Below are 56,080 nucleotides of genomic sequence, written 5' to 3' on the forward strand. Positions count from 1 at the left end.
GCTGCCATGACCAAAATGATCGACCGCCTGACCGCCCTCCACCGCGCAATCGACTCCGCCGTGGCGCGCGAGCGCGCGCGTTTGGCCCCCGATCCTGTGCACATCGCCGCGCTGAAGAAGCGCCGCCTCGCGATCAAGGACCATCTTCACCGCGCGCTGACCCGGCGCGTCACCGCTACCGCATAAAGGACCCACACCCGTGCAACCCAATGTCTATCGCACCATCCCCAATACCGTCGCCGCGCGCGACGAGGGGCTTCGCAGCTACATGCTCGGCATTTATCGCAACATGGGGATCGGCCTGGCGCTGACCGGGCTGGTCGCGCTGGGCGTTGCCTCGACGCCCGCGCTGGTGGCGCTGATCTTCGGCACCCCGCTCAAATGGGTGGCGATGTTCGCGCCGCTCGCCTTCGTGATGTTCTTCTCGTTCCGCATCGACCGGATGACGACGTCGGGTGCCCGCACCGCCTTCTTCGCCTTCGCAGCGGTAATGGGCGTGTCGATGGCGAGCATCTTCCTGGTGTTCACCGGCACCAGCATCGCGCAGGCGTTCTTCACCGCCGCCGCGCTGTTCGCTGGCATGAGCCTGTGGGGCTACACCACCGGGCGCGACTTGACCAAGATGTCGACCTTCCTGATGGTCGGCCTGATCGGCGTGATCGGCGCCAGCCTGGTCAATCTGTTCATCGGCTCGTCGGTGCTGCAGACGGTCGTCTCGGTCGCCGGTGTCGTCGTGTTCACCGGACTCACCGCCTGGGACACGCAGCGCCTGAAGAGCGAATATTTCGCGTACGCCGGCACCCAAGCTGCCGAAAAACTCGCGATCATGGGCGCGCTGTCGCTGTACCTGAACGTCATCAACCTGTTTCAGCTGCTGCTGGGCCTGATGGGCCAGCGCGAGGAATAAGGCCTTACCCCCTCCCGCTACCGCGGGAGGGGCTCGTTCAGGCGAAGGCCGATTTCGGGATATGCGTGATGCGACAGGCGAGATCGGCCTCGCCGCTGGCCACCACATAGTGGTCGCCGGCGTCGACAATGCCCGTCGTGAACACAACATTGTCGATGTACATCAGCTCCTTGATAGGATCGGTCAGCGCCGGATTGGCCTCGATCAGCGGATTATGGCTGGTCCGCAGGACGATGCTGGGATCGTCACGATCAAGGATCGACCAATAGGTCCGGTAAATCCCGACCACGCCCGACGGCTCCACGCCGTGCCACAAGGTCAGCCAGCCTTCGGGCGTCGCGATCGGCGGGGCACCGCCACCCATCCGCGCCGTCGCCATCGTCGCTGCGTGGGGGCGGATGCCCGGCTTGTCATACGGCTTCCAGTGCAGCGCATCGGGCGAACTGGCGAGGTTGATCGACGGCCCCGCGCGCCATTCGCTGCCCGGTGGATAAGCGAAATACAAATCGCCGAGCGGCCGGGTCTGCGCCCAGTATTTCTCGCCGATCTGCCCCTCAAAGATCAGCATGTCCTTGTTCTGGTGATCCAGCACGATACCCTCCAGTCTCCAGTCGAGCGCGTTGTCGGAGGTGTAGAGCGTGGTCGAATGCCGCTCCGGGCTGACCGAGCACGTCGTCATCAGATAACGATCGCCGACCTTGCTGATCCGCGCATCCTCGACGCCGTAGCATTGGTATGAGGCGCGCGGGGTGACGGCCTTGTCGTAATGCACCGCCTCAACGCGGGTGCCGTCGGCGGTAAGTTCGACCGGCAGCAACCACGACAGCGAGGTCAGCGCCATCACCTTCCATCCGCCGCCCCGCATCATGAACTTGCGCGGATCGGAGGTATCGACAAAATCGAGCGGCCAGGCATCGAGACAATACCCCCCGTCGAACCAACGCAGGGCGTTGATATGCTGATCCGTCATCGGTGCCCGCAACGCCTCCGCCACGCGCACCATCAGCAGCAGATTGCCATTCGCCAGCCGCGTCATGCCGGGGTTGAACGCGCCCAGCACATAGGTTTCGGCATCCACCTTGCCTGCAAGCGGCGACCGCGCCAGGTCGACATCGGCGGGACCGAAGATCAGCGCATCATGGGAAAAGCTCATTCCGAATTCTCGTTTCGAGGCGTGATGGTCAATTGTTGCACGACCGCGCGACGCGGTTGCGTCAGGATATACTGGACGCCGACCGCAATGTCCTCGGCGCGCAGTGCGGTTTCGTCGCGGATCTTCTCGCGTTGTTTTTCCGGCGGCATCTCTGGCTCCTGCATGGTCGATCCGGTCAGGCCCGGCTCGACCAAAGCGACGCGAATGCCCTTGGGTCCCATTTCCCTACGGAACGCCTCGGCAAAACCCTGAATGCCGTATTTGATTCCGGCATACACGGTCGAATTGGGGCCCAGCACATGCGCGCTCATCGAGCCGATCAACACGATATCGCCCGCGTCGCCAAGCGCCGCGATCGAGGCGTGGGCAGTCATCAGATAACCGGTAAAATCGGTCGCGATGGCATAGCGCACGTCCTCCTCGGACATTTCGCTCAGCCCCTCGGCAGCGACAGCGGCGTTGATGACCGACACGTCGACGCCGCCGAGATACGCCCGGCCGGCCTCGACGAACGCTTTCGGGCTCGCAGGCTCGGCAAGGTCGAGCGTGATGCCGTCGCCCTCGCCAACCTCGCGAATGCGCGTAAGCGCGTCGGCCAGGTGCGCCGCGCTGCGGCCGCAGATAAACACGCGCGCGCCCTCACTCGCCAGCAGCACGGCGATAGCACGACCGATCCCGGTCGTGCCGCCGGTGATGATCACGCGCTTGCCCTTCAAACTGGGCATTGCGGTATACGCATCGGAAAGGTCAGTCATGCAAAGCTCCCGGTTATACTGCCGGGAGACGCGTCAGCCCGGTGCCGGTTCCGCCGCAATCCGCGCGAGCAGGCGATCGATCCCGGCGAGCGCCTCCGGTTCGCCAAGCGTCGGGGCATGACCGATCCCGGGGACCGTAACCAATTCGCCAACGGTGAGCCCGGCGACCATCCGCTCGGCGACACTCGCGGCAAGGATATCGGACTTGCCCCCGCGCACGATCAGCGTGGGGACGTCCTTCAAGCGGTCGAGCGCGCGCCACATATCGGGTCCGGCCTCATTGCCCGGCACGCGGAACGGCTCCGCGATCTTCATATCGTAGTCGAGCACGATCCGCCCCGCACTGTTGAGCCGATACAAGCGCTTGGCCATCGCCAGCCAGTCTTCGAGGCCATAGGTGGGATAGACGTCGCCATTCGCCTCCGCCACCGCGCGCGCGGCATGGATCCAGGTGGGCCAGCTACTGGATTTGCCGACATAACTGCGGATACGCGAAAGCCCTTCGGGCCGGATCTCCGGGCCGACGTCGTTGAGCACGGCCCCCACCAGCGTTTCGCGCGCCGTCCCCGCCAGCAACATCGTCACGATTCCGCCAAGCGAGGTGCCGATCGCGACGTAGCGCGCCACGCCCAGTTCGCCGAGCAGCCCCTCAATATCCTGCACATAGGTAAGCGGGACATAGGTCATCGGGTCCTTGGCGTAGCCGCTCTCGCCGCGCCCGCGCAGATCGACTGCGATCACGCGCCACTGTGGCGACAGCCGCCGCGCGAGGTCGTCATAATCGCGCGCGTTACGCGTCAGGCCGGGCAGGCACAGGATCGGCGGGCGATCGTCGGGGCCCGGATACTCGCGATAGTGCAGCCGCACCCCGTCATTCGACCACCAATATCGATTTTCATAAGGCGACATGGTCAGATCCTGGGGTTGCGTCCTGCGGTCGGCACCCTCCATATCCACGCATGAGCATCACCCCGCAAGCATATGCGCCGCACAGCGCGATCCTCGAACTGGGGGATGCCTTTTACGATCCCGTCGCCGCCGCCGACTTTCCCGAAACCCGCTTGCGCTTTCGTAACGATCGCGCGGCGCGGGAGGTCGGACTTGATACGATGGGCGACGACGAATGGCTGCGGCATTTCGGGCGGTTCGAGAGCCTGCCGGGCAGTCTCGCGGAGCCGCTGGCACTGCGCTACCATGGCCACCAGTTCCGCGTGTACAATCCCGAGATTGGCGACGGGCGCGGCTTTCTGTTCGCGCAATTGCGCGACACGCGCGGGCGGCTGATGGACCTTGCCACCAAGGGGTCCGGCACGACACCCTGGAGCCGCTTTGGCGACGGGCGACTGACGCTGAAAGGTGGCATGCGCGAAGTGCTCGCCACCGAAATGCTGGAAGCGCTGGGCGTCGAAACCTCGCGCAGCTTCTCGCTGATCGAAACCGGCGAGGCGCTGGAGCGCGGCGACGAGCCCTCCCCCACCCGTTCGGCGGTGCTGGTGCGGCTCAGCCACGGCCACATCCGCATCGGCACCTTCCAGCGCATCGCCTATCTGCGCGATGCCGAGAACATGACGCGGCTCGTCGAATATGTCCTGCGCAACCTGTATGACGAGGTGCCCGGCGAGAATGCCGCCGAGCGTCTGCTCGATCTTGTGGTCGGTCGCGCCGCGACGCTCGCCGCCAGCTATATGGCAGCGGGGTTCGTCCACGGCGTACTCAATTCGGACAATATCAACGTGACGGGCGAGAGTTTCGATTACGGCCCGTGGCGATTCGCGCCGACCTGGGACCCAGGTTTCACCGCCGCCTATTTCGATCATGCCGGACTCTATGCCTTCGGCCGCCAGCCCGAGGCGATTCACTGGGACGTGATGCAGCTCGCGGTCAGCCTGCGCACGATCAGCGCGGCCGAACCGCTGATCGCAGTGCTGGAAAGCTTCGCAGAGCGCTACCAGCTTGCGGTGTCCCACGCGATCTTGTGGCGACTGGGCGTCACGCCACGCGATCCGCAGCAGGACCGTGGCTTGGTGCAGACGGTCGAACGCGCGCTGCGGACGAGCGAAAGCGGCCTTGATGGTTTTTTCTTCGACACGTTCGGCGGCGTCGCGCCCGAAGGCGAGGCCTTCGCCGAGGTGCGCGCTGCGCTTACGCCTTACGTCGCCCGCAAGCCCCGCGACCATCATTATTGGCAGGGCACGCCCTGTTCGATGTTGATCGACGAAGTCGAGACGATCTGGGCGGCGATCGACCAGAAGGACGATTGGCAGCCCTTTCATGCCAAAATCGCGCGCATCCGCGAGATGGGTGAGGCGATGACGTAACCCATAGTGAGCGAACCGCCGCGAGCAGAGTGGATTTGCGCACGATTCTGAGGCAGAGACCGTTGTAAATGTCTTCCGAACTTCTTTCCTTCGAACCCGCGACCGGTGCCACCTTGTGGCGTGGCTCGATTGGCGATGTCGACGCCGAGGTGGCCACTGCCCGGGCAAGCTGGGCGAGCTGGGCGGCACAGCCCCTCGCCTATCGCATCGAGGCCCTGCGCCGCTTCGCCAATGTCGTGCGTGCGCGTGCCGATGCCTTTGCCGATCTGATCGCGCGCGAAACCGGAAAACCGCTGTGGGAAGCCCGCACCGAAGTCGAAACCGTGATCGCCAAGGTCGACATTTCCGTGACGGCCTATGCCGAACGCACACCGCAGCGACGGCTCGATTCGCAAATGGGCGGACGGATGGCCTTGCGGCACAAGCCGCACGGCGTGCTCGCGGTGCTGGGCCCCTATAATTTCCCGGCGCATTTGCCCAACGGCCATATCGTGCCCGCCTTGCTCGCAGGCAACGCAGTGGTGTTCAAGCCGTCGGAAAAGACCCCGGCCTCGGGCGCTTTTCTGGTCGAATGTTTCCATGCCGGCGGCGTGCCCGAGGGGTGCGTCCGCCTGTTGATCGGGGGTGCCGCCGAGGGCAAGGCGCTCGCCGCGCATGACGGCATTGATGGTCTGCTGTTCACCGGATCGGCGCACACCGGCATCGCGCTCAACCGCGCGTTCGCGAGCCGACCAGAGAAAATTCTTGCCCTCGAAATGGGCGGCAATAACCCGATCGTGGTGTGGGATTCGCCCGATTTGCATTCCGCCGCGATCGTCATCGTGCAATCGGCCTTCACCAGTGCCGGTCAGCGCTGCACCGCCGCGCGCCGCCTGATCGTCGACGAAAAGCTGTTCGAGCCGCTGCTTGGGGAAGTGACCAAGCTGGTCAACCGCATCATCGTCGACGAACCTCATGCCACCCCGTCGCCGTTCATGGGGCCGGTGATCGACAATGAGAGCGCCGATTTGCTCAGCGAGAGCTTCCTCGAACTGATGATGCGTGGCGGGCGGCCGATCCGCCATCTCGAACGCCCGATTGCGGACCGCCCGTTCCTGCGCCCCGCCTTGATCGACACCACCGAAATGAACGACCGGCCCGACATCGAGCTGTTCGGCCCGATCCTGCAGGTCATCCGCAAATCCAGCTTCGAAGATGCCATTACCGAAGCGAACAACACGCGCTACGGCCTGTCGGCATCGTTGCTCAGCCAGAACCCGGCTTTGTACGACCAGTTCTGGGCCAATGCGCGCGCCGGAATCGTCAATTGGAACAAGCCGACCAACGGTGCCTCCTCCGGAGCCCCGTTCGGCGGCATCGGCTGGTCGGGCAATCATCGGCCAAGCGCCTATTACGCGGCGGACTATTGCGCCTATCCCGTCGTTTCAAGCGAGGCCGACCAGGCGCGCGCTTCGATCGGTGTCGGTTTGCGCGACGCGTAACGCGGTTGGCGGTCGACTTATTGGGTTTCGGCCAACCGCTGGCCGCGAATTCAGGAACTTACGCGCATTCCAGGCTTTTGCGTGTTCGTGAAAAACGCTGACACCGCCGATTGCGAACCGCCCCGCGCCCGCAAGCTGAAAACCGAATCGGACAATTGCCTCGCCATTGCGATCCGCGAACGCGACAGCGAGGTCGCTGCCTTGCTGATCGACGAAGCCGCCAAATTGGCGCGGCGATCGAGGGAATTGGCGAACAAGGACTGATCCCCTATCAAGTAAGTGGGAAAAAGCTGGTCTACCCAGCCCCCAAGCAACCGTGAATTGCCCCGGGCGCAGGTCCAGCCCATCGCATAACGATGGCAACGCTTCTCGATCCCACCGCGCGCGGGCGCGTCATTCTCGTCGGTGCGGGCCCGGGCGACCCCGGCTTGCTGACGGTGCGCGCGGTCGCGGCGCTCGAAAGCGCTGATGTCGTGGTACATGACGGTTTGATTGATCCGCGCGTGCTCGACCTCGCCCCCGCGACCGCACAGCGAATCTCCGTGGCAAAGCAGCGAGCCCGGCACACCTTGCCGCAGGAGGCGATCAACACCCTCATCATCGCGCATGTGAAGACCGGCGCGATCGTGGTGCGGCTGAAGGGCGGCGATCCGTTCATCTTCGGGCGTGGCGGCGAAGAGGTTGAAGCGGTGCGCGCCGCCGGTCTGCCGGTCGAGGTAATCCCCGGCGTGTCGGCAGCGTTGGGCTGCGCGGCGGAGGCGATGCTGCCGCTGACCCACCGCGACCATAGCAGCGCGGTCAGCTTCGTTGCCGGGCAATGCAAGGGACTGACCGATCAGGACTGGTCGGGGCTGGCCGGCAAGGGCCGCACGCTCGTCATTTATATGGGCGTCGCCACCGCCAGCGACATTGCCGACAAATTGATGCGCGACGGCGTCGCCCCCGAAATGCCGGTCGCGGTGCTCGAGCGCGGCACGCTCGACGGGCACCGCGCGATCCGCACTCTGCTCGCCGATCTCGGGTCGATGGTCGAGCGCGAAAAGGTCGCGTCCCCGGCGATCATCGTCGTCGGCGAAGTTGTCGATCTGTCCGACGCCGAGGATAAGCTCGGTCGCTGGGCCAGAATTGCGGAGTCTGTTGCTTGAAACTGCTGACCGGAAACGATTTGCCGACGGGTGATGTGCTGTGGTGGACGGGCTCAAGCTGGTCCCGCCATGTCGAGGACGCCGCCGATGTCGGCGACCAGGGCGAAAGCATCGCCCGCGCCGAGGAAGGCGCGCGCCGGGTCAACGGTGCCTATGTGATCGACGCCACCGCCACGCCGGAAGGCCCGCGCCCAGCACACATAAAGGACCGCGTCCGCGCGCTCGGTCCGACGGTGCGGCCCGATCTGACCTTGAAGCCTGCGGATCCTGCGGCCGGAAGCTGGGTAATCTGACATGTATAAATACGACCAATATGACCAGCAGATCGTCGATGCCCGCGTCGAGGAGTTTCGCGATCAGGTAAGGCGCCGTCTGGCGGGACAGATCACCGAGGACCAGTTCAAGCCGCTGCGGCTGATGAACGGCCTGTATCTGCAGCTCCACGCCTATATGCTGCGCGTCGCCATCCCCTATGGCACGCTCGACAGCCGCCAGATGCGGATGCTGGCGACGATCGCGCGCAAGTACGATCGCGGCTACGGCCATTTCACCACGCGTCAGAACATCCAGTATAACTGGATCAAGCTGTCCGACGCGCCCGACATCCTTGCCGATCTGGCGACGGTCGAGATGCACGCGATCCAGACCAGCGGCAATTGCATCCGAAATATCTCGTCCGACCAATATGCCGGGGCTGCCGCCGACGAGGTCGCCGATCCGCGCATCTGGGCGGAATTGCTGCGCCAGTGGAGCACCTTCCACCCGGAATTCAGCTACCTTCCGCGCAAGTTCAAGATCGCGGTGATCGGGGCCGAGGAAGATCGCGCGGCGATGCGGCTGCACGACATCGGCATTCAATTGCTGGAACGGGATGGCGTGCTCGGCGGGCGCATTTATGTCGGCGGCGGCATGGGCCGCACCCCGATGATCGCGCCCGAGATCAAGGATTTCGTGACCGCCGACGATTTGCTGAGCTATGTCGAGGCGTGCCTGCGCGTCTACAATCGCTATGGCCGACGCGACAATATCTACAAGGCGCGGATCAAGATCCTGATCCATGAGCTGGGTGCCGACGAATATCGCCGCCAGGTCGAGGAAGAGTTCGCGCACGTCAAATCGCTCGGGCTCGATCCACCCAAGGCCGAATTCGACCGCATCACCGCCTTCTTTGCGCCCCCGGCATTTTCTACCGATGCGCCGGAAACGATCGACCGCAGAGATCCCGATTTCGCGGTGTGGGTCGATCAGAACACCGCCGCGCACAAGCAACCGGGCTATGCGATCGTCACGATCAGTCTCAAGCCGACCGGCGGCATCCCCGGCGACGCCACCGCCGAGCAGATCGACCTGATGGCCGATCTCGCCGAGCGCTACAGCTTCGACGAACTGCGCGTGACCCACGCGCAGAACATCGTGCTGCCGCACGTCCGCAAGGCCGATCTTTACGCCATTTGGCAGGCGCTCGACGGTGCCGGGCTCGCCCCTGCCAATCTCGACCTGATCAGCGACATCATCGCCTGCCCCGGTCTCGATTATTGCAGCCTTGCCAATGCACGCTCGATCCCGGTCGCGCAGAAGATCGCCACGCGCTTCGCCGACCAGAACCGCCAGCGCGATCTGGGCGAACTGAAACTCAAGATCAGCGGCTGCATCAATGCCTGCGGGCATCACCATGCCGGGCACATCGGCATCCTCGGCGTCGACAAGAAGGGCACCGAAAATTACCAGTTGCTGCTCGGCGGATCGGGCGCGGAGGATACCAGCCTCGCCAAAATCACCGGCCCCGGCTTTGACGAGGACGGCATCGTCGACGCGGTCGAAACCGTGACCAACGTCTATCTCGCCAAACGCGCGGAGGGCGAGCGCTTCCTCGACACCTATCGTCGCGTCGGCATGGAACCCTTCAAGGAGGCGTTGTATGGATAAAGCCCAAACCGTCGCCCCGGCGCAGGCCGGGGCCGCCCCGTTGGACACACCCCAGCACCCCCAGGCCGACCCCGGCCTGCGCCGGGGTGACGCGATTTCAGACGAGCCCGCCGTCACGCTCGACGCGTTCCTCGACTCGCAGACCAACGCCACCGCCGTCCGGCTCGAAGCGGGCGACGATGCGCGCGCGCTGCTGCCCTATCTCGACCGGATCGCGCTGGTCGAAGTCAGCTTCCCCAGCTTCCGCGATGGCCGGGGTTATTCCGCCGCGCGCGTGCTGCGCGAGGCGGGCTATACCGGCGAATTGCGCGCGCAGGGCGATGTGCTGGTCGACCAGATGCCGCTGATGAAGCGCTGCGGCTTTGACAGCTTCGCGCCGCAAGCCGAGATCGATCCCGCAACCCTCGAAGCCGCGCTTACGCGCTACGAAAACGTTTATCAAAAGGCCGCTGACGGGCGCGTGCCGGTCTGGGCGCTGCGGCATGGCTAGCACCGCGCGCAAGCTCGACCTGATCGACGTCACGCCCTTCTCCGCCGCCGACGCAGCGGCAATGGAGGCGCGTTTTGCCGGGGTCGGCACCAGCGAGATGCTGGGCGAACTGTTGACCGGTGAACTCAAAGGGCGCGTCGCGGCGGTATCGTCGTTCGGTGCCGAAAGCGCGGTGCTGCTCCACCTGATCGCGCAAATCGACCGCGATATTCCGGTGATCTTCCTCAACACGCAGAAGATCTTCGGGGAAACGCTGGCCTATCGCGACCAACTGTCGGAGCAGCTCGGCTTCACCGACCTGCGCGTGTTCCGGCCGGATCCCCGCCTGCTCGCGGCCAAGGACGGCACGGGCTTGCGCTGGAATTACGATCCGGACGGCTGCTGCGACCTGCGCAAGGTCGAGCCGCTGCGCCGCGCGCTCAGCCCGTTCGACGGGTGGATTTCGGGCCGCAAGGGCTTCCAGGCGGGCACGCGCCAGGCGATGCCGCGCTTTGAGGAGGATGAGGGCCGCTTGAAGTTCAATCCGCTCGCGGATTGGGACAAAGCGCGGCTCGACGCCTATTTCGCCGAACACAAATTGCCGCGCCACCCGCTCGAGGCCGAGGGCTATCCCTCGATCGGCTGCGCGCCGTGCACGAGCAAGGTGCTTCCCGGCGAAGACCCGCGCGCCGGGCGTTGGCGCGGCTGGGAAAAGGTCGAATGCGGCATTCACGTGCCCGAAAAACCGGGCGAGGAGCCGGTGTTTTAGGGCTGGACTGTTTTAGCGATCAGTCGACAAGCGCCAATTGCGGACGTTCAACCGGCCGATTATACTTCCCGACTGCGGACGTTCGCGCTTTCGCCATCACGTGGGGCGCTGATGTAATCGCCCGAGCGTTCTGAAGGTGCCGGAAGCGCATCGACATTGCGCATGCGACGGGTCCAACTGCTATAGCCGAGCAACGGGCAATTGAATAACGAGCATTCACATCCAGCGCCGGGGGCACCATGAGCCGACAAACGTTCATCGCAGTAATGACATCGGCGATCCTATTCTGGGCTTCTCCAGCTGTCGCCGAGCCCTGCGAAATGCACGTATGGCCGACAAACCGTTTAGACGGTGCCACAATGGCGAGTTGGGCAGGCGGCGTTATTCCGGCTTTAATGGCCGGTAAAACGGACAAGCAGATAGCGGTGTTAACCGCACTTCTGAATCCAACCCAGCAGGTCGAGCGGTTCAAAAAGCTCGATCTTCGCGCGGCCTTCGGTCTCGCTGCCGATACCGAGATTGTATATCATGATCCGATCGATGCTCGTTGGAAGTCGAGCACGCGTAATACGGAATCCCGGGCGGCCTGCTATTACGAGTTTCGCGTCGATCAGATCATGTTCAATCGGCACCCCCTCTATGGCAAGGACATATTAGCTTTCTTTACGTTCCGAGATTTCGCGGCAGGAGAGTCAATCACTTTAAAGTCGAGCGACCGCATCCGCACTAAAATGCCTGCTTTTCCCCAGAAGATCGAGAGCGATCCTGTGAGCGTGGCTGCCGCCGCCGGACTGATCAACGAAGCATTTGCGACCGACATCACCATTTTTGCGAACCGCATCAAGCCCCGGCTTCGCAAAGCTACCTAAGAAAATGGTCGTTACCAGCCGGTGTAGAGTGAACGGGCTTCAGGTGGGAAAGCTGAAAGTCGGCGATCGGCATTTTTGATCCGGAAGCAGTCCGACGGCTTCCCACCAGATCATGCCGTTCAGCGCTTTCGTTCGAGCCCTCTTCCCGAACCGTTCCTAACCCTCACCCGCTCCCTCAAGCCGCAACAACCGCCCTCGGCAACACCGCCGCCGCATAATCACTTTCTGCCAGTGCGATCAACGCGCGGTCGTCATGCTTCCACGGGTGGAAGCCGGGCAGGAAGAAAGCGAGCCACGCCCCCAGGATTTTCCGCGCCATCCCCGGCTGCCCGAGCGCATACCACAGAATCCCGAAATGCGCCCGGGCACCGGTAATCCCGTCTTGCCGCAGCAGTTCGAGCATACCCTTGTACCGCCCGACAAAGAACTTGTGCGTCGTGCCCAGCATCACGAAGGCCTTGATCTTCCAGCGCTGCCAACGCGACCAGTCGCGCGTCGCGTGGAGCCAGGTGTCATAGGCGACGCCCTTATGCTCAATCTCCTCGGCCGCATGCCAGCGCCACAAGGCCGCCGCCTGTTCGTCCCCGCCCTTCAGGTGACGCGGATCGGCGATCAATTGATGCGCAAGCATTGCGGTGAAATGCTCGAGCGCCATCGTCGCGGCCAGGCTCGCGATCGGCGGACGTCCCTTGGTCAGCGCCAGCGCCTCGTCGATATGGCCCTCCAACAGCGTCACGTCATAGCCCTGATCGGTGACATGACGGTTGAACGCCACATGTTCGCGCGTGTGGATCACCTCCTGCTTGATAAACGCCTGAATCTCCGCGTGCAGGCGCGGCGGCGTGCCCTCGCGGAAATTGCGCACGCTTTCGATGAAAAAGCCCTCGCCCTTGGGGAAGGTCACCGACAGCGCGTTGTAGAAGGCGGTCGCAAACGGATCATTGTTGAGCCACCACCGCCGCATCGCCGTGCCGCGCCCAAAGCGCAAATCACGCGGTGTAATCGACAGATCTGCAGGACTTGTTGCTTTCGCCACGGGAAACTCCGTACAGCAGGGAAGAACAGGTCTGAAACTATGAGCTACTTACACTCGTGTCAATAGTGCGCAAACGGCTTACCCCGGAAGAGTCACGGGACGCCGCGATCGAGGCGGCACGTGCGCTGCTGGTCGAACAGGGTCCGCAAGCGGTTACGCTAAAGGCAGTGGCGGCGCGGATTGGGCGGACGCACGCCAATCTGCTGCATCATTTCGGCTCGGCAGCGGACCTGCAAAAGGCGCTGATCACGCATCTGGCGGATTCGATCACCGCACAAATCGGCGCGGCGGCGAAGCGCGCCCGTGTGGGCGAGGCCGATCCGCGCGAAGTGGTCGATCTCACCTTCGACGCCTTTGCCCACGGCGCGGGGGCGATGGCGACCTGGATGATCCTGTCCGGCAATCACGATGCGCTCGACCCCGTGCTCAACGCGATCCACCGCCTGGTCGACGAACTGGCCGAGGATGAGGATTCGGGAAAGCTGATCTACGAGGACACGCTCCAGCTCGTGCTGATGGCGATGGGCGATGCACTGCTCGGCAAGGCGATGGCGAGCGCTTTGGGCTTGCCGCCGGAGGCCGCGCGGACCATCGCGACGCGCGCTTTGATCGCCTCGCGCAGCGTGCTGCCAGCCTGACTGGCTAAAATCGCAATTTCCGCTAAAGAGCGGTCATGCATTTTCTTGACCAAGCAAAGATCTTCGTCCGGTCGGGCGCGGGCGGCCCCGGTGCCGTCAGCTTCCGGCGGGAGAAGTACATCGAATATGGCGGCCCCGACGGCGGCAATGGCGGCAAGGGCGGCGACATCGTGTTCGAGGCCGTCGCCGGTCTCAACACGCTGATCGACTTCCGCTACACGCAGCATTTCCGCGCGCCGCGCGGGCATGGCGGATCGGGCTCGAACCGCACCGGTGCCGGTGGCGACGACCTCATCATCCGTGTCCCGGTCGGCACGCAGGTGCTGAGCGAGGACAAGGAAGAGGTGCTGGCGGATTTCACCGTTCCCGGCGAGCGCGTCGTGTTCCTGCGCGGTGGCGATGGCGGCCGCGGCAATGCCACCTACAAGACCTCGACCAACCGCGCGCCGCGCCAGCACGGCACGGGCTGGCCCTATCAGGAAATGTGGGTGTGGCTGCGGCTGAAGCTGCTCGCCGATGCGGGGCTGGTGGGGTTGCCCAATGCCGGCAAATCGACCTTCATCAACGCCGTGACCAATGCGCAGGCCAAGGTCGGTGCCTACCCCTTCACCACGGTGCGCCCGCAATTGGGCGTGGTCAGCCGCCACAATCGCGAATTCGTCGTCGCCGATATTCCCGGTTTGATCGAGGGCGCAGCGGACGGGGCCGGGATCGGCGACCGCTTCCTGGGGCACATCGAACGCTGCAAGGTGTTGCTCCATTTGGTCGATGCGACCGAGGATAACCCTGTGGAAAACTACCGGATCGTCCGTGCAGAACTCGACGCGTACGGCGCGGGGCTTGTGGACAAGCCGCAAGTGATCGGCCTCAACAAGATCGACGCGCTCGATCCCGCCGACGTGAAGAAGCTCGTCACCAAGCTGAAGCGCGCGAGCAAGGCCGACGTGCTGCCGATGTCGGGCGCGGGCGGCGCTGGCATTGAGGCAGTTGTCGACCGGCTGATTGAGGTGATCGGCCCGGCCGAAGGTGCCCCCGCGCGCGACGACGACACGCCACCTGGCGAATGGTCGCCTGTTTGAGATAGCGGCATGTTCTCCCCCGCCTCCGCGCCACGCCTGATCGTCAAGGTCGGTTCGTCGCTGCTCGTCGCGCCCGATGGGACGGTGCGGCGGGCATGGCTGGCGAGCCTGGTGGCCGACATCGCCGCACGCGCTCGCCTGGGCCAGGAAATTGCGGTGGTGTCGTCGGGCGCGATTGCGCTGGGGGCGCGGCGGTTGAAGCTGCCCAAGGGCGGCCGCGCCAGCCTGGAAGATGCACAAGCCGCCGCTGCTACCGGGCAGATCGCACTGTCGGGCGTCTGGGCCGAATTGCTAGCAGCAGAGGGGCTGACCGCAGCGCAGATGCTGGTGACGCTCGATGACCTTGAGGACCGCCGTCGCTATCTCAACGCTGCCGCCACGCTCGGGCGACTGCTGTCGCTGGGTGTGGTGCCGGTGATCAACGAAAATGACAGCGTCGCCACCGAGGAAATCCGCTTCGGCGACAATGACCGGCTCGCCGCGCGGGTGGCGCAGGCGGCGGGCGCGCAGGGCGTGATCCTGTTGTCCGACGTCGCCGGACTGTACGACGCCAACCCCAACACCAACCCCGACGCCACGCTGATCCCGCGCGTCGAGCGAATCGATGCGCGGATCGAGGCGATGGCCGATGGCGGATCGGGATCGGGCATGGGGTCTGGCGGGATGGTCTCAAAGATCGCCGCCGCGCGCATTGCCACCGCTGCCGGCGCACAGCTCGCGATCGTTTCCGGCCATGCCGAGCATCCGCTCGCCACGTTCGACGCAACCGCGCGTGGTACGGTGTTCGCCGCCGAACGTGCCGCACCCGCACGCAAGGCCTGGCTGGCGGGCGGACTCACTGCCAAAGGCGAGATCATGATCGACGCAGGCGCGGCGCGCGCGCTGGCCGACGGCAAGAGCTTGCTCGCCGCCGGGGCAACGCAGGTTTCGGGCAGCTTTGCGCGCGGGGACTTGCTGTCGGTCGTCGGGCCGGACGGGCGGACGCTGGCCCGCGGCCTCAGCGAATATGATGCCGCCGACGCCGCCGCGATCACCGGCAAGCGTAGCGACGAACATGCCGCGATCCTCGGCTATGCCCCGCGCGCGGCACTCATCCACCGCAACCATATGGCGCTGGTGTGAAAGTGAGCCTGGCCGTAACCCCTTCCTTGGCGGAGGCCGGGGAAGGACCTGGGGGACAAAAGCTGTGACCATCCTCGCCATCACCGGCGGCACCGGCTTTGTCGGATCGCGGCTGATCGATCTCGCGCTCGCCGCCGGGCATGAGGTGCGGGCGCTCACCCGTCGCCCGCAACCCGCACGGGCTGGCGTGATGTGGATCGAGGGCGCACTCGACACGCCCGCAGCGCTTGATCGGCTGGTAACCGAGGCAGACACGGTGATTCACGTCGCCGGTGTCGTCAACGCACCCGATCGAGCCGGATTTGCCGCAGGAAATATCGCGGGAACGCAAGCGGTCGTCGATGCCGCCGAGCGCGCCGATGCCCGCCGCTTCGTCCACGTCTCCTCACTGGCGGCGCGCGAACCGGGCCTGTCCATCTATGGCTGGTCCAAAGATGAAGCCGAGCGCGTCGTCGCCAAGTCCAGCCTCGATTGGGCGATGGTGCGGCCGCCCGCCATTTATGGCCCCGGCGACATGGAAATGCGCGACCTGTTCCGCATGGCCAGGATGGGGATCGCGCTGCTTCCTCCGGCGGGCCGCGTATCGGTGATCGAGGTCGGCGATGTCGCTGCCTTGCTGCTCGCGCTTGCCGAGGCAGGCCCCTCCCACGAAATCTACGAACCCGACGATGGCCAACCGGGCGGCTGGAGTTACGCCGAATTGGCCCGCGCGGTTGGTGTCGCGGTCGGCCACAAGGTGCTGCCGGTGGCGCTGCCCAAGGCGATCCTGTCGCTTGCCGCCCATGTCGACCAGATATTCCGCGGCAAGGCCGCAAAGCTGACCGCCGACCGCGTCGGCTATCTCTGCCATCCGGACTGGACTGCCTCCCCCTCCAAGCGCCCCGACCCGGCGCTTTGGGTGCCGCAGGTGCCGACGCCACAAGGGCTTGCCGCAACGGCGGCATGGTATCGCGCGAACGGCTTGTTATAGGCGTGCTATAAAGCCGCCGCATTTTGGCGGCACAGCGATACAACACTTCAAGGACTGACCATGAGCGACCGCCAGGCCATTTACGATACCGTCACCGCGCAGATCGAACCCTTCAACAAAAAGGGCGTAACGCTGAGCGACGCGACGACCTTTCAGGGCGACCTCGAATGGGACAGCCTGACCGTGATGGATTTCGTCGCGGCGATCGAGGATGAATTCGACATCATCATCACCATGAACATGCAGGCGGAAATCGAAACCGTCGGCCAATTGGTCGATGCCGTCGCGAAGCTGAAGGGCTGATCCGATGAGCGATGCCGGCCTTGTGACCGAAAACCTCCCCGCCGATCCCGCGACGATCGCGCCCGAGCGCGACCTGATGTCGAAGTTCGACGCGTTGATCGCCGAACGCCAGGCGCTGATCGACACCGGTGTGACCGATCCGTTCGCGATCGTGATGGAGCAGGTGAAATCCCCGACCGAGGCCGTCATCGCAGGGCGCGACACCATCCTGCTCGGCACCTATAATTATATGGGGATGACCTTCGACCCCGACGTGATCGCCGCTGGCCACGCCGCGCTCGACCAGTTCGGGTCGGGCACCAATGGCAGCCGTATGCTCAACGGCACCTTCCGCGACCATATCGAGGTCGAGGATGCGCTGCGCGATTTCTACGGCGTGTCGGGCGCGATCGTCTTTTCGACCGGATACATGGCCAATCTCGGCATGATCTCGACGCTCGCGGGCAAGGGCGAATATGTCATCCTCGATGCCGACAGCCATGCCTCGATCTATGACGGCTGCCAGCAGGGCAATGCCGAGATCGTCCGCTTCCGCCACAACAGCGTCGAGGATCTCGACAAGCGGCTCGGTCGCCTGCCCAAGGAGCCGGGCAAGTTGGTCGTGCTGGAGGGCGTCTATTCGATGCTCGGCGACATTGCGCCGCTGAAGGAAATGGTCGCCGTCGCCAAGAAGCATGGTGCGATGGTGCTCAGCGACGAAGCGCATTCGATGGGCTTTTACGGCCCCAATGGCCGCGGCGTGTATGAGGAACAAGGCTGCGAAGCCGATGTCGATTTCGTCGTCGGCACCTTCTCCAAATCGGTCGGCACCGTCGGTGGTTTCTGCATTTCCAACCATCCGAAGTTCGAGGCGATTCGCCTCGCCTGCCGTCCCTATATCTTCACCGCCTCGCTGCCGCCGTCGGTCGTCGCCACCGCTGCCGCCTCGATCCGCAAGCTCAAGCATGCGCACAAGAAACGGCAGCAATTGTGGGAGAATGCCCGGTCGCTGCATGGCGGCCTGAAGGCGCTTGGCTTCAAGCTCGGCACGGAAAACCCCGACAGCGCGATCATCGCGATCATCCTGAACGACCAGGAACAGGCCGTGGCAATGTGGCAGGCGCTGCTCGAAGGCGGGCTTTACGTCAACATGGCGCGCCCCCCGGCGACCCCGGCTGGCACTTATCTGCTGCGCTGCTCGCTCTGCGCGGAGCATACGCCCGAGCAAATCGCCACGGTGCTGACGATGTTCGCCGCTGCAGGGCGCGCCACCGGTGCAATCGGCTGACCGCCTGTCCGCCGCCTGTTCAAAAATGCTCGCTTGGGCTAAAAAGCTGACATGAGCGGGACAGTGGCCGAGGCAACAGAAGCGGACCCGCCTGGCGCGGCTTGGCGCACCGTCACGTTGGTCGTGGTGGCGGTGCTGGGTGCGCTGGTGCTGGTCGCGCTCAACCTGACGCTTGCCGAGGCGAACCGTCAGCGCGACCGCGCGCTGAAATTGCAGACGCACAGTTACGAGGTGATGATCCTCTCGGCCAATCTGGCCGGGACGATGGCCCATGCCGAGGCGGCACTCGGCCGCTATGTCATCAGCGCCGATACCACGCTTGGCCAGGCCTATTCGGCCGACTGGCAATTGGCCGGGCAACAATTGGCGCGCCTCGACCAGATCACGCACGACAATCGCGAACAGCAAGTGCTGCTCAAGCAATTGCGCCAAGCCTTCGAAGCGCGCCGCGAGGAATTGTCGCTGACCGCGCGCAGCACCCTGTATGGCAAGAACGCCCAGGCGCTCGCCCTGTTCTACAAGACCCGCGAATCGCCGTCGCTGACCAGGATCGACACGTTGCTCGACCGGATCGGGACACAGGAACGCACGCTGCTCTCCCGTCGCACCGGTGACGCGATGAGTTCGGTCGCGCGATCGAGCGGCATTGCCAGCGCCTTGTCGGTGTTCGGCGTGCTGCTCGTGCTGGGGGCGATTGCGCTCGGCTGGCTGACGGTGACCGCGCTTGGTCAACGCGCAACCGCCCGCGCCGAGGCCGAGGCCGAGCGTGACCGCGCCGTCGAGTTGGAAGCGGCGGTCGCCCGCGCCTCCGCCGTGCTGCTGGCGCAGGAAAGCAAGTTGCGCCAGGTCCAGAAAATGGAAGCTGTGGGTCAATTGACCGGCGGCATCGCGCACGACTTCAACAATATGCTGGCGGTCGTTCTGGGCGGTCTCGAACTCGCCAAGCGGCAGATCGATAGCGATCCCGCCGCCGCGCGCCGCCATATCGACAATGCCGCCGACGGTGCCAATCGCGCCGCCGCACTGACCCGGCAGTTGCTCGCTTTCTCGCGCGAAGAGGCGTTGCGATCGGAGCCGATCGAACCGGTGGCGCTGGTCAAGGGCATGTCCGACTTGCTCGACCGCACGCTGGGCGACGGCATCAAGGTTACGGTCAACGCCGCCAATGACGCGGCATGGCTGGTGCGGTCGGATCGGCACCAGCTTGAAAACGCCGTCCTCAACCTTGCCGTTAATGCCCGCGACGCGATGAACGGGCGTGGCCAGTTGACCATTACCGCTGCCGCCGAGACGCTTGCCGAGGGCGCGGTCGGCACTTGCCGCGCGGGGGAATATGTCGCGCTGAGTGTTACCGACACCGGCTGCGGGATGACGCCGGAGCTGCTCGAACGTGTGTTCGAACCCTTCTTCACGACCAAGCCTGCGGGCAAAGGCACGGGCCTTGGCCTCAGCCAGGTCTTCGCCTTCGTGCGGCAGGCCGAGGGCGAGGTTGGACTTCGCTCCGAAGTCGGACGGGGCACCACGGTTACGATCTATCTCCCGCGCTATGCGGACGGCACCGTCGCTGAGCCGCATTCCGAAAACGCGGCGATCGATTTGCCCAATACCCCGACGCTGGACATCCTTGTCGTGGAGGATGATCCGCGCGTTCTGACCGCGACGATCGGTGCCCTGCGCGAACTCGGCCATCGCCCCGTTGCCTGCAGCGACCCGCTCGCGGCACCGGCGGCGCTCGATCAGCTCGCGCACGTCGACTTGCTGATGTCCGACGTTCTGATGCCGGGGCAGACCGGCCCCGAAATGGTCGCGGCGCTCCAGCATCGCCACACCGATATGGCGGTGCTGTTTGTCACCGGTTATGCGGGCGAAGCCGGTGGTGAGGTCGAATTTGGCGGCCATCACGTGCTGCGCAAGCCCTTTACCCTGGCCGGGCTCGAACGGGCGATTGCCGCAGCGCTGGACGCGCGATCGGCACGCGCCGCGCCCACCGCCGTCGCCGCCGAATGATTTCGTAGCTGACGGACGGCGCGCGCACCGATATAGCCGCATAATGCGGGTTCCCCCTCCCCTCCGGCCAGAGGCCAGCTTCCTCCCATCATGAAGTCCATCGACCGCTACATGGCCCGACTGATCGCGGTGCCGCTGTTCTCCACACTGGTCATCTTTGCGATGTTGCTGGTGCTCGACCGCATGTTGCGCCTGTTCGATTTCGTGGCGACCGAGGGCGGGCCGGTCAGCGTGGTGTGGCGGATGCTCGCCAATTTGCTGCCGGAATATGTCGGGCTGGGTATTCCGGTCGGGCTGTTGCTCGGCACGCTGCTCGCTTTCCGCAAGCTGGCGACCTCATCCGAACTCGACGTGATGCGCGCGGTCGGCATGAGCTATCCGCGGATGCTGCGCGTCCCCTATATGTACGCGATTACGCTCGGCCTGCTCAATTTCGCCATCGTCGGCTTTGTTCAGCCCGATGCTCGTTACAATTACGAGAAGTTGCGCTTCGAATTGCGCACCGGCGCGCTGGGCGCGTCGATCAAGGTTGGCGAATTCACCCATTTCGGCAACAACATGACGCTCAGGATCGAGCAGAGCCATGACAATGGGCGCAAGCTCTCGGGCATCTTCCTGCGCCGCGATGACGGCAAGGGTGGCTCGATCGCCGTCACCGCCGCCAGCGGGCAGTTCTTTGCGATCGACAATCCCGACGAGATCATCTTCCGCCTCACGGATGGCACGCTGATCCGAACCGAGGCGCGCGTCGCGTCGCCACGGGTCCTGCGGTTCACGGCGTTCAGCTTGCCGATTTCCTTGCCCAAAACCGAGAGTTTCCGGATTCGCGGCGGCGAAAATCTCGAGCGGACCCTGCCGGAACTGGTCAAGGTCGGCACCGACCACGATTCCACCAAGGAGGAACGCGACACCAGCCGTGCGGCGTTCAATTTCCGCACTGCCGAAGTGCTCTCGATCCTGGTGCTGCCGCTGCTTGCCCTTGCGCTCGGCATCCCACCCAAACGCTCGACTTCGGCGCTCGGCGTGTTCCTCGCGATTATCATGATCGTCGCCTATCACAAGGTGAACGAATATGCGCAGGCAGTGGGGGGCCTGGGCAAGATCGATCCGGTGCTGGCGATCTGGATCCCGTTCACGGTGTTTACCGGGCTGACGCTCTGGATGTTCTATACCATCGCCTTCGTACCCGGCGGGCAGCCGATCGGCGCGCTCGAACGGGTCTTCTCCAAGCTTGGCAAGGCGATTGGCAGATTGATGCCCGGCAGGCGCGACGCAAACCGATCGAAGGAAGCGGCGGCATGACCGCACTCGACCTTTTCCCCTCGCGCACCGTTGCGCTCTATATGGGCAAGATGTTCCTCACGCGCACGTTCGCTGTGCTGATGATGCTGGTGCTGGTGCTGCAGGCGCTCGACCTGCTGACCGAATCGGGCCACATTCTGGCCCATGCCGGCAATGGCCAGCCGGAGATCCTGCGCTATCTATCGCTGCGGATCCCTGAGATCATCGCGCAATTCCTGCCCTTCTCGGTGTTGCTGGGCACGATCATCACGCTGTCCACGCTCAACCAGAATAGCGAAGTGATCGCGCTGAAAGCATCGGGCATGTCGGCGCATCAGGTTCTGGCACCGCTGTTGATCGCCAGCCTCGGCGTTGCCTTCATCTCCTTCACCTTCAACGACCGTATCGTCAGCCGCGCAACCGCCACGCTCGATCAATGGCAGAAGGTCGAATACGGCCCGGTGCCGGTAGACCGGGGCGACCGCACCAACGTGTGGGTGCGCGATGGCGACGACCTGCTGCAAGTCGACCAGGTCCGGGGACGCGGCGATGCGACCCGGCTGTCGGGTATCACGCTGTTTGATCGCACCGGTGGCAATATGGTTGGCATCATCACCGCCAAGGAAGGCGTGCGGGTCGCGGACGGCTGGAAAGTCGGTCCCGCAAAACGTTTTGACGTTGCGAGCGGAAAGGTGGCGAATGTCGGAACCGTGATCATCGCCCGCGATGTCCGGCCCGATCAGTTCGCGCTGTCGAGCATCGATGCGAACGGACTGTCGTTCGGCGCGCTGCGCGATGCGATTGCCGATCTGAAAGCGGGCGGTCGCCCGACCAAGGCGCTGGAGGGGGCCATGTGGCACAAACTGGCGGGGCCCTTGTCGTCGGTGTTGATGCCCTTGCTGGGCGCGGTCGCGGCGTTCGGTCTGGCGCGATCGGGCAAGCTGTTCATTCGCGCAGTGATCGGGATGATGCTCGGCTTTCTCTATTTCGTCGCCGACAATTTCGCGCTGGCGATGGGCAATCTCGGTGCCTATCCCCCCTTTCTCGCGGCCTGGGCCCCGTTCCTGCTGTTCTTCATGATCGGCGAAGCGGTGCTGATCCGCACCGAGGAATAGCGGCGATGGCATTGGGGTGGAGCATCGCGCTCCTTGCCGTCGCTGCTTATTGTGTCGTTCAAGTTATTCGCGATGCCCGTGATCGCGCGTGGGTGATGGTCGTGATCGGCATCTTGTCCGTGGCGGTGCTCCTCTCCGTCCCGCTTGAGCCCGTATCGGTCACGCTACCGATCCGCCAGACAGCCCCTAACGGACGATAAGGCGAGCGCAGCGGCATTTAATTCACGCACGCCGAAACCTGTTGTGCTTTCAGGCCGTTAGATCCCCGCACAAGGCGAGGATGATCATGACCAAGGACACTGCCCTGAACGCCAGCAATGGCGGCGAAACACATCAGGTGGCGGATGACGAGCATCCGGTACTGACCACCAACCACGGCATCCCGATCAGCGACAATCAGAATCAGTTAAAGGCGGGCGCACGCGGCCCGGTGCTGTTGGAAGACGAAATCTTCCGCGAGAAAATCAACCATTTCGACCATGAGCGCATCCCCGAACGCATCGTTCATGCGCGCGGCAGCGCAGCGCACGGCTATTTCGAATGCACCGACAGCCTGGCCGACATCACCTGCGCCGACCTGTTCCAGAAGAAGGGCCAGCGCACCGAAGTGTTCGCGCGCTTTTCCACGGTCGCCGGGGGTGCGGGATCGGTCGACACCCCGCGCGACGTTCGGGGCTTTGCGGTCAAATTCTATACCCGCGAGGGCAATTGGGATCTGGTCGGCAACAACATCCCCGTCTTCTTCATCCAGGATGCGATCAAATTTCCCGACCTGGTCCATTCGGTGAAGATGGAGGCCGATCGCGGCTTCCCGCAGGCGGCCTCCGCGCACGATACCTTCTGGGATTTCATCTCGCTGATGCCCGAGGCGACGCACATGGCGCTATGGGCGATGTCGGATCGGACATTGCCGCGCACGCTGGCCAATATGGAAGGCTTTGGCGTGCACACCTTCCGCTTCATCTCGGCCGAGGGGAAGAGCACCTTCGTCAAATTCCACTGGAAGCCCAAAGCCGGGCTCGCCTCGACGATCTGGGACGAGACGGTCAAGATCGCCGGTGCCGACCCCGATTTCCACCGCCGGGACCTGTTCGAGCGGATCGGCCGGGGCGATTATCCCGAATGGGAATTGGGCGTGCAATTGTTCGACGAGGATTTCGCCAACAGCCAGCCGTATGACGTGCTCGACGCGACCAAGATCATCCCCGAAGAAGTGCTGCCGGTGCGCATCGTCGGCAAGATGGTGCTAGACCGATATCCCGACAATTTCTTTGCCGAGACCGAACAAGCGGCCTTCGTGCCGAGCCATGTGGTCCCCGGCATCGGTTTCTCCAATGACCCGCTGCTGCAGGGCCGCCTGTTCAGCTATACCGACACGCAATTGTCGCGGCTCGGCTCGGTCAATTTCCACCAATTGCCGATCAATGCGGCCAAGGGGCGCGAGGGTTGCCCGTTCCTGAACCAGCAGCGCGATGGCCATATGCAAATGCAGGTGCCTAAGGGCCGCGCCAATTATGAGCCCAACAGCTTGGCCCAGGCGGGCGAACCCGGTGGTGCCCGCGAGGACCCGGCAAATGGCTACAAGACCTTTGCCTCGGACGAGGAAGGGCAGAAGCTGCGTATCCGTCCGGAAAGTTTCGCCGACCATTATAGCCAGGCGCGGCTGTTCTTCCGGTCGATGGACCCGGCCGAGCAAGCGCATATCGCCTCGGCCTTCGTGTTCGAACTGTCGAAGGTATCGATCGAGCATATCCGCATCGCGATGATGGCGAATCTGCGCAACGTCGACGAGGATCTGGCGCAGCGAGTCGCGGACGGTCTGGGGATGAAACTGCCCAAGGCTTCCGCCACTGCCGCACCGGTGCTCGACATGGAGCCCTCGCCTGCCCTCCGCATCATTCGCGGGCCGCTTGAGAAAGCGACGCTCGAAGGGCGGACGGTCGGCATTTTGTTCGCCGATGGCAGCGATGCGGGCGAGCTCGACCAAGTGACCAAGGCAGCAAAGGCCGCCGGCGGTCACCCGCTGACCATCGCGCCCAAGGTCGGCGCGGTAAAACTGTCGGACGGCAGCACGGTGAAGGCCGATGCGCAATTGGCCGGCCAGCCCTCGGTGACGGTCGACGCCTGCGCGGTGGTGCTATCCAAGGAGGGCTGCGCGATGCTGCTGAAGGAAGCGGCGGCGGTGCAATGGGTGATGGATGCCTTTGGCCATCTCAAGGCGATCGGCGCGAGTGCTGCGGCACAACCGCTGCTCGACAAGGCCGGGGTCGAGGCGGACGAAGGCATCACCGATCTCGGCGGCTTCGTCGAAGCCGCCAAACGCCGCTATTGGGACCGCGAGCCGAAGGTGCGCACCCTCGCTTAAACGTTGCCTGAAATGCAAAACGGCTGCTGCAAGGGATCTTGCAGCAGCCGTTTTCGCATGTGGCAGGGATCAGGGCACCGGGCCTAGGCCCGGCGCGCCATCGTGCTGCGCACCAGCCGTGCAACCAGGCCCGGCAAGCCAGCATAGTTCGCTTTGTGATACGGCGATTCGACACCCAGAGCGGCGCTCAGGCGGCGATGCGCCTCAAGCAGGTGATGATAGGGCACGCCCGGCAGCAAATGGTGCAGCGCGTGAAAGCGCAAGCCGACCGGTGCCCAGAGCAGCGGCAAGGTGGCGGGCGGCGGCACATTGACCGAATCGAGATATTGCGCGGTGACGGTCATCACCTCGCCGTCATTGTCCCACAGATGCGCGACCAGCGTGCGCACCTGGTTGAGCACATAGACGCCCGAGGTGATCGCCAGCAGAATCGCGAACTTGCCGAGCGGAAACACCCCGGTCGCGACAAGTACAACCAAGGTGATCGCCCAGGCGCTGCACGCGGCCTCCAGCCAGCGCCACTGCGCGGCCGCCGCGCCCTCTGGCATGCGACGCCGGAAGGACGGGTTGATCGACAGCGACGAATAGCGCTCGATCAGAATGCGGCGCATGCCGGGGATAACCAGCGACAGCGGCGTCAGCACGGCATAGCGCACCAGCAACGCGACCGGCGCGAGCATCGAGGTCAGGATGAACACCGGCAACGTCCACGGCTTCATCGATGCCAGCGGGAGATATTCCGGGTCCTCGCTCGTGCCATAGCGCGTGCGTGCGTGATGCAGATTGTGGACGCCTTCATACATGAAGGACGGCACCAGCAACGGAACCCCGGCAATGATGTTCCAGCCCAGGCGGAAGCCCGGCAGCGCGGTGTGTCGGATGTGCGTCACTTCGTGGATGAAGCTGCCCGCGCGATACAGCGCCAGCACCGCGACCACGCCCGCCACGATCACCCATCCGGCCGCATCGACGCTCAGCGCGATCGCCAGCGCACCGTAGCCGATCGCCGCCGAGACCAGCAGATCGGTCCAATAGATCGCCGGGTTGGGCGCGTTCAAATCTCGGGTAAGTTCCGCAGCGGTACGCAGCATCGCCTTGTCATCGGCGATCGTCGACAATCGCACGCGCGGCGCGATGCCAGCGGGCACACCAGCGCTGCGGTGCAGGGAAAGCGAAGTGTTCATGGAGTGCGCCATTGCAGGAAGATAGTGGCTAGATGGTGGCAGCAACAGGGGGTTAGTGGCACGCTTGACACCAGCCGCTGCACGCGAGACTGCTCGCTCGCTTTCCTTGAGGTGACCTGCCCGTGGCCAACGCTCCGCTTTCCATTCGCCCGATCGACAGCAAAGCCGATCGCAAGCGCTTCGTCGACCTGCCCTTCCGCTTATACGCCAACGATCCCAACTGGGTGCCGCCCCTGAAAGGCGAAGCGCTCGGGCTGATCACCCCCGCCAAGAACGGCTGGTTCAGCCATGCCAAGGCACAACTGTTCCTGGCCGAGCGCGACGGCAAGGTGGTCGGTCGCATTTCCGCGCATATCGACACCCTGGCGCTGGAGATGGATCCGGGCAAGGGCTTCGGCCCCGGCTGCGGCCAGTTCGGCCTGCTCGACGCCGAGGATGGCGATATCGCAAAGGCGCTGATCGCCACTGCCGAAGGATGGCTGCGCGACCAGGGGATGACGCGCGTGCTGGGCCCGATCAGCATGTCGATCTGGGAAGAGCCCGGCCTGCTGGTCGAGGGGTTCGATCACCCGCCGACGATCATGATGGGCCATGCCAAGCCCGAATATCGCGGCTGGATCGAGGCGGCAGGCTATACCCAGGTCAAGGAATTGCTGACTTACGAGCTTGATATCACCAAGCCGTTTTCGCCGCTGCTGCAGCGAATCATCGCCTCGGGCGAGAAAAACCCGCGCATCCGTATCCGCAACGTCGACAAGACCAAGTTCGACGAAGAAGCCGCCATCATCCTGACGATCCTAAACGATGCCTGGTCGGACAATTGGGGCTTCGTGCCGTTGACGCCGCCCGAGATCAAGGATGTCGGCGTCAAGCTGAAGCCGATCGTGTTCAACGACTTGATCCGCATTGCGGAAGTCGACGGCAAGCCGGTCGCCTTCATGATCACGCTGCCCGATCTCAACGAGGCGATCATGCCGCTCAGGGGCAATTTGCTGCCGTTCGGCTGGGCAAAGCTGCTGCTGTGGCTGCGTCGGCCGCGCGTAAAAACGATGCGCGTGCCGCTGATGGGGGTGCTGAAAGAGCTGCAATCCTCGCGCCTGGCAAGCCAGCTCGCCTTCATGATGATCGAATATATCAAGCAGGCGTCGGTCGCCAATTATGGAGCCACGCGCGGCGAGATCGGCTGGATCCTGGAAGACAATCAAGGCATGCGCTCGATCGCCGAAGCGATCGAATGCACGATCAACAAACGCTACTGGATCTACGGCAAGACGCTGTAGCGCCCGTGCCTGCCGCCGGGGTGCGGTGCCGCGCAGGATCGCGGCACCGAAACCCCGTTGCGCTCACCGCTTGGCGAGCGGATCGAAACCGTCTTGGCTGATCCAGTCCTGCCGCGTCTTGCAAATTTTATGGGACAGGTGCGAGCCGGTAACGGTATCCACCACGCAGTATTTCTGCGCGGCCTTTTCGCTCGGCGCACGCTGGGTCGATCCCACTGGCTGGCTTTCGGCAGCAACGGGCTTGGCATCGCGTGCAACGACGGGCGATGCGGTGACGCTCAGCAAGGCGCTCGAGGCAATCAGGAAAAGGGTGGTCATGGTCGGTCCTCCGCTAGATCGGCGGGTTCCGGTGGTCGGCCCGCAACCGTGTTAGTGCATTACTCATGCCAAACACTGAAAGGACGTATTTTCAGAGACTTATCGATATTATTGAACCGGAAATGAATAGCAAAGCCCGCCAACTTTCGGGAACTCGTCCGATTTGATGGGATGGGCACGGGTCAGAAGCGCCGCGAAATCCCGACATAAAGTTCCATGTCCGGTGCCGCGCGATTGAGGCCAGCGACCGCGCCCACGTCGAATTGCAGATCCTTCCTCGCCTTCCACGCGAGTGAAGCGGATCCGAGCACTTGTGTGGTCTTTTCCTCGGGATCCTCGTCCCGTAGCACCTGACTATCCAGCGTGAAGGTCAGGTGATGCGGCAGTTTCACCCCGACACCGACGACTTCCGAATAGGCGATATGGCGACCATGGCCGCTGAGATTGACGGCGGCATCGACCTCGCTGGTGGTGACCAAGTTCACCGTTTTGCTCAGATCCAAGGTCGCGGGGACGATGACGCCCGCGCCCCAATCGCCCGCCCCCACCGGCGTGCGGCCAACCGGCATGCTGACGAAGGGCTGCACCGCAATCGACGCCCCATTGCCGTCGGGATGCAGCAGATTCGCCTTGAACCCCAGCGTCGCATCGCCAACCCGCCCGGCATTTTCGACAGCCTGCGTCGCCTTGTCGCGGGTGCGGACATGGCCATAGGGCGTCCAGCCGAATTGCGCCTCGATCGTATCGGTGACTCCGACGCGCACGAACGTGTCCCCCAGCAACACCGTATCGGTACGCCGATCGGGCTGATTGTCGAGCGTCCAGTCGGTGATCGCGGTTTCGACCGAGACGTGCTTCGGCGCGATCGTGCACGCAGTCGTGCCGAGGCTTGGCCGGGTCGGGCAATAGCTTCGGTCCTCGGCATGTGCCACGCCCGGCACCAGCATCGCGATGGCCGCCAATCCCCCGTAGCGTAGCGTCATGCAGCATCCTCCGCACGACCTCCGTGCGGGCCGTTGCGGGTCTAACGCAGTTCTACCCAAGTGGGTGCATGGTCGCTTGCTTTTTCACGCCCGCGATAGGCCTTGTCGACGCTCGCATCGATCAGACGGTCGGCCGCAACCGGGCTCAGCAGCAGGTGATCGATGCGGAAACCCGCGTCGCGCTGCCACGCGCCCGCCTGATAGTCCCAGAAGGTCCATACGCCCCCACCGGGATGCCGCGTGCGCAATGCATCGGTCCAGCCCTGCGCGAGCAACGCCCGAAAGCCCGCCCGGCTCTCGGGCTGCATCAACGCATCGTCCTGCATTGCCCGCACCGAATAGGTGTCGTCATCATTGGGAATGACGTTGTAGTCGCCCGCCAGCACGACCGGGGTTTCCTCCGCCAGCAAGTCGCGCGCGCGCGCTGCCAGCCGATCGATCCAGCGCAGTTTATAGTCGAATTTGGGCCCTGGCTGCGGATTGCCGTTGGGCAGATACAGCGACGCAATCGTTACCCCGTTTACCTCGGTTTCGAGATAGCGACTGTGATCATCCTCGGTCTCGCCCGCCAGCCCGCGCTGCCGTTCGATCGGGTCCTGCCCCTTGGCGAGCACGGCCACGCCGTTCCAGCTCTTCTGCCCGTGCCACACCGCGCCATATCCGGCGGCGCGAATGTCGGCCTCGGGGAAGGTCTCGTCGCTGGTCTTGAGCTCCTGCAGGCACACCACGTCTGGCTGCTGTTCGGCAAGATATTCCAACAGGCGCGGCAGGCGCGCCTTGATGCCATTGATATTGTAGGTAACGATCTTCACGCGGCAGCGCCCCTTTGTCCGGGGCGGACGTTACACCGAGAAGCTGGAACCGCAACCGCAACCCGACGCGGCATTGGGGTTGGTCACCTTGAAAGCGGCACCGCCGAGTTCCTCGACATAGTCCACCGCCGACCCGCGCACGAGATCGAGGCTGATCGAATCGACCACCAGCCGCACGCCGTCCTGCTCGGCGATCGCATCATCGGCGTCGACCGATTCGGCAAAACCGAATTTATATTGGAAGCCCGAGCAACCGCCGCCATCAACCGACAGACGCAAGATAGCGGGCTTGCCCTGTTTCGCCGCAATCGTCGCAACGCGTGCGGCAGCGGATGGGGTCAAGATGATGTCGGGGGCGAGGATAGCATCCATGCGCAAGAGATAGGCGCTCGTGCCGGGATCGGCAACCGCGCGCCGCCCAACGTTTTGCCCAATCAGTCCGCCGCAGCCGGGCCGCCCACCGCCACCGGGATCGTGTGGATCGAGCGATCCTGCGCCGCCAGCAGATAATCGGCGGTCTGCAGGAACGGCACCGGGTTCACCGCATGGCCATCGATCCGCACTTCATAATGCAGATGCGGCCCGGTCGAACGCCCGGTCGAGCCCATCAACGCGATCAACTGCCCACGATGCACGCGCGTGCCTGCCTCGACCAGGATCTTGGACAGATGGCCGTAGCGGGTCTGGATCCCCTTGCCGTGGTCGAGCTCGACCAAATTGCCATAGCCGCCCGAACGCTCAGCGCGATCGACCATACCATCGGCAGTCGCGTAGACCGGCGTACCGACCGGCCCGGGGATATCGACACCGGCATGCATTGCCGCGGTCCCGCGGAACGGATCGGAACGGATGCCGTAATTGCTGGTGAACGCCAGATGCTCGACCGGCTGCGCCGACGGGATCGCGATGACGCCATGCTCCAGCGTATCCAGCTTCTTCCACGTCATGAACAGCGAGCGAAACTGGGTGTCGGCGCGCAAATCGGCCTCTGCCGCCGCGCTATCCGCCGCTTCGAACGGGCCGCCCATGGCGGGCTGGCGCGGCATCAGGCGTTCCGGTGCCAGACCAAGGCTGCGGACATGCGCGACGGCGCGGACAAAACGCTGTTCGGCAACACGCTGCGCGCGCGCAGCGACCGCAACTTGCTGCTGCTCGACCTTCTTGAGCGGTGCGACGACATCAGCGGCCAACGCGTCGGCCTTGGGATCGATCGTCGGCGTTGGCTGCGACAGCGCGGCGACATCACCCTTGCCGGAAACGACCGCAACCAGCAGCGCCTGGCGCTGTTCGACGCGCTTGGCATGCGCCTGCGCTGCGGCCTTGATCGAGGCGACGTCGGCCTGCATCTTGCGGACGCGGACCTGCATCTGGGCGACCTTGGCTTCGGGCGACAGCGGTGCACCGACGATGCCCGTCATCGCGACCGCACCAACGGCGGCTTGCGCCACGCCATAGGCCGAGAAGCACAGCGTAACGCCGGCAACCCCCGCCATCGTGGCCTGCGCACGCGCGCCGAGGCTGAAGCGCTTCAGGTCGCGCCCATCATGAAAGATAAAGTCGCGGGTCTTGAAATAGGCCTTGAGGCGCGACACCAGCCGCACGCCAGACGCAATCGAAATTGAGTTCATGTGACCCCGGCGACCTATTTTTATGCGAATGCCGGAAAACGCCAGCGCCCGCCCCTCTATCGCCCGCATACAGCCCCCCTGCATCCGGACGGCCAGTGTGTGACGGAGTTTGTGACACTCGGGCAAGGCCTTCCGCGACAGGTCACGTTGAAGCGGCTGATCGTTGCGCCGAGTCGTTGGGCAAATCGTTAAGGCTATCCGTAAAGCCCGCGAATCGAATCGGTCACCCGAGCGCGCGAACCGCCTCGAGCACATCGACGACATGCCCAGGCACCTTCACCTTGCGCCAATCGCGCACCAGAATGCCCGCCGCATCGAACAGGAAGGTCGAGCGATCGATGCCCATATAGGTCTTGCCATACAGCTTCTTCTCGACCCACACGCCGAACGCCTGCATCGCCGCATCGCTATCGTCGGTGGCGAGCGGCACCGTCAGATCGTATTTGTCGATGAACTTCTGGTGCTTGGCCGGCGTATCCCGCGAAACGCCGAGAACGGCCGCCCCCAGCGCCTGAAATTCTGCATAATGGCTGCTGAAATCCTGCGCTTCGCGCGTGCAGCCGGATGTGTCGTCCTTGGGGTAAAAATACAGGACGAAAATCTTTCCGACATAGTCGCGCAGGTTGAGGCGCTCTCCGGTCGGGGTGGCAAGGTCAATCGCAGGAAGCGCCCCGCCTTCTTCGATGATCGTCACGGCTCCACACCTTCCACATCCGCCAGCCAGATGGCAACCTCCTGCCGGGTCGTTTCGAGCGATGCAAGAACCTCGACCCAGTCCGCCAGTCCCAGCGCGCGCGCGACCAGGCCCTGCGTCGCCGGGCGCGGCGGCTGGGCGTCGGGCGCAACCAGCCGCAGCGTGACGAGCAGCCGCGTCAGGAAATCATGCGCCGCGAGCATCTCAGACGGGGCCCGTCCTGCGGCGATCAACGCCGCGATCGCGACGCGCAAATTGGGATCGAGGCCAAGGCCGGTCTCAAGTTGCATCATATGGACCGCGAATTCGAGGTCGACCAAGCCGCCGGGCAGCAGCTTTGCATCGAGCGGTCCGAGCGGCGGTTTATGCGCCGCCATTTCGGCGCGCATCGCGATCGCGTCGGCCACAACGTTGCGCACGGGACGATCGCCGCGCAGCACGTCCCCGATCACCGTGTCGACGGCGGCGCGCGCGGCGGGCGATCCGAACACCGGCCGCGCCCGCGCCAGCGCCATATGCTCCCACGTCCACGCGCTTTCGCGCTGATAGCGTGCAAAACCTTCCAACGAGACGCTGAGCGGACCCTGCGTGCCCGATGGCCGCAAGCGGGTATCAATCTCGTAGAGCGGCCCCAAGGCGGTCGGCACCGAAAGCGCGGCGCTGATGCGCTGCGCAAGACGGTTGTAATAGAGCACCGCACCGAGCGGCTTGGGTCCGTCGGATTCGGCGAGATGATCGCCGGTGAAGAGATAGATGAGATCAAGGTCAGAGGCATGGGTCAGCGCCCCCCCGCCCATCCGCCCAAGCGCCAGAATGATCAGCTCGCTGCCGGGCACAGTGCCATGGCTGCCCGAAAACTCGGTGATCGTCGCCTCGGCCAGCACCCCGATCGCCGCCTCCGCCACACGGGCATAGCCCGCCGAAACCGCGAGCGGATCCGACGCACCCGACACGATTTGCGTGCCCAGGGCGAAGCGCTTTTCGCCGACGACGCGCCGCACATGATCGAGCCGTGCCTGATAATCCGCCCCCGCCGCCATTTCGCAGGCGAGCGTCGCCGTATCGGCCACCGGATCGAGTGCGGTTGCGTCGATCAGTCCGTCGAACAGTTCCGGCCGTCGCGCCAATTCTTCGGCCAGCGTCTCGGCGTGGCTGAGAATCAACCCCAGCAACCGCGCCAGTGCAGGCCGTGCCTCCAGCAACCGGAAGAAATTGACCGCGCTCGACAGCCGCGCCAGCATCCGGTCCAGCCGAACGATCGCGCCTTGCGGGTCGGGGGCCTTGCCCAGCGCGGCAACCAGGCCGGGCAAAACCGCCTCGAGCGCCGACCGCGCCGCAGGGCTGCGCAAAGCGGGATAGGTGCCGCTCCGCCACTGCTCAATGCGTTGCGTTGCCACATCGCCATCACCGAAACCGGCCTGGCTGAGCTGCGCCAAAAGGTGGTCCCGGTCGAAAGACAAAGCGTCGCCGTCTTCGGGATCCAGCGCATCATAGCTTGCCGCAGTCGCCAGAACATGCGGCCGCAACAGGTCCAGAAGGGCGTTCGCGTCCTCGAGTCCGTGCAACTTCGCGACGCCATCGAGCGCTGCGCCCGTCGGCAAATGGTGCGTCTGGCGATCGTCGATCATTTGCACGCGATGTTCGATCGTGCGAAACAGCGTGTAGGCGCGCACCAGCGCCGCCGCTTCCGCAGCATCCACCCAGCCCGCCGCCGCCAGCGCCCCCAATGCATCCCGCGTTGCCGGAACGCGCAGCGCCGGATCGCGCCCGCCGTGGATCAATTGATGAATTTGCGCGAAGAATTCGACCTCGCGAATACCGCCGCGTCCGCGCTTGAGGTCAAAGCCCGGGCCGAACGCTTGCCCGCGCGCATGATGATCGCGGATTCGGCGCGAAATGCCGCGGATTTCGCCGATCGCGCCGAAATCGAGCGCACGCCGCCATACGAACGGCTTAACCGCTTCGAGAAAACGGGTCCCCAGTGCGATGTCACCTGCTGCCGCCCGCGCCCGGATAAAGGCCGCGCGCTCCCACGGCAGTGCCAACGATTCGTAATAGGAAAGCGCCGCATCGACCGACAAAGCGATCGGCGTCACCTCCGGCGACGGGCGCAGGCGCAAATCGACGCGCAGGACATAGCCATCGCCGTCCCGCGCCTGAAGGATCTCGACCACCCGCTTGCCGATCCGAACGGCCGCTTCTTCCGGCGCTTCGCGGGGCCGGCACGGCAGCGTTGCCGGGTCAAACAGCAGGATCGGATCGATGTCGGACGAATAATTCAGTTCCCGGCTGCCCTGCTTGCCCAATGCGATCGCGGTGAAGCCCTGCAGGGGGGCGTCCGGCGTGCGCTCCGCAATCGCGGTGACAATCGCGGAATCGAGCGCTCGATCGGCAAAATCGGACAGGGCGTGTGTCACCGCCGTCAAATCGTCGCATCCGGCGAGATCGCCGATCGCCACGCGCAGCGCGAGCCGCCGCCGCTCGAGCCGTAGGCGTCGTGGCGTCGGCATGTCGGCGAGATCGCGCGCCAGGCTATGAAGCTCGGGCAGGACGCCATTTTCCAGCATCGCCGCCATCTCCGGCTCGCGCTGCAACAGCATGCTCAAAAACGACGACCATTGTCGCGCGCGGGCAACAGCATCGATGATACGCGGGTCGAAAAGCATGTCTTTCCCGTATCGCGATGATTTCAGGCCGATATGGCACAATGGGCGAGCAACAAAAGGCGTCTTCGTCCGTTATTGACATATGTCAATGTGCGATGCCCCTTATACGCGGAACTCGAGCGATATGCTTTACGTCGTTGCAGCACCATCGCGCTCCGACGCGCTGAGGGTAACCCTCCACACCGCATACACCACGCCTGATGCAGACGACTCCTTTGCGGACTTGCTACAGGCGCTGGATCGTGTGCCGATTACCAGGCAAATCGCGAGATAACGATCTCAGCCGCGATCGCGGCTGAGATCGTCGACTTCGCCCATAATGGTGTCCAGGGCGGACATGCCGGGCTCATTGGAGTGTGTGCGGCGCGATGCCAGCGTATTGTCGTTCATGACGGCTTCCAGCGCGACCCGGCCTCGCGCGACGCGGCTCTTGATCGTCCCGACGGCGACCCCGCAAATCTCGGCGGCCTCCTCATAGGCAAAGCCACCCGCACCAACCAGAATCAGCGCTTCCCGCTGTGGCTGCGGCAAATGCAGCAATGCACGCTGCATATCGCCCAACTCGACATGCTTATCCTGGCTCGCCGGCGCGGCAAGGATACGATCCGCCACCAAATCGTCCCACTCGCCTTTGAAGCGCGCGCGGCGCATCTGGCTGAGATAGAGATTGCGCAGGATGATGAAGGTCCACGCCCGCATGTTAGTGCCGGCCTGAAAGCGCAACCGCGCCGCCCACGCCTTCATCAACGTTTCCTGGACGAGATCATCTGCCAGATCGCGATTGCCGGAAAGCGAGCGCCCGAAAGCACGCAGATGAGGTATGACCTGCGCCAACTGAGTTTTGAACTCGGCGTCGGAAAGCGAAACGTGCTCGACGACCTCGGGCGCTGCCTCGTCTTCTTCCTGGTCAATCGCGTCGGTCATGAAATATAGTCTCGCGTAGCGGAACACAGATGGGCCCGACGGACGCCGAAGTCCATCACGCCTGCGGCATCGAAAAATTCAGCGGTAGAGAAACAGCAGCGCAGCAAACACCACCACAACCAGCGTCAACGAGATCGCGAGGACGTAACGCGTAACGTGCGGAGTCGCCCCGGCACGTGCATCTTGGCCGCTCAGTTCGATTTTCTCGTCGTCCGCCATAAGCGCCCCCGTGTCGTTGTGGCTCCGTATCGTATGGAACCCAACCCACGGGGGCACGAATCGGTTCCCTTAAGCGGCGGGAACGGTTGCCTGGTCGAAGAACAGAGCTTGCGCAATCGCCGCTTTCACGGTCGAGCGCTGGAAGGGCTTGGTGATCAGGAAGGTCGGCTCGGGGCGCTCGCCCGTCAACAACCGTTCCGGGAAAGCCGTGATGAAGATGACCGGCACTTCGAATTCGGCAAGGATATCCTTGACCGCGTCGATGCCGGAACTGTCGTCGGCCAACTGGATGTCGGCCAGCACCAAGCCGGGACGGTCCTCCATCGCCAGTGCAACGGCCTCGTCGCGCGTGACTGCGACACCGGTCACTTCATGGCCGAGATCGCGAACGATCGTTTCGATATCCATCGCAATGATCGGCTCATCTTCGATGATCAGCACCCGCGCGCGCGTCTGCTTTTCGATCTCGCTCAGCGCCTCGGCGACCAGCGCTTCAACCTCGCTGGTGTCGACATCGATCAGATAGGCTGCATCCTCGGGCGTGAAGCCCTCCATCGCGGTGAGCAACAGGGCCTGGCGCGATAGCGGGGTCATCCGGGCGAGGCGTGCCCGCGCGATCGCTTCCTGACCGTCACCGTCCGCCGCGCTCATATTTTCCGGGCTCTCGTCGTAATTGGTCGAGTTCCAGATGGCGTGGAACATCCGATACAGGCCCAGCCGCGGGTCAACCTCACGCGGGAACTCTTCGGGTGCGGCGACGATCGCCTCAAGCGTGGCGCGCACATAACGATCGCCGTGCGATTGGCTGCCCGTCAGGGCACGCGCGTAGCGGCGCAGGAACGGAAGATGGGGGGCAAGTTGCTGTCCTAGCGACATGACTGTCGGAGTCTCCCTGAGATAATCTCGAAGGGCCTTGTGGAAGCGGCCCCCCGCATATGCAACGCGTTTTGTTGCTCCGATGGCATCGGAGTTAATTCGCATTGGGCATGGAACCAACGACGCGCAATTTGGTTTCATGGGGGAACTCGGAGCGATGCAATCTGTTTTTACGGGTTCACCGTATCATATGGTTCAAGCCGGATTGTTACGGCCGCATTTTAACACTATCCGGCATGTCCGGGTTTTCAGGGGGACGGCATTGCGTTCGGGCGACGAATCTTCAAAGAAGCCGGGTGCGGCACGCGCGGCCGATACCGGCGCGAAGGTTCAAAGCAAGGACCGCGATATGGGCGCGGCCTTGCGCACCGTCTATCAGCGCACGGTGGAGGAAGCGATTCCGCCCGAAATGCTGGATCTTTTAGGAAAATTGGACTGATTTCCCGATGACGGATATCGCCGGGGACCCCGCCCCCGCGCGTCCGGGAAGCGGTCTGGTCGATCGCATCCCGACAGGTGCGAAAATTTTTCTGATTCTCAGCGCCGCGCTTCTGCCACTGGCGATCATCGCCTTCTTTGCAACATTGCGCACGGCGGAACTCGCCGATGAGGCAACGCAGGCCCAGCTGCGCGTCACGACAACCGAAAGCGCCCGCAAGCTCGCCATCGAGTTGGTCGGGGATATGACCGCGCTGCGTGTGTCCCTCAACGCATTGGAGGCAGATCCGGGAGACGCTCCGAGTTGCGCCCGGGCGCAGGGCGTATTCGCGCCGCAAATCGCTGCGGGCACGCGTTTCATGATTATGGATGCCCGCAGTCGCCTGATCTGCGGCGAGCAACTGCCGGTGGCACCCTGGCCTACCGCAGCCGGTGCCGAAAAGACCATCGCGGCACGGATATACCCGGGTCGGGGGCTGACGCTTGCCACAACGAGCGCGTCGGGACGAACCCGCGCCGCCGCCTTTTTTCCCGTCGATGTTCTCGCGGCAACCGCCGCCCCGAGCGGCTATGCCATGCCTTATGAAGCGCGTCTGGTGCTCGGAACCGATGCGCTCATACTCTCCGACCTGCCACGACAAGCCCCCCTGGAACGCCGCGCGGGCCTGAGCATGGGGATTGGGCTTGGAGAAATCGCGCTTACCACGCGCATGCGCAGCGCCCCGATCACTTCACCCGTTCTGGTCTCGCTCATCCTGCCCATCATCATGTGGGCGGCCGCAGCCGGCATTGGCTGGTTTGTGGTCGATCGCCTGCTGATCCGGTCGCTGCGACAGTTGCGTTCCCGCGTAGCCAATTTTGTGCCAGGCGAAGAAATCGATCCGGGCGCAATGCACGCGCTCCCGGCACAGGAAATTCGTGAATTGGGGGAAACCTTTCGGGCGATCAGCCGGACGGTTGCCGAACATGAAGCCGGGCTGGCCGAAGGGCTGGTGCGCCAGACAAAGCTGACCCGCGAAGTCCATCATCGCGTCAAAAACAATCTTCAGGTCATTTCCAGCCTGATAAACTTCCACGCCCGGGCAGCACGGAGCGCAGAGGCAACGCAGGCTTACGCATCGATCCAGCGTCGAGTAGATGCGCTCGCCGTGGTCCACCGCAACCATTTTGCCGAGCTTGAGGAAAATCGCGGACTTTCGCTACGCTCGGTCATTGGCGAACTCGCCTCCAATATCCGCGCGACCGCGCCGGACGATTCGCCGATCGGCGTTACGCTCGACATTGCGCCCTATCTGGCGAATCAGGATGTCGCGATTGCGATCGCTTTCCTGCTGACCGAGATCGTCGAATTGGCGATGACGGTCAGCCCGACGGCACAAGTTCGCATTTCCATCGGTGCCGCCCCCACCGACGATCGCGCCATATTGAGGGTCAACTCTCCAGCTCTGGTCGACGATGACAGAATGCGGGCATTGGTCGCCGAACGTTACGGCCGGGTGATCGAAGGGCTCGCGCGCCAATTGCGGTCGAAGCTTCACTACGATCCACTGGTCGGCGCTTATGAGATCGCCGTTGCAGTAACCGGGCGCGATTGAATTTCGCGCCATAAAAAACGCCGAGGTCAAATTTTTTCGGAACCGAAGCGCGCGAGGCCCGTTTTCAGGTTCGGATAGCGACTTTATGCCCCCCCGCTCTCGCTATCCAAGACACGGGCCTGGCCGCGCTTCCCCTCCCCCCCCGGTAGCGCGTCCAGGCCCAAGCTTTTTCATCCGTTGCGCCTGACCGCGCGCGTTATCTCGACGAGGCGGAACCAAGCGTATCGCCAAACATTGGGAGCGAGGCATCCGGGCTATCCCGGACAGTCTTCAGGAGAGTATCATGCGCAAGATCACCACGATCGCTATCGCCGCTACCGCGTTGCTGCTGGGCGCGTGCAACACCGTCGAAGGCGTCGGCAAGGATGTGAAATCGGCAGGCGACACCGTCGCCAAAACGGCCGACAGCGCCAAATAAGCCTTTACCGACCGATCGAAGGCCGTCTCGATGATGCGGGGCGGCCTTTTGCTTGTCAGCTTTCGACCAATTCCGTCGCCGCCTCTTTGCCGCGCCGCCGCTCGGTAAACCAGATCGCGATCAGCGCGAGCTCGTACAGTGCGACCAGCGGGATCGCGAGGATGATCATCGAACCGGCATCGGGCGGGGCCAACACCAGCGCCACCGCGAAGCAGCCGACGATCGCGTAGCGCCGCCCACTGACCAATTGCTTGCGCGTCACCAGCCCGGCGCGCTCGACCAGCATCAGCAGGATCGGCAACAGGAAAGCCAGCCCGAAGGCAAACAGAAACTGCATCACGAAATCGAGATAGGACGCAACCGAGGTCAGCGCCTCCTGCTCGACGCCACCCAGATTGCCCTGGAAGCTCAAGAAAAAATGCAGCGCCGAGGGGATGGCAACAAAATACGCCATCGACGCACCAAGGATAAACAGCACCGGCGTGGCGAACAGAAACGGCAGGAGCGCACGCTTTTCCTTGCGGTAGAGCCCCGGCGCGACAAAACCCCACAGTTGGTTCGCAATGACCGGGAACGAGATCATGATCGCGGCGAACAATGCCACCTTCAACTGCACAAAAAAGCCGTCGAACACGCCGATCGTCACGATCCGTTTCTGCCCGGCCGCGAGCAGCGGATGCACCAGCACCGTGAATATTTCGCGCGAGTAGATATAGGTGCCGATCAACGCGACCAGCACCGATACGATGCAGAAGAACAGCCGACGGCGCAGCTCGATCAAATGATCGAGCAGCGGCGCCCGGCTCGCTTCGAGGTCATCGATCGGAGCGTTCACGGATGCGCCTTGGGCTCGGCATCGCCCGGCAATGCGACCGGCGGGGCACCATGCACATTTGGCGGCGCTACCATCACCGGCGGCGCATCTCCGTCATGGGCGTCGTGCGGCAGGGCGGCGGGCGTATCGGCCATCGGTAGCATCTGGACGGGCTCGGGCGGGTGCTCGCGCATGATCCGCGCGTTTTCGGCCGCCCATTTCTTTTCCATTTCCTGCAACTCGGCCTCGCGCACCATGTTGTCGAAGCCTGAGCGAAACTGATTGGCGACGCCGCGCACACGCCCGACCCATTGCCCGGCAATCCGCATCGCCTTGGGCAAATCCTTGGGCGGGATGACGAGCAAGGCCACGACCCCGAGCAGGATCACCTCGGAGGATGCGACATCGAACATGGCAGCGGAGCGCTAAATCAGATTTCGGTTTCGCGAATGCGATTGCCATCGCGGTCGAACACCGGTTCCGCCGCCTTCTTGGCTTCGATCCGGCTTGGTTCGCGCACAGGCTCGTCGTCTTCAGCCATACCCTTCTTGAACGACTTGATGCCCTTGGCGACGTCGCCCATCATGTTCGAGAACCGGCCACCACCCAGGACGAGGATCGCGATCCCGCCGAAGATCAGCCAGTGTACAAAACTCAAACCACCCATGATCGATCTCCTGAATTCCCTCCTATCTAGTCCTCCTCGTCGGAAACTTCCACCTCTCCCATGGTATCGACCCGTTCGAAGGCGAGATCGACCGGATCGAGCAGGCCCGCCGCGCGCAAATCGTCGATCCCAGGCAAGTCGCGCCTGCTGGCGAGACCGAAATGCGCCAGGAAGCCCGGTGTGGTTGCGTACAGCAACGGTCGCCCCGGCACCTCGCGCCGCCCGGCGGGCCGAATCCAGCCCGCCTCCATCAACACGTCCAGCGTACCCTTGGAAATCGCGACCCCGCGAATGGCCTCGATCTCGGCGCGAGTCGTCGGCTCGTGATAGGCGATGATCGCCAGCGTCTCGATCCCCGCGCGGCTGAGCTTGCGCGGTTCCTCATGCGTGCGGCGCAGCAAATGCGCCATGTCGGCGGCGGTCTGGAAATGCCAGCGGTCGCCGCGCTGCACCAGTTCGATGCCGCGCCCGGCATAATCAGCTTGAAGGGTGCGGAGCGCGGCGCGCACCTCCACACCCTCCAGATGCGTACGGATCGCATCGACGGTCATCGGCTCGGTCGCTGCGAACAGCACCGCCTCCACCGCGCGGACCAGCGGATCGGGCGCGCTCATGCCAAGGCCCGGATGTAGAGCGGCGCAAAGGGCGATTGCTGGCGCAGTTCAATCCTGCCCTGCTTGGCCAGTTCCAGCGCGGCGAGAAAGCTGGAGGCGAGCGCCGATTTGCGAAAGGCACCATTCGCTTGCTCGGGTAGAAAGCTTTCGATCGTCGCCCAATCGATTTGCGTGCCGACCAGCGCCGACACCCGCTCCAGCGCCGTCTCCAACGTCATCACCGCGCGATGCGCCACGACATGCAGCACCGGGCGTGTGCGCGCGCTGATGACGCCATACGCCGCGATCAGATCGTAGATTTCGGCCTGCCACAGCGCCTTGCGCTGCGTCCGCAAGCCCTCCGGCGCGCCCCGCAAAAACACGTCGCGCCCGACCCGATCGCGCGCCACCAGCCGAGCGCCGGCCTCGCGCATTGCGCTCAGGCGCTCGAGCCGCAGGTGCAACCGCAGCGCCAGTTCCTCGGGCGACGGCTCGATTTCGGGGTCGCGTGGCAGCAGCAGGCCCGATTTCAGATAGGCAAGCCACGCCGCCATCACCAGATAGTCGGCGGCGAGCTCCAACTTGATCGCGCGCGCCTCCTCGACGAAGCGCAGATATTGGTCGACCAGCGCCAGGATCGAAATCGCCTTCAGATCCACCTTCTGATTGCGCGCAAGCGCCAGCAGCAGGTCGAGCGGGCCTTCCCACCCCTCCAAATCCAGCGTGAGCGTTTCTGGTTCGTCGGTCACAAACGAAGCCTAGCAAATCCTCCCCATGCCGGGGAGGATTTTAAGTGAGCGCTAAGAGGGCGTCGCGTTTGGCGATCAACGCTGCCACATCGCCCTCGGCACGCACACCCGCCACCGTCGCCATCGCGCGATCGAGCCGCGCGCTCGACACTGGCGACATCTCGTCCAGCCGGTCGACGATCGCCTCCATTTCGTCCATCCGCCCCCAACAATCGAGCACCAGATCACACCCGGCGGCAATCGCCCCCGCCGCTTTGTCGGCCGCCGTGCCCGATAGCGCCTTCATATCGATGTCATCGGTCATCAACAGTCCGTCAAAACCGATCCGCTGCCGGATGATCTGCTCGACCACCACCGGGGAAAGCGTCGCCGGGTGGGCGGCGTCCCAGGCTTCGAACACGATATGCGAGGTCATCCCCATCGGCGCGTCGTTGAGCCGTGCGAACGGCTCCAGATCGACCTCCAATTCGGCATCGGAGGCGGTGACGGTCGGCAGATGGTAATGCGTATCGAGCTTCGCGCGGCCATGCCCGGGCATATGCTTGACCACCCCGACCACGCCGCCACGCTGCAACCCCTGCAGGATCGCCCGGCCCAAAGCGGCAACGCGCATCGGTTCCGACCCAAGCGCACGGATCGTGATCGCCTCGGTCGTGTCGGGCTGCACCACGTCGAGCAGCGGCAGGCAATCGACGTTGATGCCAACTTCAGCCAGCATCAAAGCGATCGCCTCGGCATTGGCGCTTGCCGCCTCGATCGCGGAGATGGGCGCAATGTCGTACAGCGCATCGAACGCGGGGCCCGCCGGGAAGCTCGGCCATTCGGGCGGCCCCATCCGTGCGACGCGGCCGCCCTCCTGATCGATCAGGATCGGTACGTCGTCGCGCCCCGACAGGTCGCGCAGACTATCGGTCAGCGCCCGCACTTGCGCGCGACTCTCGATATTGCGTTTGAACAGAATATACCCGGCGGGGTTAGCACTCGCGAAGAAGGCGCGCTCGGCGGGGGTCAGGGCAAGGCCGGAAAGGCCGAAGATGACGGGCTTCATACCCGCTGCCTACAAGCCCGACGCCAGCCTGAGTAGTCTATACCGCCGACGACCGACCAAAAAGCCGAACGGCGCGCCTCAATCGTGCGGTACGAAGCACGCCTGTCCCGCCGCAGCCAGCTTGCCGCACAGGCTGCTGGCCTGCCCCGCGCTGCCCGCATTCACGCGCAAGCGGTACACCGTCTTGCCGTTCACCTGTGCCGCCTGCACCGATTTCCCAAGCGGCGCGAGATAGCCGTAGGTCTTGGAGATCTTGGTCCAGGCCGAATTTGCCTCGGCTTCGTCCGGGAAGGAGCCGAGCTGGACTAGCGCGCCGCCCGATGGCGCGCCCTTGGCACCTGGAATCGCCGTCACGGCCTTGTCCGATCCGGTAGCAACCGGGGTCGGCGCGACCTTCTTGCCCTCGACCGGCTTCTCCGGCAGCGCCTTCATGTCGATCGACGCATTCGCGGTCCCGGCACCATTGCTGGTGGCGATCGCGGTATCGCCCTCGCCTTCGACCTTCAAACCACCGGGATCGTCCGGCTTGACCTTATAGTCGCCCGCCTGGGCGGTGATCAGCGCGCCATTGCCGTCCACGCTCTGGTGCTTCTTGTAATATTGGTAGCCCAGGATGGCCGCCGCAACGATCGCCAGCGCGATCACGACCAGCACGATGATCCGTCCGATCGACGGACCATCGTCATAAGCGTCTTCAACCGTCTCCAGCCACGGGAGCCGATCCTCATCGCGGACATCGAATTCGCCGGTCGCCATCAGTTCATCTCCTGGACCGCCTGGACCCCCATGATCCCCAACCCATTGCGGATAATCTGCCCGATCGCGTCGGCCAAGAAAAGCCGTGCACATGTCATGGCGGGATTGTCCGGCAACAGGAAACGGCGGTCGGGCCGGTCGTTTCCGACATTCCACAAAGCGTGAAGCGATGCCGCCAAGTCATAGAGATAGAAGGCAATCCGGTGCGGTTCGCGCGCCGCCGCTGCGGTGTCGACGATGCGCGGGAACTGGGCGGCGAACTTCACCAGCGCCAGGTCTTCCGTATCAAGTTGGGACAGATCGACCGAATCGCACACGATCCCTGCTTCCGCCGCCCGCCGGTGCAGCGACGCGACACGGGCGTGCGCATAATTGACGTAGAACACCGGATTGTCCTTCGACGCCTCGACTACCTTGGCGAAATCGAAGTCCATCTGCGCATCGGCCTTGCGCGTCAGCATGGTGAAGCGGACGACATCCTTGCCGACTTCGCGCACGACATCGGCCAGCGTGACGAAATTGCCCGCGCGCTTCGACATTTTGATCGGCTCGCCATTCCGCATCAGTCGCACCATCTGGACGAGCTTGACGTCGAAGCGGGTCTTGCCCCCGGTCAGCGCCTGCACGGCCGCGACGATGCGCTTGACCGTACCGGCATGGTCGGCACCCCAAATGTCGATCAGCGCGTCGGCGGTCTGCGCCTTTTGATAATGATAAGCGAGATCGGCACCGAAATAGGTCCATTGCCCATTCGACTTCTTGATCGGCCGGTCCTGATCGTCGCCAAATTGCGTCGAGCGGAACAGCGGCAGCACGACCGGCTCCCAATCTTCCAATTCCTGGCCCTTGGGCGCTTCGAGCAGGCCGTCATAGATCAACCCACGCGCGCGCAAATCGTGCTCGGCCGCCTCGGGCTTGCCCTCGGCCTGCAATTCCGCCTCGGACGAAAATAGGTCGTGATGGATGCCGAGCAGCGCCAGATCGGCCTTTATCAGTTCCAGCATCGCCGCGACGGCGCGCGTGCGGAACAGCACCAGCCATTCGCCCTCGGGCTTGCCGACATACGCATCGCCAAATTCGGCAGCCAGCGCTTGCCCCACCGGAATCAAATAATCGCCCGGATACAGGCCCTCGGGGATCTCGATCGTCTCGCCCAGTGCCTCCAGATACCGCATATGGACCGAGCGCGCGAGCACATCGACCTGCCCACCGGCATCGTTGACATAATATTCGCGGATTACCTTGTGCCCGGAAAATTCGAGCAGATTGGCCAGCGCATCGCCCACCACCGCGCCACGGCAATGCCCCATATGCATTGGCCCGGTTGGGTTGGCCGAGACATATTCGACGTTCACCGTGATGCCAGCACCGCGCGAGGAACGCCCGTAATCGTCGCCCGCATCGCGGATCGCGGACAATTCGGCGCGCCACGTATCGTCGGTCAGCGTCATGTTGATGAAGCCAGGGCCCGCCACGGCGACGCTCGCCACTTCGTCGAGCCCCTCCAGTTTCGCGGCGATCTTCTCGGCCAGCGCGCGCGGATTGGTGGCGGCGGGCTTGGCCAGCACCATCGCGGCGTTGGTCGCAAGATCGCCATGCGAAACATCGCGCGGCGGCTCTACCGTCACGTTGGCGCGGCTGAGCCCGCTCGGCAGATCACCGCTGGCTTCAAGGGCATCGAGCACCGCATCGATATGCGCGGCGAAACGGGTGTACAGGGTCATGGCAGGTCCGGTCATGTAAGCGAGCGCGGCCCTTAGCCGAGTTCGCCCCACTGGGCAAAACATGGCTGGCGGGCGCTCTGCATTCGCGCGGCGCAAGGCAACCCTCGTGATTTCGATTTCCCAAGGCAGCACATGGCGTTATGCTGGCTTTCGTCTTGGAATGGTGTTGTGTTTTTCTTCCAATTTCCGCGATGATAAGCGCCCCCGAGTTCTGCCCCGAGGCCTGCCATGCGAGTGTTCCGATTGCTCCCGCCGGTGCTGGCGTTGTTGGTGCCGGTTCCCGCCATGGCGGAGTGCCAGGCCAGCAAAATCGTCGAATTCCCCGTCACCATGACGGGGGCAGAGCCGCAACTGGCGGCCAAGTTCGGTAGCAAAGAAGCGCGCTTCATTCTCGACAGCGGAGCCTTCTACAGCACCATTTCCGCAGCCAGCGCGGCGGAGTTCGGTCTGCGCGTCACCCCCGCCCCCCCGTGGTTCCGTCTCAAGGGCATTGGCGGGGATGCCTCGGTCGGCGTCGCCGTCACCAAGGACTTTTCGCTTGCCGGCGTCGCGATCCCAAAAATCGACTTCGTCGTCGGCGGCAGCGACACCGGCACGGCAGGCTTGATCGGGCAGAACATTCTTGGCCTCGCCGATGTCGAATACGATTTGCCGCATGGCGTGGTCCGCCTGATCAAGACGCAGGGATGCCGCGCCAGCAATCTCGCTTATTGGGCAGGTACCAAGCCGGTAACGATCGTGTCGCTGGAAGCAGGGCAAGACACCAGATTCAAGCCGCATACGGTCGGCACCGTTTTGCTCAATGGGGTGAAAGTGCGCGCGATGTTCGACAGCGGTGCGCAAAGTTCGATGTTGTCGCTCGCGATGGCGAAACGTCTCGGCATTACCCCCGAAACGCCCGGCGTGGTGTCGGTGGGGCCCAGTCACGGCCTCGGCCAACACCGCGTTCCGACCTGGCGGGCGACGTTCGACACGATCGATATTGGCGGCGAAGCGATCCGTCATCCCCAAATCCGGATCGGTCAACTGGAGCTTGGCAATGCCGACATGCTGATCGGTGTCGACTTCTTCCTTACCCACCGCATGTTCGTTTCCAACGCGCTGCGTCAGCTCTTCATCACCTATGAGGGTGGCCCCGTTTTCGGGCTCTCGCCCAAGACCGTCTTTTCCGCCGATGGCACCGCCCTCGACTTGACCAACAAGGCCGCCGAACCGACCACCGCCGAAGGATATAGTCGACGCGGTGCGGTCTACGCGTCCAATCGACATTTGCCCGAGGCGCTGGCGGATTTCGACAAGGCCTGCGCATTGGCACCGACCGAGCCCCGGTATTTTTACCAGCGCGCGCTGGCGCATCTTGCGAGCCAGCACTTCGACCCGGGGATGGCCGATCTCGACCAAACGATCGCGCTCGACCCGGCGATGGCAGACGCCCGTCTGACACGCGCTTCGCTGCGGATACGGCGCGGCAACCGCGCGGGTGCCGCCGACGATGTCCAGGCCGCCGATGCTGCGCTTCCACCATCGTCGGAGAAACGGCTCACCGTGGCCAGTCTGTCTAACGATCTCGATCGTCCTGAGGACGCGCTGCGCAATTACGATCTGTGGCTAAAGAGCCATCCGGAAGACAGCGCCCGCAGCAGCGCCTTCAACGGCCGCTGCTGGGCCCGCGGACTGCTCAACCGCGAGCTCGACAAGGCGCTGTCCGACTGCAATGCGGCGATCAAGGCCGATCCGAAGCGCTCGACCTTTCTCGACAGTCGCGCGCTGGTGCGGCTGCGGCGTGGCGAGCTGGGTCAGGCCTTGGCGGATTATGACGCAGCCCTGGCGCTCGCACCACGCACCGCCTGGTCGCTCTACATGCGCGGGGTGACCCATAAGCGGATGGGCAACGCCGCCCAGGCAGCGGCAGATCGCGCGGCCGCGCTCAACATCAATCCGAAGGTTGCAGAGCGGGCGCGCAAGATCGGCTTCGAGGAATAAGCGGAGTGCCCGCGCTACACCTGCATCATCGCGCCTGCCATACGCAGGAAGGCTTGCTGCATCTGGGTGCCGAGCGCTTTTTCGACGCGGGCCTCCGCCATCGCCCGGCTCATCGCCTCCACCCATTGCGCCGCGGTTTCGGCGGTGATTCCCATCGCGCGGTGCATCGACATGATGCAGGTGCCCGGCCGCGCCTCGAACCAGTCGCGCGGCCCGCCAAGCCAGGCGGAGAGAAACTGGGTCAGCGACACGCGTACCGGGAACAGATCCTCTGCATGCATCGCCCGCAAGGCGGCGTAGCGCGGATCGTCCTGCATCAGATCGTAGAAGCGCTCGACGACCGCGCGCACGCCCTCGGTCCCGCCAATCCGCGCGAACAACGAGGGGGCGGTCGTTTCGGCAGTGGCGGTCATCTTAACGTCTCCGGTCGGCATTGGGGTATCACTGCTGCATCAGCCGCCGCGTGATCGCCGTCCGCACCATCGGCAACCGTGCGGCCGCACGCAGCACAAGCGGACGCGCCATCCGGGCGATCGGCCGATCGTCCGTATAGAGGCGTACCAACAGGTTGGTAGAGGCATAGAGCGGTGCGCTCGCCAGCCGATGGGCCGCCTCATAGCGCCGCAGCAGCACGTTTCCGGCGATGTCATGTCCGCCCTGCGCGGCCTGCGCGATCAACTCGGCGAGTTTCGCAGCACCCTGCAACCCGAGATTGAAGCCATGCGCGGTGACCGGATGCATGCCGACCGCCGCATCCCCGACCAAGGCGGCACGTCGGGTGACGAAGCGGTGCGCATAGGTTGTCGTCAACGGATAGACATGCGGCCCGTCAAGCACCTGCATCGGCCCCAGCCGCGCCCGGAAACGCCGCGTCAATTCCGCACTCAGCGCGGGACGATCCAGCGCCGCCAGCGCATCGATCTCAGGCGAAGGCAGGGTCAGCACCGCCGACGACAAGCGACCGTCGGAAAGCGGCAGCATGGCGATCGTCTGGCCATGCCCGAACCATTCGGTGGCGACGCCGCGATGCACCGCTGCGTGGGCGACACGCGCGACCAGCATCGATCGACCGAGCGGATTGATCTGCGCGCCAATTTCCAATTGCCGCCGCACGAACGAAAATCGCGAATCCGCGCCGACCACCAACTGCGCCGACAGCGTGCGCCCGTCGTCCAGCGTCACCGACGCGCAATTCATGTCGGTCCGGACGCTGCGGATCGACGCACCCGCCAGCAAGGTCAGGCCGTCCTGCCCTTCGATCGCGTCATAAAGCGCGCGCCGGATATGATGGTTGGACACGAGCGAGCCGAGCCGGTCGCCGACATTCGGTCCCGCAAAGGACAAAGCAAAGGAGCGCCCGCCGTTGAGCACCCGCGCCTCGCATAGCGGGGAGATTTGCGCCGGATCCAGGCGCTGCCATGCACCGAGCCGCTGCAACGTCGCCACCGACCGCTGGGTCAACGCAATCTCCCGGCCGTCGCACGGCGGAGCGGACAGCGTCGCGACCGGAGCCTGATCAAGGATGCCGATCCGCAGGCGCGAACCGGCCAGCGCACGCACGAGCGCAAGCCCGGCAGGGCCGGCACCGACAATGAGGATATCATAAGGCTGCGGAATGGTCATTGTGCGGCTTTCGCCCGGCAGCAGCCGACGCGCCTTGCGCGAGATCAAGCGCGCGCGAAAATCACACCAGCCCGCGCACCGCCGCGACCCGCTTGGTTTCCGGGAACAGCGCGGCCATCGTCCGCGCCGGGTCGACCCCGAAATGCCCCGCGACTGCGCCGCCGATAAACGCGTCGAGCTGCATCGTCGGCTTCAAGTCGCGCGCTTCGAACAGGGCTGCGGGACGCAGCCCCGGCCAATCCGCCAGCACCCGGCCACCGCGCACCCCGCCGCCGATCAGCATTGCTGCGGTGCCCGTCCCGTGATCGGTGCCGCCAGTGCCGTTGATCGCCACCGTCCGGCCGAATTCGGTCGCCACCAGCACCATCGTGTCGTTCCACAGCGGCCCCAGCCCGGTTTGCAGGGCGGCAATCATCGCGTCGAGGCCCTTGAGCTGCCCCGCCAGGCGCTGGCGCTGCTGGGTATGGGTATCCCACCCCCCAGTTTCGATCATCGCGATGCGCGCGCCGTCGGCGGGGGCGAGCAAGCGCGCGGCCAGCGCCCCCGTCGCCGCGGCATTGGCCCCGCCGCCACCTGCGAGATCGCTGGTCAATTGCCGCGTGTTCATCGCTTCGCTCCACAAAGCGTGGAGCTGGCTGTCGCCCTGATACAGCATCGTCACGCGCTGCATCAGGTCGTCCGAGGCCTGTGGCAGGCCGGATGGCGCATATGAGGACACGTCATGGCGTCCGCGCAGCGCCAGCGGCACCGTCGCCGACACCGCAATCGCCTTGGCCTCGGTCGGCGGCAGCACGCCGAGCAGTCGGTTAAGCCAGCCATCCTTGACTTGGTAGGCGCTGGTCCCGCCGCTCTCGAGAACGTTCTGCCCGTCGAAATGCGACCGGTCCCGATAGGGCGAGGCGACCGCGTGCGCGAACAGCGCCTGCTTCTTGGTATAAAGCCCCCCGAGCACAGACAATTCTGGATGCAGCGCAAACATCGAATCGAGCTTGGCAGCCGTCGCGAAATCCGCCGCGAGATCGCCGCGTGCGCCGACGAAGGCTGGATCGCCGACCGGGGCAACGATCCCAAGGCCATCGGCAGCACCGCGCTGGATGATGAAGACAAAACGCTTGTCGGTCTCGGCCTTGGCAAACGCCATGCGCGGCGACAAGGCGAGCGTCAAAGCGCTTGCGACACTAGCGCCGATAAACGAACGACGATCGTACATGCTCTTATCTCCGCATGAATTCGGGGGCGACGAGCAGCAACGCCACCGCCTGTGCCGGACTTTCGCAATTCGCGAGCGCGGTTTGCGTGGCTGCACTGACGGAGCCCGGCAACACTTTCGGTGCCAGCGCGCGGGCATCGATATTGCCCGCCCGCGCGGCGAAGCGCTCGGCGGCTTCGACCCTGCGCAACACGGCATCGGGTCCAGCCCAGCTTCCCGCAATATCGTCAAAGCCGATCGGCTGGCCCGGCTTCCACGTCGGTTGCCCAAGTTGATTGAGCAGCCCGACCACCGCTTGCGGGTCCGCCGTCTTCACATTCAACGCGCGCATGGACGAGATCGTCCACTCCCACGGCGTCTTGAACTTTACCGGTTGTTCGACCCAAGCCTCGGGCGAAGCGATCAGCGCGCGGTATAGCGTTGGCAAATCCCCCCCGGAGGTGAGGAAAGCCGCTTGCAAACGCTCGACCATCGCGGGTGGCGGTGTATCGCCCGCAAAGTGCCGCGCGAGCTTGGTCGCGATGTGGGTGGCGGTCGCCGGGGCGACGGCCACGTCGGACAGCACAGCCCGCGCCTGCTCCACCCCGCCAGCCGGATAGCGCTTGCCCATGATCATGCGATCGCCCGGCTCGTGCAGCGGGGCGACAAAGACGAAATCACCGGGCAGCCCGTCCGTTCCGGCGGCCGCAGACCCAGGCCCGCGCCCGATCCCGGCGACCGTCCAACCGGTCATCGCGCGTGCGAATTCGGTGACGTCGGCCTGCGTATAGCCAGTGCGCACGCCGAGTGTGTGCAGTTCGAGAATTTCGCGTGCGAGATTTTCGTTCAGGCCAACCTTGCGGTTGCCACGAGCGGCGATCTTCAACCCAAGCGGCGATGTCGGGCCGACCGATACCGCCTGATCGAGATACAGCAACATCGCCGGATGCTGCTCCACCGCGATCAGCATATCCCGGAAGGTGCCCAGCACATGCGGCCGGATCGCCTCGAATTCCAAGGTTCCCGATAGACCGATCACTTCGAGCTTATCGGCCGAGACCGCGAAATGATTCGCCCAGAAATGCACCAGCCGTTCGACAAACGGCGTTTCCGTAACCAGGGCATTGGTCGCGCGCGCGCCCACTGCCCCGGCATAGTCGCCCCGGCCAGTCCGCTGCGCAAATTGCCGCGCCTGGCGCATCGCATCGTCCTTGCCCGGTGACGGGACGGCCCCTTGCGACAGAGTTCGCGGCTGCACCGGCTGGGTCCCCATCTGGAGACCGGCCGAGGCTGCACCCGCCATCGCGATGGCGGCGGCGGGCGGCGGAGCGGCCGGGCCGCCGAGCTTGGTCGCCTGTTGCGCCCGCAGCGCGCGTTGCTGTCGAAAATAGTCGGCCAGTTCGGCGGAGACCCCCGCGCTGGTCGGCGCGCTGGCAATCACATCCGGTACGGGATCATATTTCGCAAATTGGCCCGTCAGCCAGCCAAGCGGGTCAGCAGGCACCGGTTGGTCACCCCGCGCGCCCAGGCCGAAGCGGTTTAGGGCAATACTCGCCTTGGTCATCAACGTCGTCCTTGCGAATCGGCCCGTAATCTATGGGCCGCATATGTCGCAGAATTGTGCCCGAAACGGCCGTGGCGTTCGTTTGTTGCAACTGCACGCGCGTCGTTTGCGCTTGGGCACTTTGCTGCACTGCAATATAAATTCACGCGACAGCAGGACATCCACCGGGAGGGGATGCGCGATCGGCCTTAACTCCCCAGGAAAGGAACGATCATGTTCAAGACTCTCTTCGCCGCCACGGCTCTGCTCGCCGCCGCTTCGCCTGCCTTTGCCAACGATGCCGCGCAGCGCACCTTCACGCGCGATGGTGACACCTACACCTACACCACCGTGAACAAGGGCAAATATGTCGTCATCAGCGGTCGCGCTGCCTCAGGCGGCACGTTCCAGCTCCAGGTTCGCGGCGACCATATCACCGGCTATTCGCGCGGCGTTCCGGTGTCCTTCACCATTCCCAACGCTCAGGCGAAGCTGACCAAGACCGACATCGCCTTCCGCTAAGCGGTGGATCGCATAGCGAGGCGCGTCGCCGGTATCGGCCGGGGACGCGCTTCGCTTGTCAGCGGGCGCTAAAAGACCTCCGGCAAGTCGATCGGCCCCACTGCCGCACGATAGCGGGCAACCGCGTAGCGGTCGGTCATGCCTGCGATGAAATCGGCGATATGCCGACTGCGCCCCGGTTCGTCCTGCGGCATCCGCGCACTCCAATCGCCCGGCATCTGCGTCGGGTCCAGGCGATAGGCGGCGAACAGCCCCGTCACGATCCCCTCCGCCGCCCGCGCCGCCTCCAATTGGCGCGGATGGTGGTAGAGATTGGCGTACATGAAGCGCTTTAGCGCGCGCTCATCTTCGCGCATTTCGGCTGAGAAGCCGACCAGACACCGCCCCGCCGCGCGCACATCGGCAAGGTCGCCAATCCCGGTCAATCGCGATCGGGTTTCCGCGATCAGATCGTTGACCATCGCGCCGATCTGCGAGCGGATCAATTCCCCCACCAGCCGCGCCGGAGCAATGCCGGGAAAGCGGGCGCAGACATCGGCCCAGCCGCGCGCCACCACCGGCACCTCCAGCAATTGCTCAAGCGTCAGCAGACCGGCACGCAACCCGTCATCGATATCGTGATTGTCGTATGCGATATCATCGGCGATCGCGGCGACCTGCGCCTCCAGGCTCGGCCAGCGCGTCAGCTCCAGCGGAAAGGCGGCATCGCACTCGGCCAGCGCCCAGCCAGGACTGGCGATCGGTCCATTGTGTTTGGCCAACCCCTCAAGCGTCTCCCAGGTCAGATTGAGCCCGTTCCAGCACGGATAGGGGCTGTCGATCATCATCAATGCGCGCAACGTGTTGCCATTATGGTCAAACCCGCCCTGCCCTGCCAGCGCGGCTTGCAGCGCATCCTCCCCGGCATGGCCGAACGGCGGGTGGCCGATATCATGCGCCAGCGCGAGCGCTTCGGTGAGGTCTTCGTTCAGCCCAAGTGCGCGCGCAATCGTGCGGGCTATCTGCGCGACCTCCAGGCTATGGGTCAGACGGACTCGGAAATGGTCGCCATCGGGGGCCAGGAACACCTGCGTCTTGTGCCGCAAGCGCCGAAAGCTGATCGAATGGATGATCCGGTCGCGATCGCGCTGGAACGCGTCGCGCGGGCCGCGCGCGCTCCGCCCCTCGCCGCTCGGCTCGGGGTGGAGCCGACCGCGACTGCGCTCCGGGTGCGAGGCCCATGGCGCAAGCATCGTCATGCTACCCAACACCTTCTCATTTCGCGGGAAGTTTGGAGATCTTCTGGCCCGCTTCGCTCACAAAGACGAAGCCCGAAATATCGTCCTTGGCAAGATCGTTGACGAAGCGCTGCGCCTCGTCCTCCGATTTGAAGGGCCCGGTCAACAACCGGTTGGTCGCGCGGAGTGGCGTGGTCCAGGCACTTTTGCCGCCAAACGCCTTGGTCGCCTTGGCCCGGATCTTGGTCCATTGCTTGGGCAAATCCCCAACATTCGCACCCCCTGCCACCTGCACCCAGACGCGTGACGGCTCCAGGAATTTGGGGTCCTTTTTCTTCTTCTCTTCCGCCGCCTTTTTGTCAGCGGCAGCCTTCTTTGCGTCGGCGATTTTCTTGTCCGCAGCGGCTTTCTTGTCGGCAAGCGCCTTCCTCTCCGCGGCCGCTTTCTTATCGGCGGCCCGCCGGTCGGCGGCCTGTTTGTCGGCGGCAATTTCCCGTTCGCGGTCGGCTGCGGGCTGCGCCTCGACCACGGGTTGCGAAACCGGCGCTTGACGAACAGCCACTGGCTGGGCGGCCGGTGCAGGTGCCTCGCTCTGAGTCTCCGCTCCGGGCACCTTGATGTCCGAAATGATCGCCGCAAGGATCGATTCCTCGCTGCGCACCGGGGTCGGTGCCGGACGGGCCGGTGCTGGCGTAATCGTCTGCGTCGGGGCCTGTACGACGACCGGCGCGACCACCGCAGGCGATGATCGTTGCGGCACCGCGGCTGGAGGCGCGCTGAAGCGCGTCCCACCCGCCGGCGACGCGGTCGGCATGGGGGGTGTATTGCCCGGGGCGACCGGATTGGCCGACACGGCCGGCGATGCCCCCTTTTTCGACATCGGCGATTGCGGCTGCAGCGGGACGGTTCGGACCGGCACACCGGTTTGCGGGACAACTGTGGCGGGAGCGTTGAACGTTGCGTGCGGAAGCGGGGTCGCGGGCGGCGTTACGGGCACGCGCACCGAGTTTGACGCCAGAACCACGGCAGAAGACGCGGGCGGGGCGGCATAGGTCGGAGGAACCAGTTGCGGCTGTGGCGTCGGCGCTGCCACCGCCGCCACTGCTGTCGCCTGGCCATGCTCCTGATCTTTCCGGGTCTTGCGCGCCTTGCGGCGCTCTTCGCGGGCGTCAACGGCGACGGTTGGCTTCGCCACCGCCGCGACCGCGACCGGCGCGGTCGGGTCGGGGCCGAGCGCAGCCAGCGGGGGCACCATCCGCGCGTCCGCCAACCGTTCCGGGCTGGGGCGGACTTCGCCAAAATGCACCGCAAAAGCGCGATCCGGCGCGCGCAGCGCCGGTAGAATTTCGAAGAACGGCTGCAGGCCCTGCGCCATGCCGGCGGGCATCATGCTCGTTGCGATCTTCTCCGCACCCGCCTTGTCGCCCGCCATCGCAAGGATGAAGGCCCGCGCACGCCACGCGCCACGATCACTTTTGCGCAACAGCGGTTCGATTTGGGCCAGCGCCAACTCGCGCTTGCCGGAAATACCAAGCGACAAAGCGTAGCGTCGCTGGGTTTCGTCATTGGCCCCGGCCCTCAGCGCCAGTCGATATTCCCGTTGCGCGCGTTCCTGTTCGCCGACGAGATCATAGGCCAGCCCGCGATCGGCCGCGAAGGTCCGCGGATCACCGCCGAGCGTCTCCGCCTCGGCAAAATGCCGCAGCGCATCGCCAGGACGCTCGGCCGCGACCAGCAACGCCCCCTCTCCGGCTTTGACTCGCGCGTTGCGGGGGTCGATCCGCTCGGCGCGCGCAAAAAAAGCGGCGGCGGCGGTATCGTCATCCAGCTTTAGCGCCAATTCTCCCGCGCGGACCAATGCCGACAGATTGTTGGGGTCGACCGCCAATGCGCGAATTTCGCTCGCAAGCAAATCGGCATCTGACAACGGCTGAACGGTCGAGGGATAGGGCGCGGGTGGATAAGGCGATGCGATCCCGGTCTGTGCCTGCGCAGCCGTTCCGCAAGTGGCCAGTGCGATGATCGAACTGGCAAGACGAATGCGCATCCCGTTTCCTAGATCACGATGGCTCTACCGCCACCCGTTCTTTTCGAGTGAAACGAAGGAACCCACAAGAGCGCCGCAAAATGTCCTGCGGACGCCGACTTGCCCGCGCCGGAAGAATCAACCCGAACATGCTGCGCTCTAGACCCGCTCGGGATGCAACCGGCAATGTGGCAAGCCATCGGCTGCGACGGGCCGACCCGCATCGTCGGCAAGCGGTGCCCGCCATGGCGGGCACCGCGCGGGCATCGGTTACTGGTTGTTCTGGCGATGCAGGAACCGTGGAATGTCCAGCGCATCCTTGTCCGGGGTAGGCTCGTCGTCGCGCGCGACCCCGCGCGATACGCTCGACATCCGCTCGAACAACGTGCCCCCCAATTTCACGCGCGGGGCTGGCACGACTGGCTCGGGCGGGAGGGCGGGAGCGTCCTCCACCGCGGCGGCACCCGGCGACAGCCAACGGCGACGCGTCGGAGCTTCGGTCGGCGTATCGTCCGCCGCCGCTGCGGGGACATCAAAGTCTTCCCCGAAGGTCCGGACCGGTGCCGCCACCGGCTCCGGCGCGACGGCAGCTTCGCTGCCGAGCACCAGTTCATCA

Annotated in this window: 57 protein-coding genes (1 of these 57 running past the window's edge); 27 read left to right on the plus strand and 30 right to left on the minus strand. The window is 64.4% G+C overall.

The annotated features are described in order from the left end of the window. Positions 1-6 precede the first annotated feature (6 nt). Together ACP7BY_RS03050 and ACP7BY_RS03055 are read left to right on the plus strand one after the other, a co-directional pair. Positions 7-186 (plus strand): YdcH family protein, encoded by a 180-nt coding sequence (locus ACP7BY_RS03050; protein ID WP_137903110.1) that lies wholly within the window; start codon positions 7-9, stop codon positions 184-186. A gap of 82 nt (positions 187-268) precedes the next feature. Continuing rightward, the gene (locus ACP7BY_RS03055; RefSeq protein WP_126847167.1) at positions 269-907 is read left to right on the plus strand and encodes a Bax inhibitor-1/YccA family protein; all 639 of its coding nucleotides are present in this window, start codon (positions 269-271) and stop codon (positions 905-907) included. Positions 908-944: 37 nt separating this feature from the next. On the opposite strand, the gene ACP7BY_RS03060 is transcribed toward ACP7BY_RS03055, so the two are convergent. From ACP7BY_RS03060 to ACP7BY_RS03070, 3 genes are read right to left on the minus strand one after another with little or no spacing between them, the layout of a single operon-like run. Further along, positions 945-2,060 carry a glycosidase gene (locus ACP7BY_RS03060; RefSeq protein ID WP_137903109.1) on the minus strand — a complete coding sequence of 372 codons (1,116 nt, stop codon included), beginning with the start codon at positions 2,058-2,060 and terminating at the stop codon, positions 945-947. Next, positions 2,057-2,815, minus strand: a complete 759-nt coding sequence (locus ACP7BY_RS03065; RefSeq protein WP_033964309.1) for an SDR family oxidoreductase — start codon at positions 2,813-2,815, stop codon at positions 2,057-2,059. Before ACP7BY_RS03065 ends, ACP7BY_RS03060 begins: the two co-directional genes overlap by 4 nt. Positions 2,816-2,848: 33 nt before the next feature. Then, the gene (locus ACP7BY_RS03070) at positions 2,849-3,724 is read right to left on the minus strand and encodes an alpha/beta fold hydrolase (protein WP_033964327.1); all 876 of its coding nucleotides are present in this window, start codon (positions 3,722-3,724) and stop codon (positions 2,849-2,851) included. Between the two features lie 50 nt (positions 3,725-3,774). Between ACP7BY_RS03070 and ACP7BY_RS03075 the strand changes: the two genes are divergently transcribed. The 9 genes from ACP7BY_RS03075 (at position 3,775) to ACP7BY_RS03115 (ending at position 11,792) form a co-directional block, all read left to right on the plus strand. Continuing rightward, positions 3,775-5,133, plus strand: coding sequence for a protein adenylyltransferase SelO family protein (locus ACP7BY_RS03075; protein ID WP_033964308.1), 1,359 nt, complete (start codon positions 3,775-3,777; stop codon positions 5,131-5,133). 68 nt (positions 5,134-5,201) lie between these two features. Further along, positions 5,202-6,614: a succinylglutamate-semialdehyde dehydrogenase gene (astD, locus tag ACP7BY_RS03080; RefSeq protein ID WP_209515354.1), complete on the plus strand. Its 1,413-nt coding sequence runs from the start codon at positions 5,202-5,204 to the stop codon at positions 6,612-6,614. Positions 6,615-6,701: 87 nt separating this feature from the next. Next, a complete protein-coding gene (locus ACP7BY_RS03085; RefSeq protein WP_231564988.1) occupies positions 6,702-6,878 on the plus strand; it encodes a hypothetical protein in 177 nt (58 codons plus the stop codon). A gap of 92 nt (positions 6,879-6,970) precedes the next feature. Continuing rightward, on the plus strand, positions 6,971-7,759 hold the full coding sequence (cobA, locus tag ACP7BY_RS03090) for a uroporphyrinogen-III C-methyltransferase (RefSeq protein WP_033964306.1): 789 nt from the start codon (positions 6,971-6,973) through the stop codon (positions 7,757-7,759). Beyond that, the gene (locus ACP7BY_RS03095; protein ID WP_126846979.1) at positions 7,756-8,052 is read left to right on the plus strand and encodes a DUF2849 domain-containing protein; all 297 of its coding nucleotides are present in this window, start codon (positions 7,756-7,758) and stop codon (positions 8,050-8,052) included. The genes cobA and ACP7BY_RS03095 overlap by 4 nt, the downstream gene beginning before the upstream one ends. Before the next feature lies 1 nt (position 8,053). After that, entirely contained in the window at positions 8,054-9,685 is a 1,632-nt protein-coding gene (locus ACP7BY_RS03100) for a nitrite/sulfite reductase (RefSeq protein WP_033964304.1), read from the plus strand. Further along, positions 9,678-10,175 carry a DUF934 domain-containing protein gene (locus ACP7BY_RS03105; RefSeq protein ID WP_249340884.1) on the plus strand — a complete coding sequence of 166 codons (498 nt, stop codon included), beginning with the start codon at positions 9,678-9,680 and terminating at the stop codon, positions 10,173-10,175. The genes ACP7BY_RS03100 and ACP7BY_RS03105 overlap by 8 nt, the downstream gene beginning before the upstream one ends. Further along, entirely contained in the window at positions 10,168-10,923 is a 756-nt protein-coding gene (locus ACP7BY_RS03110) for a phosphoadenylyl-sulfate reductase (RefSeq protein ID WP_137903107.1), read from the plus strand. The genes ACP7BY_RS03105 and ACP7BY_RS03110 overlap by 8 nt, the downstream gene beginning before the upstream one ends. Positions 10,924-11,162: 239 nt before the next feature. Beyond that, on the plus strand, positions 11,163-11,792 hold the full coding sequence (locus ACP7BY_RS03115) for a hypothetical protein (RefSeq protein ID WP_137903106.1): 630 nt from the start codon (positions 11,163-11,165) through the stop codon (positions 11,790-11,792). Between the two features lie 175 nt (positions 11,793-11,967). Here the strand turns inward: ACP7BY_RS03115 and ACP7BY_RS03120 are convergent, their stop codons facing one another. Beyond that, on the minus strand, positions 11,968-12,828 hold the full coding sequence (locus ACP7BY_RS03120; protein WP_033965055.1) for a metal-dependent hydrolase: 861 nt from the start codon (positions 12,826-12,828) through the stop codon (positions 11,968-11,970). 56 nt (positions 12,829-12,884) lie between these two features. Between ACP7BY_RS03120 and ACP7BY_RS03125 the strand changes: the two genes are divergently transcribed. The 10 genes from ACP7BY_RS03125 to ACP7BY_RS03170 all read left to right on the plus strand — a co-directional run bounded on the left by ACP7BY_RS03125 (position 12,885) and on the right by ACP7BY_RS03170 (position 24,975). Next, on the plus strand, positions 12,885-13,466 hold the full coding sequence (locus tag ACP7BY_RS03125; RefSeq protein WP_033965053.1) for a TetR/AcrR family transcriptional regulator: 582 nt from the start codon (positions 12,885-12,887) through the stop codon (positions 13,464-13,466). 35 nt (positions 13,467-13,501) lie between these two features. Beyond that, complete coding sequence (obgE, locus tag ACP7BY_RS03130; RefSeq protein ID WP_126846969.1) at positions 13,502-14,545, plus strand: GTPase ObgE; 1,044 nt, start codon at positions 13,502-13,504, stop codon at positions 14,543-14,545. A 9-nt stretch (positions 14,546-14,554) separates the two neighbouring features. After that, positions 14,555-15,667: a glutamate 5-kinase gene (gene proB / locus ACP7BY_RS03135; protein WP_033965051.1), complete on the plus strand. Its 1,113-nt coding sequence runs from the start codon at positions 14,555-14,557 to the stop codon at positions 15,665-15,667. A gap of 64 nt (positions 15,668-15,731) precedes the next feature. Beyond that, complete coding sequence (locus ACP7BY_RS03140) at positions 15,732-16,637, plus strand: NAD(P)H-binding protein (protein WP_137903105.1); 906 nt, start codon at positions 15,732-15,734, stop codon at positions 16,635-16,637. A gap of 60 nt (positions 16,638-16,697) precedes the next feature. After that, entirely contained in the window at positions 16,698-16,940 is a 243-nt protein-coding gene (locus ACP7BY_RS03145; protein ID WP_010185174.1) for an acyl carrier protein, read from the plus strand. A gap of 4 nt (positions 16,941-16,944) precedes the next feature. Further along, positions 16,945-18,207 carry a serine palmitoyltransferase gene (spt, locus tag ACP7BY_RS03150; protein ID WP_137903104.1) on the plus strand — a complete coding sequence of 421 codons (1,263 nt, stop codon included), beginning with the start codon at positions 16,945-16,947 and terminating at the stop codon, positions 18,205-18,207. A gap of 51 nt (positions 18,208-18,258) precedes the next feature. Then, positions 18,259-20,214, plus strand: coding sequence for an ATP-binding protein (locus ACP7BY_RS03155; protein WP_033965050.1), 1,956 nt, complete (start codon positions 18,259-18,261; stop codon positions 20,212-20,214). Positions 20,215-20,304: 90 nt separating this feature from the next. After that, on the plus strand, positions 20,305-21,516 hold the full coding sequence (lptF, locus tag ACP7BY_RS03160; protein WP_171010578.1) for an LPS export ABC transporter permease LptF: 1,212 nt from the start codon (positions 20,305-20,307) through the stop codon (positions 21,514-21,516). Next, the gene (gene lptG / locus ACP7BY_RS03165; RefSeq protein ID WP_137903103.1) at positions 21,513-22,610 is read left to right on the plus strand and encodes an LPS export ABC transporter permease LptG; all 1,098 of its coding nucleotides are present in this window, start codon (positions 21,513-21,515) and stop codon (positions 22,608-22,610) included. The genes lptF and lptG overlap by 4 nt, the downstream gene beginning before the upstream one ends. A gap of 280 nt (positions 22,611-22,890) precedes the next feature. After that, positions 22,891-24,975, plus strand: coding sequence for a catalase (locus tag ACP7BY_RS03170; protein WP_171010577.1), 2,085 nt, complete (start codon positions 22,891-22,893; stop codon positions 24,973-24,975). Positions 24,976-25,058: 83 nt separating this feature from the next. Here ACP7BY_RS03170 and ACP7BY_RS03175 read toward each other — a convergent pair whose 3' ends face one another. Further along, entirely contained in the window at positions 25,059-26,159 is a 1,101-nt protein-coding gene (locus ACP7BY_RS03175) for a fatty acid desaturase family protein (protein ID WP_033965048.1), read from the minus strand. Positions 26,160-26,281: 122 nt separating this feature from the next. Here ACP7BY_RS03175 and ACP7BY_RS03180 point away from each other — a divergent pair, with 122 nt between their 5' ends. Continuing rightward, entirely contained in the window at positions 26,282-27,439 is a 1,158-nt protein-coding gene (locus ACP7BY_RS03180) for a GNAT family N-acetyltransferase (RefSeq protein WP_033965047.1), read from the plus strand. Positions 27,440-27,502: 63 nt separating this feature from the next. On the opposite strand, the gene ACP7BY_RS03185 is transcribed toward ACP7BY_RS03180, so the two are convergent. The 10 genes from ACP7BY_RS03185 to ACP7BY_RS03230 all read right to left on the minus strand — a co-directional run bounded on the left by ACP7BY_RS03185 (position 27,503) and on the right by ACP7BY_RS03230 (position 36,559). Next, positions 27,503-27,757, minus strand: a complete 255-nt coding sequence (locus ACP7BY_RS03185; protein WP_033965045.1) for a hypothetical protein — start codon at positions 27,755-27,757, stop codon at positions 27,503-27,505. 182 nt (positions 27,758-27,939) lie between these two features. Next, positions 27,940-28,740, minus strand: a complete 801-nt coding sequence (locus ACP7BY_RS03190) for a transporter (RefSeq protein ID WP_033965044.1) — start codon at positions 28,738-28,740, stop codon at positions 27,940-27,942. A 41-nt stretch (positions 28,741-28,781) separates the two neighbouring features. Next, entirely contained in the window at positions 28,782-29,552 is a 771-nt protein-coding gene (gene xth, locus ACP7BY_RS03195; RefSeq protein WP_010403940.1) for an exodeoxyribonuclease III, read from the minus strand. A 30-nt stretch (positions 29,553-29,582) separates the two neighbouring features. Next, entirely contained in the window at positions 29,583-29,924 is a 342-nt protein-coding gene (erpA, locus tag ACP7BY_RS03200) for an iron-sulfur cluster insertion protein ErpA (protein WP_010403941.1), read from the minus strand. Positions 29,925-29,986: 62 nt separating this feature from the next. After that, on the minus strand, positions 29,987-31,180 hold the full coding sequence (locus ACP7BY_RS03205; RefSeq protein WP_010403942.1) for a M23 family metallopeptidase: 1,194 nt from the start codon (positions 31,178-31,180) through the stop codon (positions 29,987-29,989). A gap of 223 nt (positions 31,181-31,403) precedes the next feature. Continuing rightward, positions 31,404-31,874, minus strand: coding sequence for a peroxiredoxin (locus ACP7BY_RS03210; RefSeq protein WP_033965043.1), 471 nt, complete (start codon positions 31,872-31,874; stop codon positions 31,404-31,406). Then, on the minus strand, positions 31,871-34,540 hold the full coding sequence (locus tag ACP7BY_RS03215) for a glutamine-synthetase adenylyltransferase (RefSeq protein ID WP_137903101.1): 2,670 nt from the start codon (positions 34,538-34,540) through the stop codon (positions 31,871-31,873). The genes ACP7BY_RS03210 and ACP7BY_RS03215 overlap by 4 nt, the downstream gene beginning before the upstream one ends. Before the next feature lie 279 nt (positions 34,541-34,819). Beyond that, positions 34,820-35,464, minus strand: coding sequence for a sigma-70 family RNA polymerase sigma factor (locus ACP7BY_RS03220; protein ID WP_126846945.1), 645 nt, complete (start codon positions 35,462-35,464; stop codon positions 34,820-34,822). Between the two features lie 78 nt (positions 35,465-35,542). Continuing rightward, positions 35,543-35,683 (minus strand): hypothetical protein, encoded by a 141-nt coding sequence (locus ACP7BY_RS03225; RefSeq protein ID WP_033965040.1) that lies wholly within the window; start codon positions 35,681-35,683, stop codon positions 35,543-35,545. Between the two features lie 69 nt (positions 35,684-35,752). Then, positions 35,753-36,559: a response regulator gene (locus tag ACP7BY_RS03230; RefSeq protein WP_126846943.1), complete on the minus strand. Its 807-nt coding sequence runs from the start codon at positions 36,557-36,559 to the stop codon at positions 35,753-35,755. An 82-nt stretch (positions 36,560-36,641) separates the two neighbouring features. On the opposite strand from ACP7BY_RS03230, the gene ACP7BY_RS03235 reads away from it, so the two are divergent. The 3 genes from ACP7BY_RS03235 (at position 36,642) to ACP7BY_RS03245 (ending at position 39,010) form a co-directional block, all read left to right on the plus strand. Further along, entirely contained in the window at positions 36,642-36,998 is a 357-nt protein-coding gene (locus ACP7BY_RS03235) for a hypothetical protein (RefSeq protein WP_137903100.1), read from the plus strand. Between the two features lie 7 nt (positions 36,999-37,005). Continuing rightward, complete coding sequence (locus ACP7BY_RS03240) at positions 37,006-38,592, plus strand: sensor histidine kinase (protein WP_126846939.1); 1,587 nt, start codon at positions 37,006-37,008, stop codon at positions 38,590-38,592. A 283-nt stretch (positions 38,593-38,875) separates the two neighbouring features. Beyond that, positions 38,876-39,010 carry an entericidin A/B family lipoprotein gene (locus ACP7BY_RS03245; RefSeq protein ID WP_010403958.1) on the plus strand — a complete coding sequence of 45 codons (135 nt, stop codon included), beginning with the start codon at positions 38,876-38,878 and terminating at the stop codon, positions 39,008-39,010. A 55-nt stretch (positions 39,011-39,065) separates the two neighbouring features. On the opposite strand, the gene tatC is transcribed toward ACP7BY_RS03245, so the two are convergent. From tatC to argS, 8 genes are all read right to left on the minus strand, one after another. After that, the gene (gene tatC / locus ACP7BY_RS03250; protein ID WP_137903099.1) at positions 39,066-39,845 is read right to left on the minus strand and encodes a twin-arginine translocase subunit TatC; all 780 of its coding nucleotides are present in this window, start codon (positions 39,843-39,845) and stop codon (positions 39,066-39,068) included. Continuing rightward, positions 39,842-40,237: a Sec-independent protein translocase protein TatB gene (gene tatB, locus ACP7BY_RS03255; RefSeq protein WP_033965038.1), complete on the minus strand. Its 396-nt coding sequence runs from the start codon at positions 40,235-40,237 to the stop codon at positions 39,842-39,844. Before tatB ends, tatC begins: the two co-directional genes overlap by 4 nt. A gap of 17 nt (positions 40,238-40,254) precedes the next feature. Further along, on the minus strand, positions 40,255-40,491 hold the full coding sequence (locus ACP7BY_RS03260) for a twin-arginine translocase TatA/TatE family subunit (protein WP_033965037.1): 237 nt from the start codon (positions 40,489-40,491) through the stop codon (positions 40,255-40,257). A 26-nt stretch (positions 40,492-40,517) separates the two neighbouring features. Next, positions 40,518-41,105, minus strand: a complete 588-nt coding sequence (scpB, locus tag ACP7BY_RS03265; RefSeq protein WP_033965035.1) for an SMC-Scp complex subunit ScpB — start codon at positions 41,103-41,105, stop codon at positions 40,518-40,520. Beyond that, the gene (locus tag ACP7BY_RS03270) at positions 41,102-41,833 is read right to left on the minus strand and encodes a segregation and condensation protein A (protein WP_033965033.1); all 732 of its coding nucleotides are present in this window, start codon (positions 41,831-41,833) and stop codon (positions 41,102-41,104) included. Before ACP7BY_RS03270 ends, scpB begins: the two co-directional genes overlap by 4 nt. Before the next feature lie 40 nt (positions 41,834-41,873). Next, positions 41,874-42,881 (minus strand): glycoside hydrolase family 3 N-terminal domain-containing protein, encoded by a 1,008-nt coding sequence (locus ACP7BY_RS03275; RefSeq protein WP_033965032.1) that lies wholly within the window; start codon positions 42,879-42,881, stop codon positions 41,874-41,876. Positions 42,882-42,959: 78 nt separating this feature from the next. Continuing rightward, the gene (locus tag ACP7BY_RS03280) at positions 42,960-43,637 is read right to left on the minus strand and encodes an SPOR domain-containing protein (protein ID WP_033965030.1); all 678 of its coding nucleotides are present in this window, start codon (positions 43,635-43,637) and stop codon (positions 42,960-42,962) included. Beyond that, positions 43,637-45,361 carry an arginine--tRNA ligase gene (gene argS / locus ACP7BY_RS03285; RefSeq protein WP_033965028.1) on the minus strand — a complete coding sequence of 575 codons (1,725 nt, stop codon included), beginning with the start codon at positions 45,359-45,361 and terminating at the stop codon, positions 43,637-43,639. Before argS ends, ACP7BY_RS03280 begins: the two co-directional genes overlap by 1 nt. Before the next feature lie 228 nt (positions 45,362-45,589). Between argS and ACP7BY_RS03290 the strand changes: the two genes are divergently transcribed. Beyond that, the gene (locus ACP7BY_RS03290) at positions 45,590-47,344 is read left to right on the plus strand and encodes an aspartyl protease family protein (RefSeq protein WP_137903098.1); all 1,755 of its coding nucleotides are present in this window, start codon (positions 45,590-45,592) and stop codon (positions 47,342-47,344) included. Between the two features lie 14 nt (positions 47,345-47,358). Here ACP7BY_RS03290 and ACP7BY_RS03295 read toward each other — a convergent pair whose 3' ends face one another. The 4 genes from ACP7BY_RS03295 to ACP7BY_RS03310 all read right to left on the minus strand — a co-directional run bounded on the left by ACP7BY_RS03295 (position 47,359) and on the right by ACP7BY_RS03310 (position 51,720). Continuing rightward, the gene (locus ACP7BY_RS03295; RefSeq protein WP_033965061.1) at positions 47,359-47,757 is read right to left on the minus strand and encodes a group II truncated hemoglobin; all 399 of its coding nucleotides are present in this window, start codon (positions 47,755-47,757) and stop codon (positions 47,359-47,361) included. 28 nt (positions 47,758-47,785) lie between these two features. Next, on the minus strand, positions 47,786-48,967 hold the full coding sequence (ubiM, locus tag ACP7BY_RS03300) for a 5-demethoxyubiquinol-8 5-hydroxylase UbiM (protein ID WP_033965059.1): 1,182 nt from the start codon (positions 48,965-48,967) through the stop codon (positions 47,786-47,788). 61 nt (positions 48,968-49,028) lie between these two features. Then, complete coding sequence (locus ACP7BY_RS03305; protein ID WP_137903097.1) at positions 49,029-50,177, minus strand: DUF1501 domain-containing protein; 1,149 nt, start codon at positions 50,175-50,177, stop codon at positions 49,029-49,031. Positions 50,178-50,181: 4 nt separating this feature from the next. Continuing rightward, entirely contained in the window at positions 50,182-51,720 is a 1,539-nt protein-coding gene (locus ACP7BY_RS03310; protein ID WP_137903096.1) for a DUF1800 domain-containing protein, read from the minus strand. Positions 51,721-51,933: 213 nt separating this feature from the next. Here ACP7BY_RS03310 and ACP7BY_RS03315 point away from each other — a divergent pair, with 213 nt between their 5' ends. Continuing rightward, the gene (locus ACP7BY_RS03315) at positions 51,934-52,221 is read left to right on the plus strand and encodes a hypothetical protein (RefSeq protein ID WP_033967042.1); all 288 of its coding nucleotides are present in this window, start codon (positions 51,934-51,936) and stop codon (positions 52,219-52,221) included. Positions 52,222-52,289: 68 nt separating this feature from the next. Here the strand turns inward: ACP7BY_RS03315 and ACP7BY_RS03320 are convergent, their stop codons facing one another. From ACP7BY_RS03320 to ftsZ, 3 genes are all read right to left on the minus strand, one after another. Then, complete coding sequence (locus tag ACP7BY_RS03320) at positions 52,290-53,459, minus strand: deoxyguanosinetriphosphate triphosphohydrolase (RefSeq protein ID WP_033967044.1); 1,170 nt, start codon at positions 53,457-53,459, stop codon at positions 52,290-52,292. Between the two features lie 16 nt (positions 53,460-53,475). Further along, positions 53,476-55,485 (minus strand): SPOR domain-containing protein, encoded by a 2,010-nt coding sequence (locus ACP7BY_RS03325; RefSeq protein ID WP_137903095.1) that lies wholly within the window; start codon positions 55,483-55,485, stop codon positions 53,476-53,478. 249 nt (positions 55,486-55,734) lie between these two features. Beyond that, positions 55,735-56,080 carry the end of a cell division protein FtsZ gene (ftsZ, locus tag ACP7BY_RS03330; protein ID WP_033966105.1) on the minus strand. Its footprint extends 1,121 nt past the window's final position, so 346 of the gene's 1,467 nt are visible here — the last part of the coding sequence; its start codon lies beyond the right edge, outside the window; its stop codon occupies positions 55,735-55,737.

It is taken from the genome of Sphingomonas sp. PSPC2-2 (genome assembly GCF_049897725.1).
Classification (GTDB): Bacteria; Pseudomonadota; Alphaproteobacteria; order Sphingomonadales; family Sphingomonadaceae; genus Sphingomonas.

Excerpts from the sequence above, each read along its gene's own strand:
- ACP7BY_RS03050 (WP_137903110.1), top strand. The coding sequence starts at position 7 with ATGACCAAAATGATCGACCGCCTGACCGCCCTCCACCGCGCAATCGAC.
- ACP7BY_RS03055 (WP_126847167.1), top strand. The coding sequence starts at position 269 with ATGCTCGGCATTTATCGCAACATGGGGATCGGCCTGGCGCTGACCGGG.
- ACP7BY_RS03060 (WP_137903109.1), bottom strand. The coding sequence starts at position 2,060 with ATGAGCTTTTCCCATGATGCGCTGATCTTCGGTCCCGCCGATGTCGAC.
- ACP7BY_RS03065 (WP_033964309.1), bottom strand. The coding sequence starts at position 2,815 with ATGACTGACCTTTCCGATGCGTATACCGCAATGCCCAGTTTGAAGGGC.
- ACP7BY_RS03070 (WP_033964327.1), bottom strand. The coding sequence starts at position 3,724 with ATGTCGCCTTATGAAAATCGATATTGGTGGTCGAATGACGGGGTGCGG.
- ACP7BY_RS03075 (WP_033964308.1), top strand. The coding sequence starts at position 3,775 with ATGAGCATCACCCCGCAAGCATATGCGCCGCACAGCGCGATCCTCGAA.
- astD (WP_209515354.1), top strand. The coding sequence starts at position 5,202 with ATGTCTTCCGAACTTCTTTCCTTCGAACCCGCGACCGGTGCCACCTTG.
- cobA (WP_033964306.1), top strand. The coding sequence starts at position 6,971 with ATGGCAACGCTTCTCGATCCCACCGCGCGCGGGCGCGTCATTCTCGTC.
- ACP7BY_RS03100 (WP_033964304.1), top strand. The coding sequence starts at position 8,054 with ATGTATAAATACGACCAATATGACCAGCAGATCGTCGATGCCCGCGTC.
- ACP7BY_RS03105 (WP_249340884.1), top strand. The coding sequence starts at position 9,678 with ATGGATAAAGCCCAAACCGTCGCCCCGGCGCAGGCCGGGGCCGCCCCG.
- ACP7BY_RS03110 (WP_137903107.1), top strand. The coding sequence starts at position 10,168 with ATGGCTAGCACCGCGCGCAAGCTCGACCTGATCGACGTCACGCCCTTC.
- ACP7BY_RS03115 (WP_137903106.1), top strand. The coding sequence starts at position 11,163 with ATGAGCCGACAAACGTTCATCGCAGTAATGACATCGGCGATCCTATTC.
- obgE (WP_126846969.1), top strand. The coding sequence starts at position 13,502 with ATGCATTTTCTTGACCAAGCAAAGATCTTCGTCCGGTCGGGCGCGGGC.
- proB (WP_033965051.1), top strand. The coding sequence starts at position 14,555 with ATGTTCTCCCCCGCCTCCGCGCCACGCCTGATCGTCAAGGTCGGTTCG.
- ACP7BY_RS03145 (WP_010185174.1), top strand. The coding sequence starts at position 16,698 with ATGAGCGACCGCCAGGCCATTTACGATACCGTCACCGCGCAGATCGAA.
- spt (WP_137903104.1), top strand. The coding sequence starts at position 16,945 with ATGAGCGATGCCGGCCTTGTGACCGAAAACCTCCCCGCCGATCCCGCG.
- ACP7BY_RS03155 (WP_033965050.1), top strand. The coding sequence starts at position 18,259 with ATGAGCGGGACAGTGGCCGAGGCAACAGAAGCGGACCCGCCTGGCGCG.
- lptF (WP_171010578.1), top strand. The coding sequence starts at position 20,305 with ATGAAGTCCATCGACCGCTACATGGCCCGACTGATCGCGGTGCCGCTG.
- lptG (WP_137903103.1), top strand. The coding sequence starts at position 21,513 with ATGACCGCACTCGACCTTTTCCCCTCGCGCACCGTTGCGCTCTATATG.
- ACP7BY_RS03170 (WP_171010577.1), top strand. The coding sequence starts at position 22,891 with ATGATCATGACCAAGGACACTGCCCTGAACGCCAGCAATGGCGGCGAA.
- ACP7BY_RS03175 (WP_033965048.1), bottom strand. The coding sequence starts at position 26,159 with ATGAACACTTCGCTTTCCCTGCACCGCAGCGCTGGTGTGCCCGCTGGC.
- ACP7BY_RS03185 (WP_033965045.1), bottom strand. The coding sequence starts at position 27,757 with ATGACCACCCTTTTCCTGATTGCCTCGAGCGCCTTGCTGAGCGTCACC.
- ACP7BY_RS03190 (WP_033965044.1), bottom strand. The coding sequence starts at position 28,740 with ATGACGCTACGCTACGGGGGATTGGCGGCCATCGCGATGCTGGTGCCG.
- erpA (WP_010403941.1), bottom strand. The coding sequence starts at position 29,924 with ATGGATGCTATCCTCGCCCCCGACATCATCTTGACCCCATCCGCTGCC.
- ACP7BY_RS03205 (WP_010403942.1), bottom strand. The coding sequence starts at position 31,180 with ATGAACTCAATTTCGATTGCGTCTGGCGTGCGGCTGGTGTCGCGCCTC.
- ACP7BY_RS03215 (WP_137903101.1), bottom strand. The coding sequence starts at position 34,540 with ATGCTTTTCGACCCGCGTATCATCGATGCTGTTGCCCGCGCGCGACAA.
- ACP7BY_RS03220 (WP_126846945.1), bottom strand. The coding sequence starts at position 35,464 with ATGACCGACGCGATTGACCAGGAAGAAGACGAGGCAGCGCCCGAGGTC.
- ACP7BY_RS03225 (WP_033965040.1), bottom strand. The coding sequence starts at position 35,683 with ATGGCGGACGACGAGAAAATCGAACTGAGCGGCCAAGATGCACGTGCC.
- ACP7BY_RS03230 (WP_126846943.1), bottom strand. The coding sequence starts at position 36,559 with ATGTCGCTAGGACAGCAACTTGCCCCCCATCTTCCGTTCCTGCGCCGC.
- ACP7BY_RS03235 (WP_137903100.1), top strand. The coding sequence starts at position 36,642 with ATGGCATCGGAGTTAATTCGCATTGGGCATGGAACCAACGACGCGCAA.
- ACP7BY_RS03240 (WP_126846939.1), top strand. The coding sequence starts at position 37,006 with ATGACGGATATCGCCGGGGACCCCGCCCCCGCGCGTCCGGGAAGCGGT.
- ACP7BY_RS03245 (WP_010403958.1), top strand. The coding sequence starts at position 38,876 with ATGCGCAAGATCACCACGATCGCTATCGCCGCTACCGCGTTGCTGCTG.
- tatB (WP_033965038.1), bottom strand. The coding sequence starts at position 40,237 with ATGTTCGATGTCGCATCCTCCGAGGTGATCCTGCTCGGGGTCGTGGCC.
- ACP7BY_RS03260 (WP_033965037.1), bottom strand. The coding sequence starts at position 40,491 with ATGGGTGGTTTGAGTTTTGTACACTGGCTGATCTTCGGCGGGATCGCG.
- scpB (WP_033965035.1), bottom strand. The coding sequence starts at position 41,105 with ATGAGCGCGCCCGATCCGCTGGTCCGCGCGGTGGAGGCGGTGCTGTTC.
- ACP7BY_RS03275 (WP_033965032.1), bottom strand. The coding sequence starts at position 42,881 with ATGAAGCCCGTCATCTTCGGCCTTTCCGGCCTTGCCCTGACCCCCGCC.
- ACP7BY_RS03280 (WP_033965030.1), bottom strand. The coding sequence starts at position 43,637 with ATGGCGACCGGCGAATTCGATGTCCGCGATGAGGATCGGCTCCCGTGG.
- argS (WP_033965028.1), bottom strand. The coding sequence starts at position 45,361 with ATGACCCTGTACACCCGTTTCGCCGCGCATATCGATGCGGTGCTCGAT.
- ACP7BY_RS03290 (WP_137903098.1), top strand. The coding sequence starts at position 45,590 with ATGCGAGTGTTCCGATTGCTCCCGCCGGTGCTGGCGTTGTTGGTGCCG.
- ACP7BY_RS03295 (WP_033965061.1), bottom strand. The coding sequence starts at position 47,757 with ATGACCGCCACTGCCGAAACGACCGCCCCCTCGTTGTTCGCGCGGATT.
- ubiM (WP_033965059.1), bottom strand. The coding sequence starts at position 48,967 with ATGACCATTCCGCAGCCTTATGATATCCTCATTGTCGGTGCCGGCCCT.
- ACP7BY_RS03305 (WP_137903097.1), bottom strand. The coding sequence starts at position 50,177 with ATGTACGATCGTCGTTCGTTTATCGGCGCTAGTGTCGCAAGCGCTTTG.
- ACP7BY_RS03310 (WP_137903096.1), bottom strand. The coding sequence starts at position 51,720 with ATGACCAAGGCGAGTATTGCCCTAAACCGCTTCGGCCTGGGCGCGCGG.
- ACP7BY_RS03315 (WP_033967042.1), top strand. The coding sequence starts at position 51,934 with ATGTTCAAGACTCTCTTCGCCGCCACGGCTCTGCTCGCCGCCGCTTCG.
- ACP7BY_RS03320 (WP_033967044.1), bottom strand. The coding sequence starts at position 53,459 with ATGACGATGCTTGCGCCATGGGCCTCGCACCCGGAGCGCAGTCGCGGT.
- ACP7BY_RS03325 (WP_137903095.1), bottom strand. The coding sequence starts at position 55,485 with ATGCGCATTCGTCTTGCCAGTTCGATCATCGCACTGGCCACTTGCGGA.